The following is a 45,000-nucleotide window of genomic DNA, read 5'->3' as shown; positions in this document are numbered from 1 at the left end:
CTTTAGGTAAATCTCGCCAAGGGATACCTGTTCTAAGGCGGTAAAGAATACCTTCGAATGTTTGTCTATGTTCAGGTTTGTCATAAACACGGCCTGTGCTTTTCATTAAATGAAATAGCTTTTCCCAGCGTGCATCGGTTAGCATAAGTCTTGGCATGGCTTGAGGTTATGGTTACTTTTGGCGAAGCAAATTATAACGTCTTGCCATGCTGTCTAAAAATCACTCTCGAAAGATCAACAGACCCTAGTTATATTCACATTGTTTAGTATATATAAGACGTTAATAGCCCGTTAGCTCCATATAACCCGTACCTGTATGGCTGCCAGAGAGATGCACTGGGCCTTCCCAGTAGGGCGTTGATAATGGCATAGCGCTATTGGGATTGAGCGGGGTGATAGTGAGATCGATATTTTCGCTGGGGATTTTGACTTGCCAGCTAACGGGATAGTCGCCATTGACTGTGTGTTGCCATCTAAGAGGCGTCATCTGAATGTCATTGGGATTGTCAGTGGAATTAATGTTGCGCCCTGTGCCATCGGCAAACATTCTTCTGGCGCTATAAAATGCTGAGATAGGTGCATTCTTTGCGGACTCTGCCGGAGACTGATCCCGTAGCTGAAACAACATCAGCGTCGAGCCATCATTTAACCTGAGCGCGAACCAATCCCAGCCCTGTTGCGTTTTAGTGAGGAATTGCGAGCTCCATTCCCTGTCGAGCCAACCTTGGCCTGTGACTTGCTCCACTTTGTCATTGCGGTTGATTTCACCTGAAATTTCAATAAAGGGTTGGCTGTAATAGTAAGAGGCTACTTGGCCGTCGCGGCTTTTAAGGCTATAGCCGTTAACGCCTTGGTATTGCAGTGGCGCTTGGCTATTAAGTTGAAGTCGATAGCTAAAATCAGAATTCTCCACCGTTAAGGTCGCGGGAAAGAGTGCATTGGTTTCGCTCTGCCAGTGCCAGTTATCGAGGCGGATTTGATAAGGATCTAATTTTACCTCGGCAAACTCGCTATGACGGCGTGACCACTTTTCGTTGGCCAAGTGAGCATTACTCGAGGTTAATGCACTGTGGGCTAAATAAAGCTGCTGAGTCTCCCAAGTGGATTCACTTTTGGGCGTTGCATCTGTTACTTGCGGAACTGTTGTTTGTGGAGCGATTGTTTGCAGAGTTGTGGGTTTCAGGGCGACTCTAAACTGCGTCCACTGGGCGCCGAGTTGCTCACCTTTCTCTGTGGTCAAATTCGCGGTTAGATACCACCATTCTTGGCGAAAACTGTTATGTGCTAAGTGATCCCGCGGAAATTCAAATCTATAGCCGGGAACAACAGGCGTAAAAGCTAAATCATCTTGATTAGTCGAGGTTTTCCCCACCACATTGGCCATGGATTTGGACTGAGTGTTTTGCGTCGATGGCGTTTTATCACAGCCGCCGATAAGCATTAACCCAACTACTGCCCATACAATACTGAGTGTTTTCATCACAGTGTCTCCTGCTGCAGACTGGCGACCAGTGGCTTGCGGGTTTGCCAATACAGCGGTAAGAGTACGGCTAAGGTGCAGGTGGTTAAGGCAATCAGTATTGCATGGCCGTAAGCTTGCCAATCCCAAATCATTTTTATCGTCCAGCCAAAGGCTTGCAAGGTGATCTTATTAATAAGTAGGTAACCTAACAGCGCGCCCGTTGGCATAGCGAGCAGGCAAGTGATCAGTACCACAATCAACATTTGCATAAACACCATACCGCGCAGAGCATTACGACTGACGCCGAGGGAATACAGCCGTGCCAGTGGCGCTTGCCTTGCCTGAGTCAACATTAAGCAGGCACTAAAGAGGCCAATCGCGGCGACAATCAAGGTTAAACTATTCAGCACTAAGGTAATGGAAAAAGTGCGTTTAAACATAGCGATAGCTTGGGTTTTAATCTTAGTTTGGCTGTAGATTTGCGCTTGGGATAAACCTAGCTCAGTCGCCAGTTGGACTTGTAGTTGATCCAGTTCTGCTTCACTTATCCTACTGCCTTGCTCTTTACCGCGAAAACTTGCCGCTAAACTCACCGGCAGTACAGGTAACTGGGCCCGTTGCCAAAGTGGCTGGCTGATAATGACCTCGTTTCGGGTATTGCCGTGGTCATAATAAATGCCGCCAATAATGGCTTTGCTGTTACCTGTTTTCTCAAGCACATCCAATGACACAGTATCACCAAGCTGTAATTGGTATTTGATGGCTAGAGGTTCGCTCACCAATACAATGGGTGCATTAAAGTAGGATTGCCACAATGTGGGCAGGCTTTCCTTAAGCGCACTGGTGTGCCGAGTCGAAAATTCATCGCGGCTGAGTAGGCTCACCGGAATCGTCTGCTCGCTCGGATTATCCGTTGAAACTGGCAGTGAAAGCTGGGCTTCAATCTGCCACTGCTGATAAAGACCGCTAACTCTTGGATCGTGCATCAATTGGGTTTGAATAGTGTCGATACGCTGGCTTGGTGGGCGGATATAGAGATCGGCATGCAAGCGAGTTTCTAGCCAAGATCGCAGGGTTTGTTCGAAGCTTCCAACGAGGGTGTTCATCGACACATTGGCACTGAGCGCCAGTAAGATCGCCATCATAGCCAAGGAAAGCGGTGCAATAAGCTCACGGGTTTCGGCGAGCAGATATTGCCATAATCCAGGACGCGCCAAGGGCATTAACGCACTGACGCCCCAATGCAATAATTGCGGCAACAATAAGGGAATAGCGATAGCGACGATACCGAGCAACACTAAGCTGATGTTATAGCTTTGGCTGAAGGGAAACAGCAGAGCCGCTAAGGTCAATAAGCCACAGGCTAAGGCAAATTGAATGCTATGGTTTTTGCGGTGTGCCTGCATTTGCTGATAACGATTCGCCCCTTGTGCAAGCGCTTGGCGCGTAAGATCTAAATACAAGGGCAAGCAAGCGGCGAGCGCGGCAATTAAGGTGAGGGCAATTGCCTCAAAAAGCCAAGTCCATTGCCAAATACCGGGGAGCAAGTGGGCGCCATACATTTGCTCTAAGGTCATGGCGATCATAGGTTGCAGCCAGTGGCTGAGTTGCAAACCACTGATAAAGCCCAAACTTGAACCTATGACAACTAACAAAATTAATTCGAACATCAGCGCCGTCATCAAGGCGCGGCGCTCGATTCCCTGTTGTAATAATTGCACTAATAGTTTTTGCCGTTTCATTAGGCTGTAGCGCACACCGTTGTAGGCGATAAAGAGGCCGACAACGAAGGCTAACATGCTCATAGCATTAAGATTAAGATGAAAACTGCGGGTCAGCGCTATCAGCGCTTGACCTTGATCTTGCTGGCTAAAGCTGGCCTTGTGGGGCGTAATCCCTAAAGCGTCGAGTTGGGATTTTAGTTTAGGTAGGTTTTCTCGCTCACTGAACATGCCGATATAGCTCAATCTGCCTTGCATATTTAGTAATCGCTGGGCGAGGGACATATCGGCCAAGATGGCGCTGCCTAGACCAAAACTGTCATCAATTGCAATGATATCTAAGGTGCTATTTTCTAAAACAAGTTTACCTTCTGGTGCCACTTTGGCAGCTAGGCTGCGGCTCATTATTACTGTGGCTGCGCCGCTGAGGAGATCGGCAAGCGGTAAGTCATTCATCTGTGGTGAGGTGGCTGATTGTGTGTCAGTCGAGGCGTTACTTCTCGATTTTTGTAGTGTTAATGCAGCGATCAAATCGCTGCCTTCCAGTTGCCAGAACTGACCGTTTTTACCGGAGATTTTACCACTTACGACGGCGAGACTCTGACTTAATCCGGCTCGTCTCAAGGCGAAATAGACAGATTCATCTAAAGTGTTTTGTCCTAGGGGCGGCGTGAGTAGCACATCGGCGCGTTGACTCAGTAACTCAGTCGCATCGCTATAGCTGCGCACGGCATTGTCATTGGTTGCCTTGACTCCAATGAGCAGAGTGACGGCTAAGGCGATACCGAGCAGAATGGCACCTGCTTGTATGGGCGCATGGCGATAATGGGCGATAAAAACCTTTAGGCTGAGCCACGTCAGCCTCAGCCAAGTTTGCTTAAGTCCAGTCTGTTTAAGTTCTGTTTGCTTAAGCGCTGTGGGAGTCGCCTTAGTGAGCTGTTTATTGTTCATAAATAGCGACTGCACCTTGGGATAAGTGCCAACGTTTTTGCATAAAGGCTGCGCATTCTTCGCTGTGGGTGACCATTAAGATACTGGTTTGGCTTTCTCGTGCCAGTTCACACAGTAGTGCCATCACTTGTTTGCCCGATACATCATCTAAGTTACCTGTGGGTTCGTCGGCCAGTAGCAAGGTCGGTTTATGGGCTAAGGCGCGGGCGATGGCGACACGCTGTTGTTGACCGCCTGACAGGGCTTCAACTTGGCGGTGAAGTAATGGCATCAGCCCAAGTTTTTCAACCAGATAGTCACACCAAGGCGACCATGGCTGCGCGGTTAAACTTAAGGAGAAGGCGATATTGTCTTTCACGTTGAGTGGCGTGAGTAAGTTAAATTGCTGAAACACGACACCTAAGGAATTACGTCTGAAACGGCTCCACTCTTTATCTTGCCAAGTTGAGGTGGATGCTTGTTCTAGCAAGATTTCACCCGAGTCTGGCATTTCAAAACCGGCGATCAGGTTGAGTAAGGTGCTTTTGCCGCTGCCGCTGGGACCTGTAAGCGCCACGGTTTCACCTCTGTGGATCTGTAGATTAACCGCTTGCAGTACTTGATGATATTGCTCACCATCGCGAAAGCCTTTGGTGACTTGGTTAAGCTTAGCGACGTCGGCCATTGAGCAACTCCTTTATATCCATTGGCGGCGGGTGTGGTAAGCCGTGTTTCAAACTGCGGCGGCAACTTACTTAGTGGCCGCAATTTAGCATTGCCATTCTATGTTCAAGATAAAGCATTTTCTATTCAGATAGATACTGATTTTTCTTGTAATAGGATCATCCACTGAGTAACAAAACATAAATCGTCATTTGGTGTAAAAATAGTCAACTGGATTAAATCCTCCGCGAACTGTGAGCAAACGGCTTGAGCTGACGCCGCATTTGTTGCATTCTGTGCGTCCTGTTAGCTTGGGAGTAAATCTCAATCTAGCAATCCGTTCGGATGAAGGTAGCAGGAGAGTGGGGAATAGACCCCACACCGACGAGGCAACTTTGGTTTTACAGAAGCGAGTCTTCTTATAAAAACAAAGCACTCTTTCAGGTGCCGATAGGCGTGGACTGTTACTGGACGAGCCTCTGGAGAGACTACCAGTTGCACTCATTGTGCAATCAGGTGGCGCCGAAGGCGAAAGTGTCGTGGTGTTATTGTATAACCTGCGACGCGAAACGCTCAGGCAAAAGGACAGAGGAGAGGATGACTGCACAGTCCCTGTCGTTTGTCGTCGTGGGCTATTTTTACTCTTTTGCTTGAGATGGAGCACTTTTGCTCTTATTGAAAGCACTCGTGTAGAGCTCTCGCTTGCTACGCTTTTAGCGTTCAGCTTAGGCGATTCTCTGCCGAGATTAGGTCAAAATAGTTCGCTATAGCGTCCGACTGCGGCGCGTCACAGCCATTTCTTTTCCTCCTCCGTTTATTAATTTTGTTGTTTAATATTCGAGGAATATCATGAGTTTTCAAGCTTTTCTTGCCAGCATTAATAGCATAGTCTGGGGCCCAATCACCCTTTGTTTGCTGGTGGGCACGGGGATTTATCTCACTGCGCGCCTCAAGCTTATCCAAGTATTTCGTCTGCCGATGGCGATGGGATTGTTGTTTAAACCCGCCAAAGGTCATGGGGATTTATCTTCCTTTGCAGCGCTTTGTACGGCGCTGTCCGCCACTATCGGTACCGGTAATATTGTTGGCGTGGCGACGGCGATAAAAATGGGCGGGCCAGGGGCGTTATTTTGGATGTGGCTGGCGGCATTTTTCGGCATGGCGACTAAATATGCCGAGTGTATGTTGGCGGTAAAGTACCGTACCACCGATGCTCGTGGGCAGATTGCGGGTGGCCCTATGTATTATATCGAGCGCGGCCTTGGTCTACCTTGGATGGCGAAATTGTTCGCTCTCTTTGGGGTTGGTGTGGCCTTTTTCGGTATTGGTACTTTTGCACAGGTCAATGCCATTAGCGATGCGCTGACGATCGCCTTTGAGGTGCCGACTTGGTTAACCGCGGCCGTACTGACATTTTTAGTGGCCGCAGTTACCTTGGGTGGGGTTAAGCGTATTTCAAATGTGGCGCAAAAACTTGTGCCTGCGATGTCGATTGGTTATGTGCTGGCCTGCGTGTGGATCTTAGTCGGTTTCTCCGAGCAGATTTTACCCGCCTTAGCTTTAGTGCTTGAATCTGCCTTTACGCCACTCTCAGCTGCGGGGGGATTTTTAGGGGCGACAGTCGCGCAGGCGATTCAAATCGGTATTGCCCGCGGTGTGTTCTCGAACGAATCTGGATTAGGTAGTGCACCCATTGCCGCCGCTGCCGCTAAGACCAATGAACCCGTTGAGCAAGGTCTCGTCAGCATGACGGGTACTTTCTTCGATACCATTATCATTTGCACTATGACGGGGTTAGTGCTGATCATCACTGGGGTATGGAGTGGTGAGACTGCGGGTGCCGCGATGACGAGTGCTGCTTTTGCTCTGGGAGGCTCAGCGCTTGTGGGTCAGTATTTGGTGACTATTGCACTAGTGTGTTTTGCATTTACCACTATTTTGGGCTGGCATTATTATGGTGAACGCTGTTGGTATTACTTAGTTGGTGAGCGCGGATTACGCATGTATCAAGTGGTGTTTTTGGTACTGATTGCGGGTGGTGCTTTTATCAAACTGGATGTGATTTGGTTGTTGGCCGATACGGTTAATGGTTTGATGGCTATCCCTAACTTGATCGCCATTGTGGGCTTGAGGCATATCATTATCGCCGAAACCCAAAGCTATTTTGCTCGTATCTTACCTAATCAAACCTTAGAGACGGCTTATTAGTGTTTTTAAAACAATAAATTACTTCACATTATTTTAACTTTGACATTGTCGCCACTAAATTCTTCGTTTACTTTATAAGTGCTATTTTTAAATGCAGTGCTTATAAAATCGAGGGCTTTAGGGCGACGCCATGGAAAAAAGTAAACTTCGTACTTTTCGCAGTAGAATTTTATCCCACATAGCCTTGCCTCTCATTTTAATTATGGCGAGTGTCTATGGTGTAAACGCTTGGTTTAGTTATATCTCTTCAGAGAATCGGCTTTACCATAGCCTGACTCAAGAGGCGAGTCATTCGGCTTCTCGTCTGCAGTTTCTGCTCGAGCATGCGCAGGCCAACACCCAAGGTCTTGCTGATTTTATTGGTTTTTTGTCAAGTAAAGAAGACATGAATGACACTGAGAGTGTTAAAAGTGTCTTGATGAATCGAGTCAAACGTCATCCTGATTTTTTTGGATCCGCAGTCGCATTTAAACCCAATACTTTTCCTAACCGCAAGCTATTTTCTCCCTATGTTTATCGCGATACAAGTGGTGGTAACGATTTACACTACCTCGATATTGGCGCTGAAGGCTACGACTATACCGATGGTACTTGGGATTGGTGGAGCAAGGCTATCAATCAAGCGAGCGGTTATTGGTCAAAGGCATACTTTGATGAGGGGGCAGGGAATATTCTGATGGTAACCTATTCGGCTCCTTTTGGTGAGGTAGGCAATTATTTTGGGGTTGCCACGGTTGATTTAGCCTTAGATGGATTGCCAAAACAATTGGGGATTGCACCAAATCGTCTGGTGGTTTTAGACGATCAAGGGCGGCTTATTTATCATATAGATAAAGAAAAAGTGCTGGCAACGACTTCAGCCCAGTGGCTCGATAAAAATAAAAATGCCGATTTTTGGACGCTACAGGATAAAAGGCTTGATGGTCAAACAAGGTTTGTTGATAACCAAGATGTTGTTTATCTTGCTAGTATTGCGACTGTACCGCAATTAAAGTGGCGTGTGATTGTATTAGCGCCAGAACAAGATTTATTCAACTCCCTGCTTGATGATCTAGCATCTATCATCCTCAATTTAAGTTTATTAACCCTCTTATTATTGCTGACCTGTTATCTCGCGGCGAAACGGTTAACTCGGCCGCTAGAGCTACTCGAGTCGGGTATCTTGTCCTTTGGACAGGGTAAAACTCAGCAGCTCATTGTACCTAAAGGTGCCGTGAGTGAAATTGTGACGCTGAGTACTACCTTCAATCAAATGGCGGAATTACTCGCAGAACGTGAACAAGCCATTCTTGATTCCCGCGGTAATCGCTTTGCGCGCCTAATTGATGGCATGAGTGAAAAGTCTTTCTACTGTTCCCTCGAACCCAATGGTCAACTCGCCCAGGTTAGTGAGGGGGTAACTAAGGTGTTGGGGATTACCCCTGATTTGCTCAAGCGCAAATATCAAAGGCTCTTCTCGGCTAATCCCCTCAATGAGAAGAACTGGGAATATACCGATTTAGCCTTAAAGGGCCAAAATGTGCCTTCGCACCAAGTGGAAATGCTGGATGAAAAAGGGCATTTAAGAAGGCTCGATGTGTTTATGCAGCCATTATTATCAGATACGGGTGAGTTAATGTCGGTGGAGATGTTATTTACCGATGTTACTGAGCAGTTTTCAGCGGCAGTCTGGTCAAATGCCGTACTAGAAGCCGCTCCAGAGGCCATGCTCATTGTCGACGAACTTGGGAAAATCGTCTTTACTAACAGTCGCTGTCAGCAGCTTTTTGGATACGAAACGGGCGCTATGCTGGGTTTGCAGGTTGAGGCGTTATTGCCGCAAGAGTTAGGAAACGGGCATGTACTTGAGCGACAAACATTCCTGCGCGAAGGCCGCGATAGAGGCATGGCAAATGCCCGTCATGTACGGGCGTTAAAAGCCGATGGTAATGAATTTATTGCGGAAATAGCGCTGAGTATTCTTCCTCCTGCCTTTGATGGACAAAGGCAAGTGGCGGCTTCAATACGCGATATGACACAAAAACTGGCCGTTGAGCAGAAGATCCGTGATAGCGAACAGCGTTTTCGTGGCTTAGTGACTAATATTCCCGGCGCCGTTTATCGGACTCGTATCGCGGATGTATGGTTCATGGAATATATCAGTGACAATATTGCTGAGATTACGGGTTATGCAGCGAGTCAGTTTATTGAAAATCGCCAACGTACTTTTGCTTCGCTGATTTTAGAAGAGGATCGGCCTACATGTCATTTGCATATTGATAGAGCACTCGCGCAGCAAGAAACCTTTGAAGTGGAATATCGTATCCGCCATCGCGATGGCAGTGTGCGCTGGGTGCATGAGAAAGGTAAGGCAAGTTATACCGAAGAGGGCGTTCCACTTTGGTTCGACGGCAGTATTGATGACATCACAGAGAGTAAGCTTGCTATAGGGCAGTTGGAGGCTTCGCGCCTGCAATTGACCAATATTACAGAGTCTATTCCTTGTACCGTGTACCAATTGTTGTGGCACTCGCCTACTGATCGCAGATTTACCTTTCTCTCTGGTGCGGCAATGAAAATGCTGGGGCTACATCGCGATGATCTAATGAGTAATTTTGACACCATCGCTGAGCGGATTTTTGATGAAGAAAGGCCGGATGTCGTGCGGGCATTGTCGGGTCAGAGTGAAGACAGACTGCAATGGATACGCGAGTTTCGTTATCGCCATCCCAATGGCAGCATACGTTGGATGGAGGCGGGGGCGAGCGGCCATGTAGAAGAGGATGGCGCCATTACTTGGAATGGGTATGTAATGGACATTACCCAACGCAAGAGCATAGAACAAGAGTTAGCCCTCAGTGAAGCGCACTTTAAGGCACTGTTCGATGGTGCGACCATTGGTATCGTCAATGTGGATGTTAAAGGCGTTATCTTAGATTGTAATGACCAATTTTGTGCCGATATGGCGCGGTCAAGGGAGAGTTTACGCAATACCGCAATTTTTGAGGTCCTTAGCGCGCAAGATAAGCATATTGCCAAGGCGCAATTTAAGGAATTGGTCGGTGGCAAAATTGACCATTATCGTGGCGAGAGGAGTTTTATTCGTCCTTCCGGTGCGCCTTTATGGATGACGGTCAATGTGTCGGCATTGTTAGATGCCCAAGGACAATTTGAATCGGCTGTGATCAGTATGGTCGATATGACAGAGCTTAAATTGCTCTCCGATGAACTGTTACTTGCCAAAGAGCAAGCCGATGCCGCCAGTAAAGCAAAGGGTGACTTCTTGGCGAATATGTCCCACGAAATACGCACCCCAATGAATGCCATTATCGGCATGTCCCAGCTGTGCTTACAGACCGAATTAGATAAGAAACAGAAGAATTATGTGGAGAAGATTGAGCGGGCATCGCAGTCTTTACTGTCTATTATCAATGACATTCTGGATTTCTCTAAGATTGAAGCGGGTAAGCTCGACATAGAATCTGTGCCATTTCAGCTCGATACTATGCTGGAAGATCTCAGCGATATGTTTTCTGAGAAAGCCGCCCACAAGCAGATTGAATTGTTATTTGCAGTCGCCCCTAACGTGCCGCGTTATTTATATGGTGATTCGCTACGCTTAGGCCAAGTGTTGATTAACTTGATGAATAACGCCATTAAATTCACAGAACGGGGTGAAGTATTACTGTCGTTAAATCTTGTTGAACAGCAAGATGATGATGTCGTGCTGCGTTTTAGTGTGCGTGATAGCGGCATAGGTTTAACTGAGCAGCAGCAAGCAAAATTATTTAAATCCTTTACCCAAGCGGATACTTCAACCACCCGTAAATACGGTGGTACAGGCTTAGGCTTGGCTATTTGCAAGCAACTCGTTGAACTCATGGGGGGCAATATTGGTGTCGAAAGTCAATTTGGTCATGGCAGCACCTTCTATTTCACTGTGAAGTTACAAATTTCCGAGGGCCAAAAATTAGTGCTTGAGCAAGAGCTTGAGGGCATGTCTGTGCTGGTGGTAGATGATAACGCGACCGCCAGGGACATAATGCGTACAACGCTCGAAAGTATGGGCTTTAGAGTCGATACGGTTCGTTCAGGTGAAGAAGCAATAAGCCGCTGCTTACTGCAGACCTATGAAGTGGCATTAATCGATTGGAAAATGCCCAATATGGACGGGTTAGAAACCGCCCGTCAGATCCAACTACAGGCTAAGTCTCAGCCTAAGATCTTGATGGTATCCGCCCATGCTAATCATGAATTCATCACTCAAATTGAGCAATTAGCACTGGCGGGGTACATCAGTAAACCCATCAGCGCCTCACGCATGCTCGATGGCATAATGAATGCGATTGGCCGTGAAGGCATATTGCCAGTGAGACGCCGCACTGAAGAGCTGGCGCCGCAGTTATTATTGCCACTTCAAGGGAAGCGTATCTTATTAGTGGAAGATAACGAGATGAACCTTGAAGTCGCCAGCGAGTTTTTAGAGCAAGTGGGGATTATTTTATCCATAGCGACCAATGGTCAAATCGCCTTAGATAAGCTATCCCAACAGCATTTCGATCTAGTGTTAATGGACTGCCAAATGCCGGTGATGGATGGTTATCAAGCCACTAAAGCGATAAGGAAAAGGCCTGAGTTGGCAAATTTACCTGTCGTCGCTATGACTGCGAATGCGATGGCTGGTGATAGAGATATGTGTCTTCGGGCTGGGATGAATGACCATATTGCCAAGCCCATAGAAGTGAATGTGCTCTATCAAACCCTATTGAAATACCTCGGATCTTCTTCTGGAATTTCTGCTTCGATAAGGGCGGAAGCCTCAACTCGGTTAACTTCGTCCAGCGCACAGGGTGAAGTCAGCAATGGCGCTGATCAAACGGTATTGCTCAAATGGCCAGAACACCCTGAGCTGGATATCGATAGAGGTTTGCAACTGGTGCAGCATTCGACGCGTCTTTATCAACGAATCTTTGATCGTTTTGTGAGCAGTCAACGTAATGTCGTGGAGCAGGTTCGCAAAGCCATCGCGGCGAATCAAGTCGAAGATGCGGTGCGTATCGCCCACACCCTTAAAGGCTTAGCGGGTAATTTAAGTTCGGCAAAATTGGTGGAATTAGCGCGTTTGCTTGAGTTGCATTTAACAGAGAAAGCGCCCTATGAAGATGAGTTAGTTCAAATTCAACCGCTAGTGGCCTCTATCTGCGATGCGATTGAACAGGCTAAGCCTGTGATAGTGAATCAAGCCGAGCCTCAAGCGGTGGACTTGCTATCAGATGAGGACTTGAGAGCGGCATTACGGGTCTTACGTCAGAATCTAGATGAAGCCGATGCCAGCGCAGTGGCAAAAATTGATGCGTTAAAGCCGAAGGTGAGTAGTGCGATGTGGCAAACATTAAGCCCCGCTTTATCTATGATTAACCAGTATCAGTTTGATGAGGCAATCGACTTAATTGACGATGTGATTACACAGTTAGGATAGAAAGCGGTAGCGCGAATTTATAATGCGTGACATTGAGTGGAGTTGTTAATGGAAAAAGCAACAATATTAGTCGTCGATGACACACCTGAGAATATCGATATTTTGATTGGTATTTTAGGTGATGATTACAAAGTCAAAGTGGCGATCGATGGCCCGAGGGCGTTAGCGTTAGTGACAAAATCGCGGCCTGACTTGATTTTACTCGATGTCATGATGCCAGGTATGAATGGCTATGAAGTCTGCAAGCTGCTAAAGCAAGAGCCGCTGACCAGCCATATTCCGGTGATCTTCGTGACCGCCTTATCTGAAATTGCTGATGAAGCCCAAGGTTTTGCATTGGGCGCGGTGGATTACATTACTAAGCCCGTAAGTGCGCCTGTCGTTAAAGCGCGGGTTAAAACGCATCTTGCGCTTTATGATCAAAAACGTCTACTCGAACAACAAGTTAAAGTTCGTACCCACGAATTAGAAGAAACCCGTTTCGAGATTATCCGTCGTCTTGGCCGTGCCGCTGAATACAAGGACAACGAGACGGGTCTACATGTTGTGCGTATGAGCCATTACGCCCGCATATTAGCGATAAAGCTCGGCTTACCGACGACCTTTTGTGACTTGATTTTTAATGCGGCGCCTATGCACGATATTGGTAAAATCGGTACGCCCGATGCAGTGCTGAAAAAGCCAGGGAAACTTGATGCGCAGGAATGGGAAATTATGCAGCAGCACGCCGCCATAGGTGCAGAAATTATTGGTGAACATAGCGATCCGTTATTGCAAATGGCCCGTCGTATCGCCTTAACTCACCATGAGAAGTGGGATGGTTCAGGTTACCCCAATGGCTTGGTTGGCGAAGAAATCCCCCTTGAAGGGCGCATCACCGCGATTGCGGATGTGTTCGATGCGCTGACTTCGCAACGGCCTTATAAGCAGGCTTGGACGATTGAAGCGACTATGGAGCTATTTGAAAATCAAGCGGGAAAACATTTTGATCCTAAGCTGGTGGAGGAGTTCAAGCAAATCCTGCCAGAAGCAATTGCTATTCGAGATACTTATTTAGAAAATTGATGCTCGAAGTGCATTGACTAAGATAAAGGCGCCATTGGCGCCTTTATTCTGCTTCAATATTTTATACTAATCATATTAAATCAAAGTATTACGCTTCATCTAATGAGTAGGGCAGGGCTTGGATCGTTAAATGTGATTGTTCATCGTCGGCAAAACGCAGCTGAGTATCATTAGCCGTGTCATTAGGAAGTACGGCGGTTAACAAGACTTGATTGCCACGCTGTACAAACTCAATGATTTGACCGCCACGGCGAAAACTGTCTTCCATCGCGATTTCGAGGCCTGATGCTAGGGTGATTTGAAGATTGGTGTGACCGCGCAAAATATACAGGGCGCGTTTATTACCACCGCGATATTTCATTCGCGCTATGGTTTCTTGTCCCATGTAGCAGCCCTTGTTGAAGCTGATACCGTTAACCGCTTGTAGATTACACATCTGCGGTACGTACTGACTGGCATGGCTGGCGGCAAGATTGGGGTAACCCGCTGCAATCTCTAACGCTTGCCATGCACTGGCGTCAAATACACTCAGTTCCGATTGCGCAACTAAAGCCGCTGCGGCATCTGGTGTTAATACTAAAATAAAACGTTCAGCGTCTTTTAAAATCGCACCGTTTTCAATGAGTGTGAGCTCTTGCTGAATGTCACCAAAATGTTTGTTCACGAATTGGCTTGCCTGTTCACCAGCAACGCCGAGCAGAGTCCACTCAGCGGATGCATTGCTTAAGGTGGCTTTACTAAACACGGCATATTTTTGTAACTGGGGTAAATCGACTTCGATGGCATCCTTTGGCATCAACATAAAGAGTGCATCTTGAATGGCAAAGGTTCTGAAACTGGCCAGCATTTTACCTTTAGGATCGCAATGGGCGCCCCAGCGCCATTGATCCGTGGCCAATGAGCTGATGTCTGTGGTCACTTGGCCATGGATAAAACTGCGGCCTTGTTCTCCAACGACTTTGATGAGGCCCAAATGAGATAAGTTGGTAAGCATAAGTGGAGGCAAGGTAGCGTCCAGATCCCAATGGGGCGTAGAAACTGAAATAGTCATAGCGAGATCCTGAAAATGAAGACGATGTGAGAGGCTAGATTGTAACGGAATTCCAGTTGGCTCAAAAGCATAAGGCGCACATATCTGTGAATGATCTGTGCGCCTTATTATGTGTGCTTTAGTCGATAGGCTTAAAGCGAGTGGAGTTTAAAGTTTAAAACAGCACGCGGGTACGTAATGTACCTTCAATGGCTTTGAGTTCAACTAAGGCTTCTTCCGCTTGAGTTGTGTCTACTTCCATCACGACATAACCAATTTCTGCGGTGGTCTGCAAATATTGGGCGGCGATGTTGATGCCTTTTTCCGAGAAGGCTTGGTTGATCTTGATCAACACGCCCGGACGGTTTTGGTGAATATGCAGCAAGCGCGAGGTGCCTTTATGCGTTGGTAATGACACTTCAGGGAAGTTAACCGCAGAAACGGTTGAGCCGTTGTCTGAGTATTTAGCGAGCTTACCCGCGACTTCGATACCAATGTTTTCTTGGGCTTCGGCCGTGCTACCGCCGACATGCGGCGTGAGTAGAACATTGTCTAAACCGCGTAGAGGACTGATAAATTCATCGTCATTCGATTGTGGTTCAACGGGGAATACATCGATTGCGGCACCTGCGAGGTGACGTTCTTTTAACGCAACGGTTAAAGCTTCAATATCGACTACAGTACCGCGTGATGCGTTGATAAAGATGCTGCCCTTTTTCATCGCCGCAAACTCGGCAGCGCCTATCATGTCTTTTGTTTGTGGAGTTTCAGGGACATGTAAGCTTACTACATCAGCTTGTGCTAATAGGAGTTCTAACGAATGGACTTGTTGTGCGTTACCTAGTGGCAGTTTGTCTTCGATATCGAAGAACACGACGCGCATACCTAAGGTTTCCGCCAGAATACCAAGCTGAGTACCAATATGGCCGTAACCAATCACACCTAAGGTTTTACCACGCACTTCATAGCTGCCCGCTGCGGTTTTCATCCAGCCACCACGGTGAGCGATAGCGTTGCGTTCAGGGATACCCCGCATCAACATAATGATTTCGCCAATCACGAGTTCGGCAACACTGCGAGTGTTTGAGAATGGCGCGTTAAATACTGGGATACCAAGGGATTCGGCGGTGGCAAGGTCAACTTGGTTGGTTCCAATACAGAAACATCCTATCGCGATTAACTTCTCTGCACGTTTCAGCACCTCTGCAGTTAATTGGGTACGCGAACGAAGTCCCACAAAATGCGCATCTTTAATGGACTCAAGTAAGGCTTCATCGCTTAAGGAAGCTTTGTGGTATTCGATATTGGTGTATCCCGCACGTTCAAATACATCGACCGCAGATTGGTGGACGCCTTCCAACAGCAGGATCTTGATCTTATCCTTGTCCAGCGAATGTTTCGCCATGATATGGGTACCCTCTAATTAATAGAAATGTTTCTTATGATATGCTCACAACCTTCACCCACCAAAGTAGCACTTTTTTTGCTCAGTGTGGAGGGCTAGATGGCTAAAGTTAATATTCTAAATTTAGAACAATATCGCATAAGAGGAAGAAACATTGAATAACAAAATCGCATGGTGCGGTATTTACCTCTCAGTTTTGGTGTGGTCGGCGATAAAACCCGCAGATCCTTTCACATGGTGGCTCGAAGCCTTACCTGCATTGATTGCTGTACCGATTTTATTCTTTACTCGCAAACGTTTTCCACTGACACCTTTAGTGTATTTTCTCGTCTTAATACACTGCTGTGTGTTGTTTGTAGGCGCTCATTATACTTACGCTGAAGTGCCGTTATTCGACATGATTGCCGATTGGATGGGTTCAGAACGTAATAATTACGATAAAGTGGGTCATTTTGCGCAAGGTTTTATCCCAGCCATGCTCGCCCGTGAAATTATGTTGCGTAATCAAGCTGTCAAACCTGGGGCTTGGTGCGCGTTTCTTGCTACTTGTTTTGTGCTCGCATTTTCGGCGTTTTATGAACTGATCGAATGGTGGGTTGCCGTGGCAACCGGCGAAGGGGCTGAAGCCTTTTTAGGGACTCAAGGCTATGTATGGGATACCCAATCCGACATGTTTCTTGCCCTCATTGGCGCAATTGTCGCGTTAGCTTTACTGTCTCGTTTTCAAGATAAACAAATCGCGAGACTCAAGCAGAGGATTTAGCGGCTAAAAGTGGGTGATGCTCTCTGTTCGAGTTGTAAGACTTTCTTCCCTGAAATGTATGGTGTGAGTGTGATGACATTGAGTTGTCATACTTTAGTGTTGTTATTGTGTTTTCTTTGTGTTGCAACTTTGGATTGGTAACGTCATAGTTGGAAAGTATTAGGTGCTGGGCGTTGGCCAAGTAAAACGGTATTTTTGACTGTTATTCCATTTTATTGTGGTGAGTTAGTCGAACCTACTAGCATTAAACAGGGAATAGTACATTTGGGTGATGTTTTTCAATCGTTAACTAGTCAGAATTAACTAGGTTAATGGAATGTTGAAAAATCTAACTAAAAAGACGAGTCAAACATACCATTTTGCAATAGAGAATACTTTTCAGGGAGGAGAGTCATTGAGCACAATTAATGAATTGGTTTTTTTACACCAAATGGCCGCGCCATGTCATTTAGCGTTACTCGCTGAATCCATAGGTTTGAAAACGCGTATAGTAAAGCATGCGGCTGAACTGGATTTAGACAAGAGTCGCCGTAGTTTTTATCTGATCACCCAAAAAGGTTCAGCATTAGATAACAAAGGGATACCTCTGTTAGCTTCGCGATTAGTGTCACATTTTCCTGTGGCGCTGTATCAAGTTGAGCGAGACTCCTTAGACCAAGAATCTGCAATGTTACTCGGCATTCGAGGTATTTTATTTGCCGATCAACGTATGGATCTGATGTTAACGGGTTTACGTAAAATGGTGGCAGAGGAACTTTGGTACGATAGAACTTTGCTAAGCAAAATGTTCCGCCGTGTCGTACAAAAGTTAGAAGGTAATAATGAAATGCCCTCTGATACTGTGGCTATGCTGCAGATGCTGACATCCCGTGAACGCACTATCATTCAATTCGTATCGAGTGGTGCGAGAAATAAAGAAATCGCTCATAGGTTATGTATCAGCGAACATACAGTGAAGGCGCATATTTCTTCTATTTTCCGCAAGACCCAGTCTCGTAATCGGGTTGAGCTTTTACGTTGGGCGCAAACCTATCAAACTCACTTTGAGCTGTGCAGTTAGTCAGTTAAAGATATTGGTCGTTAGCTTTTCGCTGTGAGTGGTTAATGTTAATGATTACTAGCATATCAACATAGAAAAGCGGGAATGTTTATTTAAACATTCCCGCTTTTTGTTTAACACCCTTTTTATAAACCACCACCAAAGAGTTTAGCTGTGGTGGTTTAACAGTATTGACTAGTATTGCACTACAGTGGCAACGTTCATATTGCCTGATTGGTTCACGTTGATGCTGTTGTTAGTGCCTGCTTGAGAACCTAACACTAAGTTGTCATTACCCGTTTGAGTGATTGACAGGCTGTTATTGTCACCGCTAACGCCAAATGAATTTGATGCAAATGAAGTGTCGTTATCGCCGCCTACCCAGTTACCGTTACCTGATTGAGTAATTTGCGCGGTGTTTTCATCACCTTCAATAATCAGGTCAATAACGTTAAGATCGCCACTTTGAAGTGCGCTGACATCGGCATTGTTGTTGCCAGCAACAGAAATCAATGTTTCGTTCTCAGCGCCATCTTGCTCAACATCAACTTCGTTATCGCTACCCACGGCATCTACATAAGCAAAGTTCTCATCACCTTCTTGACTAACTTCAATACTGTTATCTTCACCATCAGCGAAGGCAATGATTTCGTTGTTATCGCCTTTAGAAGATAAATCGAAGTCGTTATCTGTGCCGTATGCACCAAAGGTTGCGAAGTTCGCATCGCCTTTTTGTTTCAAGTCAACGTCGTTGCTATCGCCCCATACTTGGAACTCTGCACCGTTGACATCGCCTTTTTGAGTGATAGTAATATCGTTATCATCACCTTGGATATCGGCCACTAACGTATCACCGATAGTGTTGCCGCTGCCATTTTGGGTAATATCGACACTATTGTCATCACCTGTAGTCATCGCAAGATAAGCCGTGTTGCCGGTACCTTTTTGATCCATTGAAATATCGTTTTTGCTGCCGGCCAGTGCGTAAACGAAGCCTACATGGTTATCACCCTTTTGGACCATGTCTACTTTGTTGTTGTCGCCTGCAATACCCTTAGCCGCGCCAAAGTTGTTGTTACCCGCTTGATTAACAGAAACGTCGTTGTTGTTACCCACGTTAGCGGTTAAGTCGAGAGCGATTAAACCCGCTTGGTTGTTGTCACCGATTTGTGTGATTTTACCGTCGTTGTTGCTGCCTTCAACGCGAAAAACTGCAAAGTTAGCATCGCCTTCTTGCTCAACAAACACGCTGTTTTCAGCGCCAGTGATTTCAACTTGGCTTTCGTTGACTTCGCCTAATTGATTAACGAATACCGTGTTATCGTTGCCAGTAACATCGCTACTGCTTTGGTTAAAGAAACCATCTTGCGACACATTTACATTGTTGTTGTCACCTACAACATTTGCACTTGCCACATGCCAGTCAACTTGTTGCGTTATTTGGACCTTGTTATCATCACCCGTTGAATTAATAGCCGCTTCATGCCACACACCGTCTTGGATGACGGTTGCGGTTTGATCTGTACCTGTTTGCACAACCGCAGCAGCGTTAAGGCCACCCGTTTGTGAGACTAAAGTGTCTTGGGCTTGGCCTGACTGTACTACGCTAATTTCGCTCACTGTACTGGCAGCAAAAGCTTGACCACTTAAACCTGTTGCAATGGCCAAAGCAATAAGTGATTTTTTAGCTTGTGATTTCATGTGACGCTCCCTGTTTAATATTGAGTTATTGAGATTGCAGCACCGTCCGCAATCTGTTGAATCGAAAAGTTGCCGCTTCCTAGTTGGTTCAGTTGCACGAGATTGTCATTGCCAATTTGTGTCACTGAAGCCGTATTTTGACTGCCGACTTGCAGTAGTTGGACTTCATTGTTTGAACCAATCTGTGTGATTAGCGCATCGTTATCATTGCCCACTTGTGTTACATCGGCCTTGTTATCGCTGCCTGACTGGAACAGTAATCCTTGGTTGGCAGTGCCTTGTTGAACCAGCTCGATAAGGTTATCGCGACCGGAACGTTCCAGTAATGCCTGAAGGGTTACAGGTAACTCGTTGACATTCAGCTCTTGTGCTGAAGTCATACAACTACAGAGCAAGATCAGCGGCACCAAAAAGCGTCTAGAGGTATTTGGCACGGGTGACTCCTTGCATCAAATATCTTGGGCTGCTTAAAGCAACTTGCATCCCAAATTCAGACCTGAAGATACGAGTCCCGTTAATATGTCGCAATTGGCCAAACGGGTATTTATTCTAGAAAGGATTAACGGAAGGTAAATGATGGCTGTATTTATATCGTATTGATTAAATAGATTTTATATTTTTATTGGCGTGTTTTTATTTAAGGGGTCTAGCCTAGTTGTCCTAGTAGTTAAGTCGTATTTGTTGTGAAGAGAGTATTTGATTTTTAAACAATGCAATAACAAGTGAAGGGAAATACATCGACTATCGCGTTTGCATTTTCTTGATAAAAAAGTACGCGTTTGTGCCAGCGAGAAACTGCTGAGGAGTTTAATTAACTGTAGCAACCTATGTCATTTACCCAGTGTGCAACAACAGGCTTCTTGTCCTTGCGGTAATGAATCCTAGGTTAAATAAAGGGACATTACTGTGAGCGGAAAATTAACCATTATTATGATTGAATTCCTTAATGGGGTAGAGAAAAGATTAATACTACTGTTTTATGCGAGATCAGTGCTTTTCTGGTTCTTTTAACTCTTCATGGAATGCTTCGGTACTGATTTGGCTTTTACGGTCTTTCAGTTGTTGCATCGCGCTGTTATTACTCACAGTTAACGCATTGAAGCGAGTATTGATATCGTCCATTTCGTTAATGTATTCAGGATCGGTTTTCTCTTTATTTTGCCAATAACGCTTACGTTCTAATTTTTGCAATTCACTAGCTCGCAGGATTTCAAAATAGCTATTTTCCTGCTTAAGACGATATATCTCGCCGTCGAGTAACTGCAATAATTTTTCTTTAGAAATGGTTCGGCTATTCAGTAGAGTGTGTAAGGGATCGACAGGAATGTCTCTTTTATCAGAGTCTACTTCAGTCGTTATCCCTAACTGGTATTCGATTTTATGTTGGCTAAATTCCTGCGGACAAGCGGTTTGGCTAAAGACAATTTTGTCATCTTTACGGCATTTATAAATGGTATTTGCCTGTATTGCAGTGGGCAAAATAACACAAATTAGGGTGAGTATCAGTCTTGCCATGAGGCCACAAATCCTTTGTACACTTGCATAGCTATTATGATTTAATTGTTTGATTAAGCATGATAAATAATGATTATGACGTTTACATTATTATGCCTTTATAACCGCTTTTATTAGGCTTAACTGGCTGTTAAGCCTAATAAATTAAAGGATTAGCCATGCATCATTAGAAGGTCAAATTCACTCGTCAATGTCTGCCGCTAAACATTTACCTTAAATTAACATCTGCATCATACTATGGCGTAAATTTAGGGATAAAACCAGTTTTTTGACGCTTCAAATTTTTGGCGCTTGGATTGATTCTAAAGAAGAAAATAGCTTCTGGTCGGTCATTGGGTAAATAAAAAGGAGCGACTGCTCCTTTTTATTTATTGATAACGCTTAAGAGATTAGCGATCGAACCTTAAGTTGTCGATAAGTCGCGCTTTACCTATATAGGCGGCGGCCAAAATGACTAAGGTTTGGTCTTGGCTCTGCGCTTTCTCAAGCGTGTGGGCATGACGAATTTCCAGATAATCCGGCGTAAAGCCCGCCGCCACTAAACTGATTTTCGCTTGCTCGGTGACAGTATCAACACTCTGACCTTGTTTGATCCCTGCAGCCATAGTATCTATTGCCTGTTTTAACGCTGGTGCCGCGGCTTTTTCTGCGGCGGTGAGATAACCATTGCGCGAACTCATGGCTAAACCTGAGTCCTCACGTATGGTATCAACACCGATAATCTCAATCGGTAATGACAAGTCTTCAACCATAGTTTCAATGACTAATAGCTGTTGATAGTCTTTATTGCCAAAGAGTGCCACATCGGGCTGTACTATGTTGAATAGTTTACAGACGATAGTCGCAACGCCTCGAAAATGCCCCGGACGGCTAGCGCCGCAGAGCAGATCTGAAATACCTGGCACTTCAACATAGGTTTGTTGCGCTAAGCCCTTGGGATACATCACGGCTGGTGTTGGGGTAAACAGCAACTCAGCGCCAGCGGCGGTGAGGGCTTCACTGTCGGCGGCAAGTGTGCGTGGGTAGGCATCGAGATCTTCGTTCTGGCCAAACTGCATTGGATTGACGAAAATCGATACCACCACATGATCACAACGTTTAGCCGCTTCTTTCACTAAGGTGATGTGTCCCCGATGGAGATTGCCCATGGTCGGCACGAAGGCGACAGTTTCGCCCTTGGCACGCCATGCACGCACTTGAGTGCGAATATCATCAATATGGGCGCTAGTGATCATTGAGCCTTACCTTGCATAAATCTGTTATTTGTTAAAAGTGTGTTCTTCGCCAGGAAAAGTTCCTTGGGCAACTTCGTCGATATAAGCACGTACCGCAGAACGAATTTCACCGGTTTGTTTTAGGTAGTTTTTCGAGAAACGTGGAATGTAACCACTTGAAATACCTAACACATCATGCATCACCAATATTTGGCCGTCGGTCGATGCGCCTGCGCCAATTCCAATGACTGGAATCGTTAAGGCTTGAGTGATCGCCGCAGCGAGAGGCGCAGGGATACATTCCACTACGAGTAGTTGAGCCCCCGCGGCTTCTAAAGCCTTAGCTTCGTCGAGGATGCGCTGGGCATTTTCGGCATCGCGGCCTTGCACTTTAAAACCACCAAACACATGAACCGACTGAGGCGTTAAGCCTAAGTGGGCACATACAGGAATACCGCGTTCGGTGAGCTTAGTGACGGTTTCGAGTAACCAGTGGCCGCCTTCGACTTTGACCATGTTCGCGCCAGCTTGCATTAACTCAGTGGCGTTGACCATGGCTTGTTCTGGCGTGGCGTAACTCATAAAGGGCATATCGGCGATCAGCAGCGCACGTTCGATACCGCGACGAACACAGCGAGTATGGTAAGCGATTTCTGCTGTAGTGACGGGCAGGGTATCGTCATGGCCTTGGAGAACCATTCCCAAAGAATCGCCGACCAGCAGCACATCGACACCTTCGCTATCGAACGCGCTGGCAAAACTGGCATCATAGGCTGTCAGTGCCGTGAATTTTCTACCTTCCTGTTTGTATTTCAACAGGGTTGAGCTAGTAATTTTAGACATATGGATGATCTTCAAACCAAATAGAAGTGGTGTTATAAGCTAACTGAGGACGGACTTCAATGATCAATGCCCAGTTGTTGTAACTCGGCCAGCATTTTTGTATCGATAAGACTGTCGATGGCAGTGTTGCACGGCAGAATCAGATCCGGTGCAATTGCGGCTAAAGGCACGAGCACAAAGCTGCGCGTTTTCATGCCGTAGTGGGGCACTTTGAGTCTAGGAGTGTCAATGTTCTCATTACCATACAAGAGTATATCGAGATCTAAGGTTCTAGGTCCCCAACGCTCTAGGCGGACTCGTCCTTGGGTGTTTTCAATATGCTGCAGTGCATCGAGTAAAGCTAATGGCGCAAGATCAGTATCGAAACTCGCCACCGCGTTAATATAATCGGGTTGCACGACATCGCCCATGGGCGTCGAATGGTAATAGGGAGAAACGACGAGACTATTGCCTAAGGCTAAGGCGGACAATGCCATCACGGCATTGTCCAATTGCGCCTTGGGATCTTCAAGATTTGCGCCTAATGCGACGTAGACGCGGGGCATTATTCAGCCGTTTTAACTTTAGGTGTGCCATTCGCTTTAGGTGTGCTCGTCGGCGCTGAACCATCGGCATTAGGTGCACGAGGACGGCGACGACGTTGGGTGGCATTACGGTTGCGGTTTGGCGATTTACTGCCGCTACGCGCTATGGCTAAACGTTCTGTTTCATCGGCTTCGACAAATTGTTGCCACCAAGCGGCACTTTTAGCGACATTACCCGCTTCGACTTCGCCCCTGAGTAAGAGTAAATCGTATGCGGCTCTAAACTTAGGATGCTCCATCAGTTTAAAGGCGCGGGTGCCTTGGCTACGATCAAAGCGTAACTGCAACTGCCAAATGTCTTTTGCCGGTGTACTAAAACGGCGTGGAATGCTAATGGTTTGGCATTGCTGCTCCATCACATCGCCCATGGCGGCAAAGAAGGCATCATATAAGGTTAGGCCACTTTCAACCGCGATATCCTCGGCGCGTTGACGCAGTGGATACCAGAGAAGCGCAGCATAGAAGAATGAAGGTGTGACCGGCTTATCTTCGTTAACTCTTTGATCTGTGCTCTTCATGATGGCTTGCACCATTTTCATGGTCGTACCTTTAGGATCATCTTTTAGCAGAGCGGCCACTTGCGGAAACAGCGGCGCGAATAGCTTGTATTCTTGCATCAGTTCGAAGTTGGCTAAGGCTTTGCCTGCAAAGAAGAGTTTTAACACTTCTTCGTACATGCGTGCTGCCGGAATATCTTTGAGCAGTGGCGCTAATTGTTTAATCGGCGCAGCTGTTACTGTTTCGATACCCATGTTGAGTTTAGTGGCGAAACGCACCGCCCTTAACATACGCACGGGATCTTCACGGTAACGGGTTTCAGGATCGCCGATTAATCTTAGGGTGCCCGCTTTTAGATCGGCCATACCGCCGCCATAGCTGCGAATCGAGTAATCGCTGATATCGTAATAGAGGGCATTGACAGTAAAGTCGCGGCGCTCGGCATCTTCATCGATTTCGCCATAGACGTTATCGCGCAGCAAACGCCCTTCGGCATTGGCTTTAGAGACTTTCTCATTACTCTCGCCGTGGTGACCGCGGAAGGTGGCGACTTCAATCACATCGCGGCCGAAAACAATGTGCGCTAAGCGGAAACGGCGACCGACAACACGGCAATTACGGAATAATTTTTTGATTTCTTCCGGTGTTGCATTGGTCACTATGTCGAAATCTTTCGGTTCAATCCCTAAGAGTAAATCGCGTACACCGCCGCCGACTAAATAGGCTTTAAAGCCAGATTTATTCAGTCTGTATAATACCTTAAGGGCATTCTCGCTGATTTGTTTGCGCGAGATGGTATGGGCATCTCTTGGTACTAACTCTAAACTCAAAGCACCGGAATTTTGTTCAGGCGTTGTTGGTTCAATCTGAGCTGGAGTCGGAGCGGTCGTTTTAGGCGCGTCTTCAAATAGCTGTTTGCAGAATTGGCTGATACGGCGAAAAATGGGACACCTCGAAATATGATCTGTTATTTGATTAAAAATCTGGCGGCTATCATATACCAAATGCAGGCTAATGAGTATATCAGGGCTCGATCAGTATCTCAGATTGTTGCGGTATAGTGGATAATTGAAACTGATCTACGGCTTGAGCGAGCATTTCTGCCACAGAACCTTGGGTCTCAACAGGTTGTTGGCCTAAAAATGTCAGCGCCGCATTGAGGCTCGACTGTGGATTAAGCGTATCAATCGCTTGCGCATGATTCTGTTTAGAGAGTTTAAATCCCTTGCTCAAACAGGCGAGTGGCAGGTGCAACCATTGCGGTGCCGCTAAGCCAAAATTTTGATACAAACTCAGTTGGCGACAACTGGCCTCGATTAAGTCGCAGCCTCGAACCACTTCGGTGACCCCTTGATAAGCATCGTCGAGCACCACGGCCAATTGATAGGCGTACAGGCCATCGCTGCGTTTGATGATGAAATCCTCCGCAGCAAAATGGCTATCGACGCAAATATGCCCCATGAGGTTATCGTCAAATTGTTGCACTTGCGCGGTATTAACTATCCGCACCGCCCCAGACTTAAGCACATTTGCAGCTTGGGTTTGTGGCAAGCGGTGACAGCGGCCATCGTAGACACCGCCCATGGCTTGAATTTGCTTGCGACTACATTGGCAGAAATAGGCTTTATCTTGGGCGAGCAGCGAATCTATTTGTGCTTGATAGGCCGCTGTGCGCTGGCTCTGATAAAGCGGCACATCATCCCACTCAAATCCATAGGCTTCTAAGGTGCGTAAGATATCATCGGCAGCGCCTTTGACTTCCCGCGGAGGATCGATGTCTTCGATGCGAATCAACCATTTACCCTGTTGCGACCGCGCACGCAGATAGCTGCCAAGGGCGGCGATAAGCGAGCCAAAGTGCAAGGCACCCGAAGGCGAAGGCGCAAAACGGCCGACATAGGGGCGAGAAGCTAAAGTTGGAGAAGATAAAGTCGCCATAGTACTGAGTAAGCAGCTAGTGTCAGTCAAAGTGGGCGTATTTTAGAGGGATACAAGGATAAAAGCGAATCGGGGTAAATTGGAGTGAGCTTGGCTTAAGCTCGTCGAGCTTAGGAGTTGTTAGAAACAAATAGGCGGGGAAATCCCCGCCCAGTATGCTTGATTAACCAGCCATTTGTTTCTCTTTGATCTCTGCAAGCGTTTTACAGTCGATGCATTGATCGGCTGTTGGACGCGCTTCGAGACGGCGGATGCCGATTTCGATACCGCAAGAATCACAGAAGCCGAAATCGTCTTCTTCAATTTTTTGCAGTGTTTTTTCGATTTTTTTGATCAGCTTACGTTCTCTATCGCGAGCACGAAGTTCGAGGCTGAACTCTTCTTCTTGTGCTGCACGGTCAACAGGATCGGGAAAGTTTGCGGCTTCGTCCTGCATGTGGCTAAGAGTACGGTCGACCTCTTCACGCAACTGATTGCGCCAAGCTTCAAGAATTGTCTTGAAGTGACCCAGTTGCTTAGCGTTCATATACTCCTCACCCGGCTTTTCCTGGTAAGGATTTACACCTGCGATAGCGAGTACGCCAAGTTTTTTGGTGCCTTCAGGCATAACGCATCTCCTGTAATCATTTGCGTTTGTAGGGCGTCCTTAAGAACGGCCGCTATCTATAGCAGAATCTTCACATCGAGGCAAACTTTTCATTCTGCTTTGATTGAATTTTTTGACTATGTTCGCTAATTCAAATGAAATTAAATTTAACTCAGCCTTAACATCATACTCGTACATCGCAGGCTTGGGCTAGGTGAATCTCAGTCGGGGACATTTCACAGCGATAGGCTAGCACTTCAACGCCGGCTAACACAGCCATTTTCAGTAACTTAGCATATTCATGGTCGATATGTGCTGCGGGGGCAACACTGAATATTTCACTGTGCTGCACCACAAATAGCAATACGGCTCTGTGGCCTTGACTCACCATGTGCATCAATTCACGTAAATGTTTTTGACCGCGTAGGCTCACAGTATCGGGAAAATAACCTTGGTCATCTTCGAGCAAAGTACAACTTTTGACTTCTATATAACAGGCGGGTTTTTGAGCACCCTGTAGCAGGATATCGATGCGACTATTTTCATCACCGTATTTAACTTCACGGCTGAGGCTGTCATAACCCGTGAGCTCCTTGATGATACTTTTATTGATGGCTTCTTCGGCTAAGGTGTTCGCCTGACCCGAGTTGATACCGATTAAGCCTGCATCTGGCGTGGTCATCAGTTCCCACGTATGGGCATATTTACGTTTAGGGTTATCAGAGGTAGAAAACCACACTGTTTCACCGGGATACAGACAATTACGCATAGAACCGGTATTGGGGCAATGAAGGGTGATCTCACTGCCATCGCTTAGCTGCACATCGGCCAGAAAACGCTTATAGCGGCGCAATAAAATGCCCTGTTGTAGTGGCGGTGTAAATTCCATAGGTATACCTATCTCGGCTGTTCTAGGTCGCAAAGCCTAGCAAATTTCGCAAATGTTTACAGATTTTACCTGAGTAACTTCAGCCAATCGCTTTGCGTCATCGCCTGCTAGCAGTAAACTGCCGCCATAAAGTTTGTTCTGATTGCTGATTGATTGTTCTGATTGATTATTCTAAAACGAATCGAAAAATAAGGATCCCTAATGAGTGAACTAAAAGTAACTGAATTGATGAAAGTGCAATTAACCAAAGAAGCACCCGCCGCGCACTGGGGCAAGGCTGATGTGACTTATACTGCCGACGGTGCGCAAATTCATTTAGCGGGTGGCGATGAGCTGCGTCAAATTCAAATGGCGGCCCGTAAACTGCGCAATCAAGGTATTAGCTGTGTGGAATTAGCTGGGCAGTTTTGGGACCTCAATAGCCAGTGGGTGTTTGCCCAAGGTTTCGCGACGGCAAAACCAGGCTATCAAATCCATTGGTGTGGTGATGAGTCTGTGCAAGCAGAATTGCAACGTCGACTCGATGTGGCAACCTTTGCCCGTCAACTGATCAACGATACGCCTGAAAACCTGTCGCCAGTGAAGCTTGCCCAGCAAGCGGCAAAATGGTTGGCTGACGTTGGTGGCGACAAGGTAAGTTATCGGATTATCGAAGGCGAAGCGCTGCTTGAAGAGCAGTGGATTGGTATCCATGCCGTCGGTCGCGGCAGTGAGCGTCCACCAGCAATGTTAGAGTTAGACTTCAACCCATTAGCCGCCGATGCACCCGTGTCTGTGGCGCTTGTGGGTAAAGGGATTACCTTTGATTCTGGCGGCTACAGCATCAAGGCTTCTGAAGGCATGTTAGGCATGAAATGCGATATGGGCGGCGCGGCGACTGTGACTGCAGCACTTGGTTTAGCGATCAAATCTGGCCTCAACAAACGCGTTAAACTCTTCTTATGTTGTGCTGAAAACTTGATCAGCGGTCGCGCCTATAAGTTAGGTGACATTCTGACCTACAAAAATGGTGTAACAGTTGAAGTGGTGAACACCGATGCGGAAGGGCGCTTAGTGTTGGCCGATGGCCTACAAGCTGCATCTGCTACAGGCGCACCTTTTATTATCGATGCAGCGACCCTTACAGGCGCCGCTGTAATGGCGGTGGGTTCTAACTACAACGCGATTTTCTCGCCACAGGCGGATGTGTTGCAACTGGCCCAGCAAAAAGCCACTAGCGTTGCCGAGCGCGTATGGCCGCTGCCGCTGGATCCTTGGCACAAAGAAATGTGTCCATCTGCCTATGCTGACACCGCCAACAGCCGCGCAATGAAAGGCGGTGGTGCAGGTGGTGCTTCTAATGCTGCTGGTTTCTTATGGCGTTTCGTGTCACCCGAAGCTAAATGGTTACACGTTGATTTAGCAGGCGCTTTTGAAGATTCAGCTTCTGCCATGTGGGGCGCGGGTGCAACGACCCATGGCGTATTGACTATTAGTGAATTGATTAAAGGCTAAGCCTAGCTAGTGAATTGGTTAAAGGCTAAGCCTAGCGCTAAGACTAAATCAGATATGTTAGCTAAAGATCCATTAAGGTTCTGTAGCTTTGATTAAACCGCCTAAGGGCGGTTTTTTATTGGTTGAAAGATGAGATCACTCGTTTACTTGGCGTTTTAGCGGCTTCATGGCATGTTATGGCTGAGCATTTTTAATCGGGAAACATGATGATAACTATACGAAAAGCAACGAAAGCGGATGCTCAGGCCTGCTGGGATATCCGCAATGCGGCTATCAATAAGGGCTGCGCTGGATTTTATGATGCGGGCGATCTGGTGATTTGGACCGAGGGCGAACTGACCGAGCAATTTAGCCGTATCGTCGATGCACATTTTTATGTGGCAGAGTTGTCCTCTGACGAGTCGCAGCTTAAGACTGTGGTCGGCACTGCCATGTTGGATGAACCCTATGCCCAGTTAGAAGCCTTGTTTGTTTTCCCCGATGCTATGGGGTTAGGTGTCGGCAAGGTATTGCTACAATTTATTGAAACTATGGCTTTTAATCAGGGGATTGCCCAGCTCAGATTAGAATCAACTTTAAATGCGGTGGATTTCTATCGTCACTGTGGTTTTGGTGGTGAGGGTTTAGAGGAGGAATCTATCTACTGTTCGCCCAGAGGAATAGCCTTAGAGTGCATGGTGATGTATAAAAATCTAGGACGGTCTTTGGTCTGCTAGGGCGTTGCTTCGCAACTGCTAGAACGTCGCGTCGCGTTGCGGCTACGGATAACGGCATGCAGCAAACTGCTACAGAACGTCACTTTGTGACTCACGATTTACGGAACAGGCTTTGCCCTTTCGGTAAGTGCAGCGTTCTATGAGTGAGTTTACGAACGTTCTGTTTTCCTAGAATCTAAAGCCTAGAACCTATTTTCTGAGAGGTTGCTGACATACTCAATGGAATCAAGAGATCAAGTATGAATGTGGAATGAACTCTGAAGATTTAGAGTTTAAGATAAGGTTGCTGGCATATTCGAGGGAATCAACAGATCAAGCATAGATGTGGAATTTATTCTTCATATAAGGTTGCTGACATACTCAAGGAAATCAACAGATCAAGTATGGATGTGGAATTAACTCTGAAGATTTAGAGTTTAAGATAAGGTTGCTGACATACTTAAGGTAATCAATATATCAAGCATGGATGCGGAATTAACTTATATAGTTTCGTTAAAAAGGTTGCTGACATATTCGAGGGAATCAACAGATCAATCATAGATGTGGAATTCATTCTTCATAAAAGGTTGCTGACATACTCAAGGGAATCAAGAGATCAAGCATGGATGCGGAATTAACTTATATAGTTTCGTTAAAAAGGTTGCTGACATACTCAAGGAAATCAACAGATCAAGATGGGGGAATTAACTCCCAAGAGTATGCCAACTATCGTTCTTTCGCCTGAAATCCCGATGCCGACAAGATTAGCGCTAGTGGCTTAAATAAAACTTAATCCATTGCAAAAAAAGACTTTATTTCCTTAACCTTTAGTCAAAATTGCCCACAAATCCTCAAGGTTTCAGTTCGCTTCTGGGGTATTAAGTTGCTGACGTTTTTCCATCAAATCTTTAATCAAAGGCGTGAGGATCAGCTCCATCGCCAGCGACATTTTGCCGCCGGGGACGACGAGTGTGTTGACCCGTGACATAAATGAACCTTGGATCATATTGAGGTAATAGGGGAAGTCGACATTATTGATACCGCGGAAGCGGATCACCACAAAGCTCTCATCTAAGCTCGGAATATCTTTGGCACTAAATGGGTTAGAGGTATCGACCGTCGGTACTCGCTGAAAGTTAATGTGAGTGCGGGAGAACTGTGGCGTCATGTGCTTAATATAGTCGTCCATACTGCGCACAATCGAGCCCATGACTTTTTCACGGCTGTGGCCACGCTCCGAAGTATCGCGGATAATTTTTTGGATCCACTCTAAGTTGACTATGGGCACCATGCCGATTAGCAAGTCCACATGCTGGGCGACATTGGCATCACCAGTAACTACGCCGCCATGTAAGCCTTCGTAGTAGAGCATATCGGTATTTTCAGGTAGTGGTCGCCATTGGGTAAAAGTGCCAGGCATCTGGTTAAAAGGCACTGCCTCATCGAAGGTGTGTAAATAGCTGCGGGTCTCACCTTGGCCTGTGGTGCTGTAATCGCGAAAACATTGCTCTAAACGAGCAAAGTTATTAGCCTCTGGGCCAAAATAGCTAAGATTGCGGTTTTCAGCTTGGGATTTGCGGATCATGACTTCCATTTCGGCGCGGGTAAAATGATGAAAACTGTCGCCTTCGACAAAGGCGGCGTTGATCCCGAGTTGGCGAAAAATATGGCTAAAGGCAGTCGTGGTGGTGGTGGTTCCCGCGCCTGATGAGCCTGTAACTGCAATAATGGGATGTTTTGCTGACATTTTTTCTACCTAGCTAGGAACCAAAAGAGCCGCTTATGGGGAAGCGATAAAAATGCGAGTACTATTTATACGGTACAGAGGTAGGACTGGTCAATCTTGCTGCTGTGCTATTTGTTCCGCTGAACGTATGGCGAAGGATTCATCGTCTTCACTGTACTCTAATTTCAGCTTACCTTGCTTAAGTGCTTGTTGACATTGGACTATCGCCTGAGCAAGCTCCTGTTCATCGAGACTGGCAAAGCTGCCATCCTCCACTTGACCGAAGAGATATTCGCGGATCACATTGGCGAGCGTTTCCTTGGGGAGTTGTAACAGGGTTTCATAGGGAATGAGCATCGGTGCTTCCTTGGGGAATATTGTCGCTGTTGATGGGGTCTACGCTAAGTTTGCCAACACTTTGATCGCCGAGTAAAAAGTGTAAAATCCGTCGCTCAAGATAAAAGCGCGGTTTCCAAGGTGTACCGCCCTCGATAAAGCCAACATGACCGCCATAGGGATGCAGTTCGTATTCTACATAACCCGATAATTGGTTTGTCTGGGGGATCACTTCATCGGTCATAAAGGGATCGTCCTTGGCATGGATGATAAGCGTCGGTTTAGTAATGCGGCTGACAAAGGGTAAGCCACTGGCACGCGTATAGTAATCGTCGACGCCGTCAAAGCCGTGTAATGGCGCTGTGACTTTATCGTCAAAATCATAGAAGGTATTTAAACGGTCGACCTGCAACTGGCTTAGCGGCATAGAGATGGCTAAGTCGGGATCATTCAGTTTATGGCTTATCTTCTGTTGCAACTGTTTGATTAAATAACTTTGATACACCTTTGAAAAGCCATTTTCCAAGCGTTTAGCACAGGCTGACAATTGCAGCGGTGCAGAGACAACCACAGCGCGGGCTAATAAACTATCATCCTGATATTCGCCTTGATACTTAGTCAGCACATTGCCGCCTAAACTGTAACCTACGGCTAATAAGGGCGATTGCGGATACGCGCTTTTCAGTGTCGATAGACTAAACTGTAAATCGTCCGTATCGCCACTGTGATAACTGCGGGCGAGGCGATTGGCCTCACCCGAACAACTTCTGTGATGATGCACGACGGCAGCGAGTTGCTGTTCCTTACAGGCTTGCAGTATCCGCCGCGCATAATGGGATTGAGCACTTCCTTCTAAGCCGTGGATGATCACCACGATCGGTTTGCCAGACTGTGGAACATCCTGCCAATCTAAATCGATAAAATCGCCATCGGGTAACTCTAAGCGCTGCCGCTGTAATGCTGGTTTGGCCACTTTAGTGAATACGGGTAAAATCGTTTGTATATGGGGGCTCTTGGCCCACCAAGGTGGCATAAAGGAATTTGGCATAGATGTTTATCTTGGTATCGGCTATTGCTGAAAATTAAAACGTGTGTTTAATTTATACCCAAACCAACTCAAAATGCTGAAATTCGTATTTTGAGGTCGCTTGGGTATAAACTCGCGGCCATTGTAGCACAATTGTTTTTTATGCTGATATTTAGGCCGACATTTAGGTTGATAATTAGGAGATAGAGATGAAGCGACGAACCTTTATAATGGGCGCGTTTGCCGGTACGGCGGCGTTAGCCTTAGGGGTTAATCTCTATTCTCCTGAGTTTAGTTTGCCCGAGGATAGCGAAGGCAAAGATTATCGTTTGTTGTTTAGCGTGCTTTTGCCTGTGATGCTCGACGGCGCCTTGCCTGATGTGGCCATTCATAAGTTAGCGGCACAAAACCGCACTTTAGATGCCGTCAAACAGTCGATTGCTGTGTTACCCGATGAGCAGCAGACCGAGTTATTTGAGCTGCTCGATATGCTCGAAAATCGTCTTGGTTTACTGGTACTCACTTCGAGTATGACACCGCTATTGATGCGCTCTCCCGCCGAGTTAACTGATATGTTAGAAACCTGGCGCCACAGTTATTTTGCTTTGTTACAAACGGCTTATCTCGGATTGCGGGAATTAGTGATGGCAAGTTACTACGCTTGTCCTGAGCACTGGAGCCGCCTGCATTATGCCAAGCCTGAGCTGTTCAAATAGCGAGTCCATTTTTAACCTAATTAAACGCCGAATAATAAGCATCTTACCCGCGACAGTGGAGCACTCAAGTTGGCAATCATAGATCCTATAGTGAATGGTTTAAACTCTGGTTGGTTGCACACTGATGCGAGCCAATTGCAAGAAAACCAGCAGTTTGAAGCCGATGTGATTATTGTCGGCACGGGTGCTGGCGGCGGTGTGGCGGCCGAAATCCTCACCCAAGCAGGGCTAAGCGTGATCATGATTGAGGCGGGGCCGCTAAAATCCTCCAGCGATTTTAATATGGAAGAGCGGGTCGCTTATCCCAACTTGTATCAACAAGCCGCGGCGATGAAAACCGCCGATAAGGCGATTGGAATTTTTCAAGGCCGCGCAGTCGGTGGCTCAACCACAGTTAACTGGACCACTTCAATCCGCACTCCGACCGAGGCGTTAGCCTTTTGGGCGCAACATAAATCGGTTGTTGGGCTTAATCGCGAGAGTTTAGATCCTTGGTTTGAGCAAATGGAACAACGGCTCAACATTCATGAATGGAATTATGAGCCTAATCGCAATAATGCCGCCCTGAAGCAAGGTTGTATCAATCTTGGCTGGGAATACACAGTCATTAAACGCAATGTGGCGGGTTGTTGGAATACCGGCTATTGCGGCATGGGTTGTCCGGTCAATGCGAAGCAATCTATGTTAGTCACCACGATTCCCGCGGCACTTGAGAAAGGCGCGCAGCTGATCAGTCGCGCTAAAGTGACTAAGATTGAGCACCATAATGGTCAAGTGTTTGCGTTAAAGGCGCAGGCGCTGGATGTGAATTTACGACCCACTAACGTTGAGCTGTTATTTAAGGCTAAACATTATATTTTGAGTGCGGGTGCTATCCATACTCCGACGATTTTGATGCGTTCGCAAGTGCCCGATCCCTACCAACTTTTGGGTAAAAGCACCTTTTTACATCCTACTTTGTTATCCGGCGGCGTATTTGCCGATTCGATCAATGGCCATAGCGGTGCGCCGCAATCTATCTATTCCGATGAATTTGTGTGGAACAATGGCGCCGATGGTGAGCTGGGTTATAAACTTGAAGTGCCGCCGGTGCATCCGATTTTAATTGCCTCTAAAACCTTAGGTTATGGTACGAGCCATGCTGAGTTAATGTCACAATTCAATCAGTTACAAGTAACTATCGCTTTGATCCGCGATGGCTATCATCCCGACAGTCAAGGCGGTGAAGTACACTTAACGGATAAGGGCTTTGCTTTAGATTATCCGTTGACCGATGCCTTTTGGCGGGCCGCGAGACGCGCTTTTGCCAGTATGGCGGAGTTACAATTCTCGGCGGGCGCCTTAAAAGTGTTGCCGATCAGCGATGGTATGCCTTACTTATCTTCGTGGAAAGACGCCAAAGAGAGCATTGCGCAGATGTCACTCGCGCCACTGCGCACTATCGTCGCATCGGCGCACGTAATGGGTGGTTGTCCCTTCGGCGAAGATGAAAAGCTTTCTATGGTCAACAGTTATGGTCAGTCGCACTATTTAGAGAATTTATCTGTAATGGATGGGTCTATCTTCCCGACCAGCCTTGGCGCTAACCCGCAGCTATCGATTTATGGCATCACGGCGCGTAATGCCACCGCACTCGCACAGAAGCTCACTGACGGTAAAGCCTGATGTTATCTTATCAAAATGCAGCTTAGCTTGATAAAGCTTGATGGGGTGTGAATGTCTGAAAACATATTACGGGAAGGTGGTTGCTTATGCGGCGCGATTCGTTATCAGATTGAAGGTGAACCCTTTGATGCGGATTATTGCCACTGCCGTTCATGCCAAAAAAGCACGGGATCTGCATTTGGGGCTTGGATGGATTTCAAAACAGGCCAAGTTAGATGGTTGAAAGGTCTGGTAACTGAGTTCGCATCGTCCGAGCTTATTCGCCGTGGATTTTGTGACAAGTGCGGTACATCGTTAACTTACCGACATACTCAATATCCTGATTATTCGACCTTGAGCATAGCGAGTCTGGACGATGCTAATCAAGTTCAGCCTAAGTACCATATTTATACTGAGAGTCAGCTGAACTGGTTGGTGATCGAGGATGACTGTGAACGCTATCCGCAAGGCCGCAGCTGTTAGCGGCTCAGATGATCATAGCGTTAATTTGATTGAGTTTGAGCTAACATGGTTGAGCTTGTTTTAACTTGATTAACTTAGATCAGGGCGCAATGAGGCCGATTTCGTTGGCGTCAATGTCACAGAGTCCAAACAGGCTTAAGTAGCTCACTAGATTCGTCGTTTGGCCGCTTGGGCTGAGTTCATTGAGTTTATTTAAGATGGTTCGCTGCGCTTTACGTTCCATCATTAGCTCAACGGCGAGCATCTGCTGATACTCTTGCTCATTCAGGCTGGACTTAGCGAGTTTACGTAATTTGCGGTATGGCATGAGAAATCTTTCATCCCATTCACCCACAGCATTCATCAGCGTTTGCCATTGGTCCGTGCTGTATTGCTGCGGCCCAGACACATCCATAGTGATATCTAAATATTGTGCCAATAGCAGTAGATTGACGTTCACTTGACAGCTATTTTGCAATTCGAGACAGAGCGCTTTGTTTTGCGCATAACTCATATCACACCATTGCCAGAGTTGACTGTCGAACTGGGTTAAAACCGCCATACTATTTCCTTGTATTGCCGCTGCTACTGACTTTTATGTAAAAGAACGCTGGAGTTATTGTTGCTCCATGACCTCTTGCTCCATTGCATCTATCTCTTCTTGCAACTCGAGCCATTGCATTTCACTGTCTTCTAAGGTTTGCGTCAAGCTCGTTCGCTCGGTTAATACCGAGGTTAGCTTGGCTTTGTTATCTTGATCATACAATTCGCTATCGGCCAGCAAGTGTTCAAGCTCGGCGAGGCGTTCGCTCAGCTTTTGTTGCTCGGTTTCTAACTTAGTTTGTTTGCGCTTGAGCGGCGATACCTTTTGGCGGATCTCGGCCTCGAGGCGTTTTTGTTGTTTTTTATCGGCGGCAGGTTTGATCTCGTCGCTGGTGCTGTTTTGATTCGAGTTGGCTTTCGCCGCATCGAGCAACCATTGGTGATAATCGTCTAAGTCACCATCAAAAGCGCGCACTTCACCTTGATCGACCAGATAATAATCACTACAGGTTAATCGCAGTAAATGCCTATCATGCGAGACGACAACCATAGCGCCTTCAAAGGTTTGCAATGCCATTGTCAGAGCGTGGCGCATCTCTAAGTCTAAATGGTTGGTGGGTTCATCGAGCAGCAATAGGTTAGGGCGTTGCCAAACTAATAGCGCCAACACTAAACGGGCTTTCTCGCCGCCAGAAAAGGGTCGTACAGGTGAGAGCGCCATATCGCCATTAAAGCCAAAACCGCCTAAGAAGTTACGCAACTCTTGCTCTCTGGCATTGGGCGCCAGACGCACTAAATGCTGCATCGGCGTATCGTCGAGGCGCAAAAATTCGATTTGATGCTGGGCAAAGTAACCGATATTGACGCCAGGGTTAGGTTCATACAAACCTGTCATTGGCGATAATTGACCCGATAACAGTTTGATGAGCGTCGACTTACCCGCGCCGTTACGGCCGAGTAAACCAATGCGCGCACCCGGTACTAAGTTTAAATGCACCTTGCTCAGGATTGGCTTATCGCTATAACCGATCGCGACTTGCTCCATTTTAATCAGTGGATTGGGCAGGGCTTCTGGAGCCCGAAACTCCATATAAAAGGGGCTATCGGCTTGAGACGGCAACAACTCAGTCATGCGCTCTAGTGCCTTTAAGCGGCTCTGCGCTTGTTTGGCTTTACTTGCCTTGTAACGGAAACGGTCAACGAAGGACTGCATGTGTGCACGTTCTTTTTGTTGGCGTTCAAAGGCAACCTGTTGTTGCGACATACGTTCGGCACGAATGCGCTCAAAGGCACTGTAATTGCCTTTGTAGAAATTGAGTTTTTGATTTTCAACGTGGACGATTTCATCAACGATTTCATCGATAAAGTCCCTATCATGGCTGATTAAAATCAGCGTGCCTTGATAGGACTTAATCCAACCTTCGAGCCAGTACATGGTATCTAAGTCTAAGTGGTTGGTTGGTTCGTCGAGGAGCAATAAGTCAGAGCGGCACAGTAGCGCTTGGGCTAAGTTGAGGCGCATACGCCAACCACCCGAAAAGCTTTTCACTGGATTGCTTTGCTCGGCTTCACTAAAGCCCAGACCCGCTAACAATGAACCCGCGCGCGAATGAATCGCATAACCACCGATAGCGTCGATTTTGCCGTGTAAGAGTGCGATGGCATTGCCGTCGTTATCTTCTTGGGCCTTGTGTAATAGGGCTTCTAATTGACGATATTCGCTATCGCCATCGATCACATATTCCAGTGCCGAGACGTCGAGCGCAGGGGTTTCTTGGGCCACAGTGGCAATTTGCCAGCCAGAAGGCAGACTAAATTCACCTTTATCTAGGCTTAAGTGACCTAAAATTAATGCGAGCAGTGAGGATTTGCCTGTGCCGTTAGCACCGACTAAACCGACCTTATGGCCGGGATAAATCGTGAGAGAGGTCTCATCTAGCAGGGTTTTGCTGCCACGGATTAATTGCGCTTGGTTGATGCTGATCATTGACTACAACTTGGTTAGAACGTAAATTCGTCAGGGCACAGATAATAGCGTACAACCCCGTATCAAACCACAGCCTGACCCGATAACTCGGACAATTATTCGACTTTTCAGGATGATCTTTAGCGAATCGCATCACATCGGCTTAAGGCCTCATACTTTCAGGTAACACTGGCATTCAATCATCAGTGTGGCAAAATAGCGCCAATTTCTTCGGCCGAGTCCCTTGGCCCTGCTATCTGGTCCTTTATCTATTATGACAAACACTAAAATCAAAAAGCGTTTCGTAGCCGGTGCTAAGTGCCCCAAATGCAGCGCCAAAGACAGCATTTTACTCTACAAAGAAAACGGCATCGAAACCGTTGAATGCACAGAGTGTGATTACCGTGAACAGCAAACCGATGAAAAGGTGACAGAAAAAGCCACCGGCGCAGTGATCGGCGTGTTTAAACCGGATTAGGTTGAAGATTCAATTCAATTGGATTGCTTCGGCTGAGGACGCCTGTCCTATACCTTATTTTTCCGTTTGTAGCTTTGCGAGTAAAAGGTGCGCAAATCATTAACCACTCGCAATTAGCTCAAGTTCATTGAAACGGTCTGAGTCAGATATCAGAAATGGTAGCCTAAGCATTGGGTACGGTTATGACCGCTTACCTTAAACATCACAACACTTTTACCATAAAGAATTTACTGCCGGTTTCTGGATAGGCTTGTTGTATCCATTGCACGCGATAGTCGTGGCGCTCATAAAAAGGCTTAGCTTGAAAATCTAAGGTATCGAGTAGGGCAAATTGGCAGCCGCGTTCTTTTGCTTGGTTTTCTGCGGCTAACAATAAGTGCGTGCCGATACTTTGGTGTCTTAAAGAATCATCGACCCACAGATAATCGATTAACAACCAATTGCCGAAGGTTTTACCGCTGATCCCTGCTAACAGTTTACCTTCGGAGTCCTGTAGTTTGAGTCCGAGATTTTTACGGCTAAGCCCCTGCCATTGGACTTGGTTGAACTCGACAATTTTTTGTTTTACAGCGTCGGCGAACTCGGTTGATTCATCATTAATTAAGCTTAAATTCATCGTCACTTCTCGTTTGATTTTTTATGATGTTAGCTCTGACTATCTAGGCTGATAGGCATTGGTATGCCGTCAAGGATTAGGGTAAACTAGCGCCTTTGTCACTGGCCATAAGTATCGTAATGGAAACTTTTTACAGTCTATATCCTGCGGTTAAACATCTGCATTTTACCTTTATCGCGTTGAGCGTGTTACTGCTTACCGTTCGCTTTGTCCTGCATCTGCGCCAATCGGCTCTGATGGAGAAGAAGCTGCTCAAGATAGCGCCCCATGTTATCGACACTTTCCTGCTGCTGTCGGGCTTAACTTTGTGTTTTATGATCCAGCAATTTCCTTTTGTTGATCCTTGGATGACCGAAAAAATCGGTGCTGTAGTTGCTTACATTGTCCTAGGCGCCATTGCCATAAAAGCAAACAGAAACAAATTGTTCAAAGTGTTTGCTTACTTAGGCGCGATAGGTTGGTTGGTTTATGCTGCTAAATTGGCTCATTTTAAACAAGCGGTATTATTGGGTTAATGGGTAACTACACTCTGCAAGATGGCATTTCATTGCCCGAGTCGGCATTGGATGTAGGTGCGCACCTTGGATTTTCTAAACTTGAAGCCGCTAAATGGGCTTGGTTTGAAATGGCGGGAGCCGTATTAAGTCATTACTTGGTTGATCAACAACAGCGTTTTAATGCGCTGTTGCATTGGTTTTACGAGGATTTAGTTTTTTGTGTTCGTGAGAACTACTTCAGTACAGAGGCGGCAGATTTAGGTACTTGCTTAATTAGTCGCCAAGGTAATAGTACAACGCTGGCGACGGTATTGATGTTGCTGGCGAAGCAGTTAGATCTTGAACTCGACCCCATATTGCTACCTGGCAATACGGTGCTGCGTTGTAAGATTGGCGGTGAAGTGAGTTATTTGGATCCTTTAACAGGCAAGGAACTCACCCGTCACCAGTTGCACGTGTTAGTGCGCGGCGAGTTAGGTAATGCTGCTGAGCTTAAGGCAAGTTACTTAAAGCCTGCAACGGTAAAAAAACTGCTGACGCGTATGCTGCATGAGCTTAAGGCGGGTTGCATAGTGTCGCATCAATTTGAGGCAGCGATGGAGTGTTGCAGCCTGCTGTTGCAATGGCATGTTGACGATGTGCATTTGAATCGTGAGCGGGCGTTTATTGCACAGCAGTTGGGTTGTATTAATGTGGCCGCCGCCGATCTGCAGCATTTTGTTGATAATAGTCCTCACGATCCCGTGATCGAGATAGTGAAGATGCAGCTCAAAGAATTAAACGAACACGCCGAGGTTTATCACTAAAGCAGAGCCTTTCGGGGCTCTTCTTATTTATTCAACTTTTATTAACGAATTCAATCCGCAAAAATAATAACACTGGGCAGATGGAAGTTTGACCCAGGGACTTAAAAGTTAAGTCTCTAATAAAAATAATAACTGTATCGACAGGGAGAAATTAGCATGACAAGCACGGCTTTAGTGACGAACGATGCCACGGCGTTAGGAATACTCGCGACAATTCTAGGTTTTGTATTTTATACCAGTAGCAGTAGTCATCCTTTTTGGCAGAAGTTTTATCGTTTTATTCCCGCCCTTTTATTGTGCTATTTCTTGCCATCGTTATTGAATACCTTTGGGGTAATCGATGGTAATACCTCACAACTGTATTTTGTGGCATCCCGTTATTTGCTGCCAGCTTGTTTAGTCTTATTGATTTTAAGCGTTGATTTAAAAGCTATTTTAAGTTTAGGGCCGAAAGCTTTGATCATGTTTTTAACTGGCACTGTCGGTATCGTTATCGGCGGCCCTATCGCCTTGTTGCTGGTGTCGGTTATTGAACCTTCTTTAATTGGGGTCGATGGCCCCGATGCGGTATGGCGTGGTATGACGACCTTAGCGGGGAGCTGGATTGGTGGCGGTGCAAACCAAGCTGCAATGAAAGAAATTTATGATGTGGGCGGTAATATTTTCTCTGTGATGGTGACAGTCGATGTGATAGTCGCCAATATTTGGATGGCAGTGCTGCTGTTTCTTGCCTCAAAAGCGAAAGAGATCGATGCTAAAACCGGTGCGGATACTTCTGCAATTGAAGCGTTAAAAGATAAAGTTGAAAAGTATCACGCTGAAAATGCACGCATTCCTAATCTGCGCGATCTTATGCTGATTGTCGCTGTAGGCTTTGGTATCACAGGTATTGCTCATATCGCCGCTGATTTTCTGGGGCCATTTTTTGAAGTGAACTATCCTTGGACCGCAGATTACAGTTTAACCTCTAAATTCTTCTGGTTAGTGGTGATAGTCACAACGATTGGTTTGGCGATGTCATTCAGCCCAGTGCGTCATTTAGAGGCGGCGGGGGCATCAAAAGTGGCTTCAGCCTTCCTTTACATCTTAGTTGCGACCATTGGTCTACATATGGATGTGAGTAAGGTGCTCGATACGCCATTGTACTTTTTAATTGGTATTGTGTGGATGATAGTCCACGCAAGCTTTATGTTATTGGTGGCTAAGCTGATTAAAGCCCCGTTATTTTATATGGCCGTAGGCAGCCAAGCGAATGTGGGTGGCGCTGCGTCAGCCCCTGTAGTTGCGGCGGCATTTCACCCCGCTTTAGCACCCGTGGGCGTACTGTTAGCCGTATTAGGTTATGCGTTAGGAACCTATATGGCATGGATTTGTGGTCAAATTTTACAGTTAGTTGCGGTATAACCGCCTTAGCTCCTATTCACCGCTGGGAAAGGTTCCAGCATTTTAGAGAGAAGTTGCGATGAGTAATAAAATCATAAATCTAGGTTCAATCGAGATTGCCAACGATAAACCTTTCGTGTTGTTTGGTGGCATGAACGTGCTTGAGTCTCGCGATCTCGCTATGTCGATTGCTGAAACCTACGCCGAAGTGACTCAAAAGCTGGGGATCCCTTATATATTTAAGGCGTCTTTTGATAAGGCGAATCGTTCTTCGATTAACTCTTACCGCGGTCCAGGTATGGAGGAAGGCTTAAAGATTTTTGAAGAGATTAAAAAGACCTTTAATTTACCTTTGATCACCGATGTGCATGAAGTGCATCAGTGTGCGCCAGTGGCAGAAGTAGTTGATATTATTCAGTTACCTGCATTTCTAGCCCGCCAGACAGATTTGGTTGTCGCGATGGCAAAAACTGGCGCTATCATCAATGTGAAAAAGCCACAGTTTTTAGCACCACATGAAATGCGCCATATCATCACTAAGTTTAACGAAGCGGGTAATGACGAGATCATCCTGTGTGAACGTGGTTCAAGCTTTGGATATAACAACTTAGTCGTTGATATGTTGGGTATGGACGAGATGAAGCAATCTGGCTATCCGGTGATTTTCGATGCGACCCATGCGCTGCAACGCCCTGGTGGTCGTGCAGATTCAGCGGGTGGACGTCGCGCACAGGCAACCGAGTTAGCGCGCAGTGGTATGGCGCTGGGTTTAGCGGGTCTATTTATTGAGGCGCACCCCGATCCTGATAACGCTAAGTGTGATGGCCCATGTGCGCTGCCTTTACATCAGTTAGAAAATTATCTGAAGCAAATGAAAGCGATCGACGATTTGGTGAAATCCTTCGAGCCAATCGATACCAGTAAGTAATCGCAAGCTAAGACTTAATGAATTAGTGACTTAATCCTAAAGCCTCGACTCGTTCGGGGCTTTTGTTTTTCAGTCGAGGAATGTGATTGGTATAGCTCTGTAGCTATCTGAAACATTAATGTTTTATGATGGGCTTTGCCTAACAATCTTGTTTTTATAGCCGACCAGATTCTTTACGGAATACCTTTATGTGGATCTTACTCACTTTGCTGGCGGCATTTATGCAGGCTTGGCGTAATGCGTTTCAAAGCCAGCTGAGTAAAGAAGTGAGTGTTGCGGGCGTGACCTTAGCGCGTTTTATTTGGGCTGGGCCGATTGCCGCCGTGTATCTGGCGAGCTTATATCTTTGGCAGGATGTCGGAATCCCCGATTTTAGCGACCGTTTTATCGGTTTTATTCTCGGAGCATCGGCGATGCAAATCCTCGCGACGGGCTTGATGGTGAAATTGTTCAAGCAACAGAACTTTGCCGTTGGTGCTGGGCTAGCCAAGAGTGAAGCCGTGGTCGCGGCGATCTTAGGCACAGTGTTTTTTGGGACGCATTTATCCCTTTTAGGTTGGTCGGGAGTGTTGTTGGGTGGTGTGGCAATTTTTCTCATGAGTGCCAAGCAAGGCCTGCGAAGTCTGTCGCTCAATACGGTATTGATTGGTTTGGCTTGCGGTACTTCGTTTGCGCTGACATCGCTTTGGGTACGAGAAGCGAGTTTATGTTTGAATGTGGGTTTCCCCCATAGCGCTGCTTGGGTGTTGCTATTCGTGATTAGTCTACAGACCTTAGTGTTAGTCAGTTATTTGTTGCTTAAGGATAAATCCACACTGGCCGCGTTATGGCAGCGACCTAAGCTAACCTTACTCACCAGTACTGCCAGTTGTTTAGGTTCTATCGGTTGGTTTAGTGCTATGTCGTTGCAGGCTGTGCCCTATGTTAAAACCTTAGGTCAAGTTGAAGTTTTCTTTATGATCTTGATTGCCACCTTTTGGCTGAAGGAAAAAGTAAAGATAAAAGATATGCTAGGGTTAGTCTTGATCGCTATCGCCGCTATTTTGGTGATGTGGGAATAGACTAAATTAATAGAAGGTATGCTGGTTTTTTAGACTAAAATAGAACTCGATTCAGTGTGTTTATATCAAGCAAACATTCGCTGAGATACAAATATACACACGTCTTGCTCCATAGATTTTGATACCATTTTTAACCGAGCGCAGTGCGAGTTAAGGATATATGCGAAAAAAGTTAGCAAAATTAAATCTGCCATTATGGCAATGGCTGGCAGTCATATTGTTTCCTATTGGGGTTGCTGCTGTCGCAAGTTATCTCTCTGCACAGTATTTTGTTGAAGATAAAGTCAAAGGAGTGGGGGCTATTTATGTGAGTCATATTGATACTTTGGTGTCCCATGCTAATGAAATCAGCCATTATGCATTGGCATTGAAGGATTCTGAGTGTCAAGAGTTATACAACTATATGTTGTTCCAACCTTACTTTCGTTCGGCTTTAATATTTGATTCACAACGCGTTTATTGCTCATCTAAAACCGGTGATATTGATATTCCCCTGAGCATTGTTAGTGTTACCGAAAATCTTGAAATATCTAATCAGTTTATTATTGCGGGCACGCCTTTTATGCCTGAGGTGCCCGCGATAGTGTCATCTAAATGGGATCCTAAATCTAAACACGGCGCCGCTGTGATTATTGAAGGGAAATATTTAGTAGATTCCTTTGTACAGCCCGATGTGTTTCCCAGCGCAGTTATCAATGTCGCTTTATCCATCAATGGAAAAACGATTCCAGAGTCACTCGGATTTATAAAAAATGAGGTAATGACTTTAGATTCTGAGGATCATCGTTTTTCGGTGTTACTAGAAATGTCACCTGCTTTTTTTAGGCATTTTTTTTGGATATTTTTTGCCATCTCATTACCCTTTAGCATTATTTTGATTACGGGTTCTATCTTGTTTGTGCTCTATTCACGGTTATCTCGTCACTCCCTTGCTGATGATATTCGTAGCGGGATAGAGAACGAAGAGTTCTTTTTGGTTTATCAACCTGTGATCTGTGCTGAGGACGGCAAGGCCAAAGGAGTCGAGGCATTAGTGCGTTGGCAGCACCCACAAATGGGCTTAGTACGGCCTGATTTGTTTATTCCTATCGCCGAAGAGAGCAAGTTGAT

39 protein-coding genes and 1 riboswitch (1 of these 40 running past the window's edge) are annotated in these 45,000 nt (G+C 46.3%); of the genes, 17 read left to right on the top strand and 22 right to left on the bottom strand.

Annotated elements, in window-relative coordinates:
• The 4 genes from L5L94_RS15365 to L5L94_RS15350 all read right to left on the bottom strand — a co-directional run.
• Positions 1 to 157: transposase (locus tag L5L94_RS15365; RefSeq protein ID WP_259573881.1), on the bottom strand; the 157-nt coding region annotated here is incomplete at its 3' end.
• A 123-nt stretch (positions 158 to 280) separates the two neighbouring features.
• Positions 281 to 1,480 carry a lipocalin-like domain-containing protein gene (locus L5L94_RS15360; protein ID WP_263163870.1) on the bottom strand — a complete coding sequence of 400 codons (1,200 nt, stop codon included), beginning with the start codon at positions 1,478 to 1,480 and terminating at the stop codon, positions 281 to 283.
• On the bottom strand, positions 1,480 to 4,134 hold the full coding sequence (locus L5L94_RS15355) for an ABC transporter permease (protein ID WP_263163868.1): 2,655 nt from the start codon (positions 4,132 to 4,134) through the stop codon (positions 1,480 to 1,482). The genes L5L94_RS15360 and L5L94_RS15355 overlap by 1 nt, the downstream gene beginning before the upstream one ends.
• Complete coding sequence (locus L5L94_RS15350) at positions 4,124 to 4,798, bottom strand: ABC transporter ATP-binding protein (RefSeq protein WP_105251511.1); 675 nt, start codon at positions 4,796 to 4,798, stop codon at positions 4,124 to 4,126. Before L5L94_RS15350 ends, L5L94_RS15355 begins: the two co-directional genes overlap by 11 nt.
• A 447-nt stretch (positions 4,799 to 5,245) precedes the next feature.
• Positions 5,246 to 5,375: riboswitch (glycine riboswitch) on the top strand.
• Between the two features lie 250 nt (positions 5,376 to 5,625).
• Here L5L94_RS15350 and L5L94_RS15345 point away from each other — a divergent pair.
• The 3 genes from L5L94_RS15345 (at position 5,626) to L5L94_RS15335 (ending at position 13,507) form a co-directional block, all read left to right on the top strand.
• Positions 5,626 to 6,984: an alanine/glycine:cation symporter family protein gene (locus tag L5L94_RS15345; protein ID WP_263163866.1), complete on the top strand. Its 1,359-nt coding sequence runs from the start codon at positions 5,626 to 5,628 to the stop codon at positions 6,982 to 6,984.
• 130 nt (positions 6,985 to 7,114) lie between these two features.
• Positions 7,115 to 12,442, top strand: coding sequence for a PAS domain S-box protein (locus tag L5L94_RS15340; protein ID WP_263163864.1), 5,328 nt, complete (start codon positions 7,115 to 7,117; stop codon positions 12,440 to 12,442).
• Positions 12,443 to 12,490: 48 nt separating this feature from the next.
• Positions 12,491 to 13,507 carry a two-component system response regulator gene (locus L5L94_RS15335; protein ID WP_028759378.1) on the top strand — a complete coding sequence of 339 codons (1,017 nt, stop codon included), beginning with the start codon at positions 12,491 to 12,493 and terminating at the stop codon, positions 13,505 to 13,507.
• A gap of 88 nt (positions 13,508 to 13,595) precedes the next feature.
• Here L5L94_RS15335 and ygfZ read toward each other — a convergent pair whose 3' ends face one another.
• Both ygfZ and serA read right to left on the bottom strand, forming a co-directional pair.
• The gene (gene ygfZ / locus L5L94_RS15330; protein ID WP_263163862.1) at positions 13,596 to 14,558 is read right to left on the bottom strand and encodes a tRNA-modifying protein YgfZ; all 963 of its coding nucleotides are present in this window, start codon (positions 14,556 to 14,558) and stop codon (positions 13,596 to 13,598) included.
• Between the two features lie 154 nt (positions 14,559 to 14,712).
• On the bottom strand, positions 14,713 to 15,942 hold the full coding sequence (serA, locus tag L5L94_RS15325) for a phosphoglycerate dehydrogenase (RefSeq protein ID WP_105251515.1): 1,230 nt from the start codon (positions 15,940 to 15,942) through the stop codon (positions 14,713 to 14,715).
• Positions 15,943 to 16,096: 154 nt separating this feature from the next.
• Here serA and L5L94_RS15320 point away from each other — a divergent pair, with 154 nt between their 5' ends.
• Both L5L94_RS15320 and L5L94_RS15315 read left to right on the top strand, forming a co-directional pair.
• Positions 16,097 to 16,705: a DUF2238 domain-containing protein gene (locus L5L94_RS15320; protein ID WP_168822493.1), complete on the top strand. Its 609-nt coding sequence runs from the start codon at positions 16,097 to 16,099 to the stop codon at positions 16,703 to 16,705.
• Positions 16,706 to 17,099: 394 nt separating this feature from the next.
• A complete protein-coding gene (locus L5L94_RS15315) occupies positions 17,100 to 17,765 on the top strand; it encodes a helix-turn-helix transcriptional regulator (RefSeq protein WP_014611267.1) in 666 nt (221 codons plus the stop codon).
• A 174-nt stretch (positions 17,766 to 17,939) separates the two neighbouring features.
• Here the strand turns inward: L5L94_RS15315 and L5L94_RS15310 are convergent, their stop codons facing one another.
• From L5L94_RS15310 to sfsA, 10 genes are all read right to left on the bottom strand, one after another.
• Complete coding sequence (locus L5L94_RS15310; RefSeq protein ID WP_168822495.1) at positions 17,940 to 19,445, bottom strand: curlin; 1,506 nt, start codon at positions 19,443 to 19,445, stop codon at positions 17,940 to 17,942.
• A gap of 14 nt (positions 19,446 to 19,459) precedes the next feature.
• Positions 19,460 to 19,879 (bottom strand): curlin, encoded by a 420-nt coding sequence (locus L5L94_RS15305; protein ID WP_263163859.1) that lies wholly within the window; start codon positions 19,877 to 19,879, stop codon positions 19,460 to 19,462.
• A gap of 553 nt (positions 19,880 to 20,432) precedes the next feature.
• A complete protein-coding gene (locus tag L5L94_RS15300) occupies positions 20,433 to 20,960 on the bottom strand; it encodes a DUF4124 domain-containing protein (protein WP_212600465.1) in 528 nt (175 codons plus the stop codon).
• A gap of 389 nt (positions 20,961 to 21,349) precedes the next feature.
• A complete protein-coding gene (gene panC, locus L5L94_RS15295) occupies positions 21,350 to 22,195 on the bottom strand; it encodes a pantoate--beta-alanine ligase (RefSeq protein WP_263163857.1) in 846 nt (281 codons plus the stop codon).
• A 24-nt stretch (positions 22,196 to 22,219) separates the two neighbouring features.
• A complete protein-coding gene (panB, locus tag L5L94_RS15290; protein ID WP_028761774.1) occupies positions 22,220 to 23,017 on the bottom strand; it encodes a 3-methyl-2-oxobutanoate hydroxymethyltransferase in 798 nt (265 codons plus the stop codon).
• A gap of 56 nt (positions 23,018 to 23,073) precedes the next feature.
• Positions 23,074 to 23,562, bottom strand: a complete 489-nt coding sequence (gene folK, locus L5L94_RS15285; RefSeq protein ID WP_263163856.1) for a 2-amino-4-hydroxy-6-hydroxymethyldihydropteridine diphosphokinase — start codon at positions 23,560 to 23,562, stop codon at positions 23,074 to 23,076.
• Positions 23,562 to 25,103 carry a polynucleotide adenylyltransferase PcnB gene (locus L5L94_RS15280; protein WP_263163855.1) on the bottom strand — a complete coding sequence of 514 codons (1,542 nt, stop codon included), beginning with the start codon at positions 25,101 to 25,103 and terminating at the stop codon, positions 23,562 to 23,564. The genes folK and L5L94_RS15280 overlap by 1 nt, the downstream gene beginning before the upstream one ends.
• Before the next feature lie 19 nt (positions 25,104 to 25,122).
• Positions 25,123 to 26,037, bottom strand: a complete 915-nt coding sequence (gluQRS, locus tag L5L94_RS15275; RefSeq protein ID WP_263163875.1) for a tRNA glutamyl-Q(34) synthetase GluQRS — start codon at positions 26,035 to 26,037, stop codon at positions 25,123 to 25,125.
• Positions 26,038 to 26,200: 163 nt separating this feature from the next.
• The gene (gene dksA / locus L5L94_RS15270; protein ID WP_006082967.1) at positions 26,201 to 26,644 is read right to left on the bottom strand and encodes an RNA polymerase-binding protein DksA; all 444 of its coding nucleotides are present in this window, start codon (positions 26,642 to 26,644) and stop codon (positions 26,201 to 26,203) included.
• Positions 26,645 to 26,807: 163 nt separating this feature from the next.
• On the bottom strand, positions 26,808 to 27,512 hold the full coding sequence (gene sfsA / locus L5L94_RS15265) for a DNA/RNA nuclease SfsA (protein WP_263163854.1): 705 nt from the start codon (positions 27,510 to 27,512) through the stop codon (positions 26,808 to 26,810).
• Between the two features lie 201 nt (positions 27,513 to 27,713).
• On the opposite strand from sfsA, the gene pepB reads away from it, so the two are divergent.
• Together pepB and L5L94_RS15255 are read left to right on the top strand one after the other, a co-directional pair.
• A complete protein-coding gene (pepB, locus tag L5L94_RS15260; RefSeq protein ID WP_131525361.1) occupies positions 27,714 to 29,006 on the top strand; it encodes an aminopeptidase PepB in 1,293 nt (430 codons plus the stop codon).
• 206 nt (positions 29,007 to 29,212) lie between these two features.
• Positions 29,213 to 29,722: a GNAT family N-acetyltransferase gene (locus L5L94_RS15255; RefSeq protein WP_263163853.1), complete on the top strand. Its 510-nt coding sequence runs from the start codon at positions 29,213 to 29,215 to the stop codon at positions 29,720 to 29,722.
• Positions 29,723 to 30,560: 838 nt separating this feature from the next.
• Here L5L94_RS15255 and L5L94_RS15250 read toward each other — a convergent pair.
• From L5L94_RS15250 to L5L94_RS15240, 3 genes are all read right to left on the bottom strand, one after another.
• Positions 30,561 to 31,448, bottom strand: coding sequence for a phosphoribulokinase (locus tag L5L94_RS15250; protein WP_011847692.1), 888 nt, complete (start codon positions 31,446 to 31,448; stop codon positions 30,561 to 30,563).
• Positions 31,449 to 31,538: 90 nt separating this feature from the next.
• The gene (locus L5L94_RS15245; protein WP_173246707.1) at positions 31,539 to 31,784 is read right to left on the bottom strand and encodes a YheU family protein; all 246 of its coding nucleotides are present in this window, start codon (positions 31,782 to 31,784) and stop codon (positions 31,539 to 31,541) included.
• Positions 31,768 to 32,811 (bottom strand): hydrolase, encoded by a 1,044-nt coding sequence (locus tag L5L94_RS15240; protein WP_263163852.1) that lies wholly within the window; start codon positions 32,809 to 32,811, stop codon positions 31,768 to 31,770. The genes L5L94_RS15245 and L5L94_RS15240 overlap by 17 nt, the downstream gene beginning before the upstream one ends.
• A gap of 188 nt (positions 32,812 to 32,999) precedes the next feature.
• Between L5L94_RS15240 and L5L94_RS15235 the strand changes: the two genes are divergently transcribed.
• The 3 genes from L5L94_RS15235 to L5L94_RS15225 all read left to right on the top strand — a co-directional run bounded on the left by L5L94_RS15235 (position 33,000) and on the right by L5L94_RS15225 (position 35,633).
• Entirely contained in the window at positions 33,000 to 33,506 is a 507-nt protein-coding gene (locus L5L94_RS15235; protein ID WP_263163850.1) for a TAT leader-containing periplasmic protein, read from the top strand.
• 69 nt (positions 33,507 to 33,575) lie between these two features.
• Entirely contained in the window at positions 33,576 to 35,171 is a 1,596-nt protein-coding gene (locus L5L94_RS15230; RefSeq protein ID WP_263163849.1) for a GMC family oxidoreductase, read from the top strand.
• Positions 35,172 to 35,222: 51 nt separating this feature from the next.
• Entirely contained in the window at positions 35,223 to 35,633 is a 411-nt protein-coding gene (locus L5L94_RS15225) for a GFA family protein (RefSeq protein ID WP_263163847.1), read from the top strand.
• Between the two features lie 79 nt (positions 35,634 to 35,712).
• Here the strand turns inward: L5L94_RS15225 and L5L94_RS15220 are convergent, their stop codons facing one another.
• Positions 35,713 to 36,174 carry a TIGR02444 family protein gene (locus tag L5L94_RS15220; protein WP_263163845.1) on the bottom strand — a complete coding sequence of 154 codons (462 nt, stop codon included), beginning with the start codon at positions 36,172 to 36,174 and terminating at the stop codon, positions 35,713 to 35,715.
• 54 nt (positions 36,175 to 36,228) lie between these two features.
• The gene (locus L5L94_RS15215; RefSeq protein ID WP_263143086.1) at positions 36,229 to 38,142 is read right to left on the bottom strand and encodes an ABC transporter ATP-binding protein; all 1,914 of its coding nucleotides are present in this window, start codon (positions 38,140 to 38,142) and stop codon (positions 36,229 to 36,231) included.
• A 253-nt stretch (positions 38,143 to 38,395) separates the two neighbouring features.
• Here L5L94_RS15215 and L5L94_RS15210 point away from each other — a divergent pair, with 253 nt between their 5' ends.
• Positions 38,396 to 38,599 carry a YheV family putative zinc ribbon protein gene (locus L5L94_RS15210; RefSeq protein ID WP_012088350.1) on the top strand — a complete coding sequence of 68 codons (204 nt, stop codon included), beginning with the start codon at positions 38,396 to 38,398 and terminating at the stop codon, positions 38,597 to 38,599.
• Positions 38,600 to 38,801: 202 nt separating this feature from the next.
• Here the strand turns inward: L5L94_RS15210 and L5L94_RS15205 are convergent, their stop codons facing one another.
• A complete protein-coding gene (locus L5L94_RS15205) occupies positions 38,802 to 39,215 on the bottom strand; it encodes a GNAT family N-acetyltransferase (protein WP_131523732.1) in 414 nt (137 codons plus the stop codon).
• 119 nt (positions 39,216 to 39,334) lie between these two features.
• Here L5L94_RS15205 and L5L94_RS15200 point away from each other — a divergent pair, with 119 nt between their 5' ends.
• The 6 genes from L5L94_RS15200 to L5L94_RS15175 form a co-directional block, all read left to right on the top strand.
• Positions 39,335 to 39,730: a SirB2 family protein gene (locus tag L5L94_RS15200; RefSeq protein ID WP_006080263.1), complete on the top strand. Its 396-nt coding sequence runs from the start codon at positions 39,335 to 39,337 to the stop codon at positions 39,728 to 39,730.
• Entirely contained in the window at positions 39,730 to 40,518 is a 789-nt protein-coding gene (locus L5L94_RS15195; protein WP_263163843.1) for a SirB1 family protein, read from the top strand. Before L5L94_RS15200 ends, L5L94_RS15195 begins: the two co-directional genes overlap by 1 nt.
• A 156-nt stretch (positions 40,519 to 40,674) precedes the next feature.
• On the top strand, positions 40,675 to 41,922 hold the full coding sequence (locus tag L5L94_RS15190) for a DUF819 domain-containing protein (protein WP_105250145.1): 1,248 nt from the start codon (positions 40,675 to 40,677) through the stop codon (positions 41,920 to 41,922).
• A 58-nt stretch (positions 41,923 to 41,980) separates the two neighbouring features.
• A complete protein-coding gene (kdsA, locus tag L5L94_RS15185; RefSeq protein ID WP_105250144.1) occupies positions 41,981 to 42,829 on the top strand; it encodes a 3-deoxy-8-phosphooctulonate synthase in 849 nt (282 codons plus the stop codon).
• 188 nt (positions 42,830 to 43,017) lie between these two features.
• On the top strand, positions 43,018 to 43,890 hold the full coding sequence (locus L5L94_RS15180; RefSeq protein WP_113939763.1) for a DMT family transporter: 873 nt from the start codon (positions 43,018 to 43,020) through the stop codon (positions 43,888 to 43,890).
• 160 nt (positions 43,891 to 44,050) lie between these two features.
• A protein-coding gene (locus L5L94_RS15175; RefSeq protein WP_263163841.1) for an EAL domain-containing protein crosses the window boundary here: on the top strand, positions 44,051 to 45,000 show its 5' portion. 571 nt of this gene lie beyond the right edge of the window; only the first 950 of its 1,521 coding nucleotides appear in the window; its start codon is at positions 44,051 to 44,053; its stop codon lies beyond the right edge, outside the window.

It is taken from the genome of Shewanella sp. SM21 (assembly GCF_025654335.1).
GTDB lineage: Bacteria > Pseudomonadota > Gammaproteobacteria > Enterobacterales > Shewanellaceae > Shewanella > Shewanella oncorhynchi.
This window is presented reverse-complemented; position numbering and strand designations above follow the sequence as displayed.

Bases quoted from the DNA above. Each gene is read 5' to 3' on its own strand.
- L5L94_RS15200 (WP_006080263.1), top strand. From the start codon at position 39,335: ATGGAAACTTTTTACAGTCTATATCCTGCGGTTAAACATCTGCATTTT.
- kdsA (WP_105250144.1), top strand. From the start codon at position 41,981: ATGAGTAATAAAATCATAAATCTAGGTTCAATCGAGATTGCCAACGAT.
- L5L94_RS15340 (WP_263163864.1), top strand. From the start codon at position 7,115: ATGGAAAAAAGTAAACTTCGTACTTTTCGCAGTAGAATTTTATCCCAC.
- pepB (WP_131525361.1), top strand. From the start codon at position 27,714: ATGAGTGAACTAAAAGTAACTGAATTGATGAAAGTGCAATTAACCAAA.
- panC (WP_263163857.1), bottom strand. From the start codon at position 22,195: ATGATCACTAGCGCCCATATTGATGATATTCGCACTCAAGTGCGTGCA.
- L5L94_RS15245 (WP_173246707.1), bottom strand. From the start codon at position 31,784: ATGCTCATTCCCTATGAAACCCTGTTACAACTCCCCAAGGAAACGCTC.
- L5L94_RS15335 (WP_028759378.1), top strand. From the start codon at position 12,491: ATGGAAAAAGCAACAATATTAGTCGTCGATGACACACCTGAGAATATC.
- L5L94_RS15190 (WP_105250145.1), top strand. From the start codon at position 40,675: ATGACAAGCACGGCTTTAGTGACGAACGATGCCACGGCGTTAGGAATA.
- L5L94_RS15205 (WP_131523732.1), bottom strand. From the start codon at position 39,215: ATGAATTTAAGCTTAATTAATGATGAATCAACCGAGTTCGCCGACGCT.
- L5L94_RS15300 (WP_212600465.1), bottom strand. From the start codon at position 20,960: ATGGCAAGACTGATACTCACCCTAATTTGTGTTATTTTGCCCACTGCA.
- folK (WP_263163856.1), bottom strand. From the start codon at position 23,562: ATGCCCCGCGTCTACGTCGCATTAGGCGCAAATCTTGAAGATCCCAAG.
- L5L94_RS15250 (WP_011847692.1), bottom strand. From the start codon at position 31,448: ATGTCAGCAAAACATCCCATTATTGCAGTTACAGGCTCATCAGGCGCG.
- L5L94_RS15240 (WP_263163852.1), bottom strand. From the start codon at position 32,811: ATGCCAAATTCCTTTATGCCACCTTGGTGGGCCAAGAGCCCCCATATA.
- L5L94_RS15195 (WP_263163843.1), top strand. From the start codon at position 39,730: ATGGGTAACTACACTCTGCAAGATGGCATTTCATTGCCCGAGTCGGCA.
- L5L94_RS15225 (WP_263163847.1), top strand. From the start codon at position 35,223: ATGTCTGAAAACATATTACGGGAAGGTGGTTGCTTATGCGGCGCGATT.
- gluQRS (WP_263163875.1), bottom strand. From the start codon at position 26,037: ATGGCGACTTTATCTTCTCCAACTTTAGCTTCTCGCCCCTATGTCGGC.
- L5L94_RS15180 (WP_113939763.1), top strand. From the start codon at position 43,018: ATGTGGATCTTACTCACTTTGCTGGCGGCATTTATGCAGGCTTGGCGT.
- L5L94_RS15310 (WP_168822495.1), bottom strand. From the start codon at position 19,445: ATGAAATCACAAGCTAAAAAATCACTTATTGCTTTGGCCATTGCAACA.
- sfsA (WP_263163854.1), bottom strand. From the start codon at position 27,512: ATGGAATTTACACCGCCACTACAACAGGGCATTTTATTGCGCCGCTAT.
- serA (WP_105251515.1), bottom strand. From the start codon at position 15,942: ATGGCGAAACATTCGCTGGACAAGGATAAGATCAAGATCCTGCTGTTG.
- L5L94_RS15350 (WP_105251511.1), bottom strand. From the start codon at position 4,798: ATGGCCGACGTCGCTAAGCTTAACCAAGTCACCAAAGGCTTTCGCGAT.
- L5L94_RS15345 (WP_263163866.1), top strand. From the start codon at position 5,626: ATGAGTTTTCAAGCTTTTCTTGCCAGCATTAATAGCATAGTCTGGGGC.
- L5L94_RS15235 (WP_263163850.1), top strand. From the start codon at position 33,000: ATGAAGCGACGAACCTTTATAATGGGCGCGTTTGCCGGTACGGCGGCG.
- L5L94_RS15255 (WP_263163853.1), top strand. From the start codon at position 29,213: ATGATAACTATACGAAAAGCAACGAAAGCGGATGCTCAGGCCTGCTGG.
- L5L94_RS15215 (WP_263143086.1), bottom strand. From the start codon at position 38,142: ATGATCAGCATCAACCAAGCGCAATTAATCCGTGGCAGCAAAACCCTG.
- L5L94_RS15360 (WP_263163870.1), bottom strand. From the start codon at position 1,480: ATGAAAACACTCAGTATTGTATGGGCAGTAGTTGGGTTAATGCTTATC.
- L5L94_RS15355 (WP_263163868.1), bottom strand. From the start codon at position 4,134: ATGAACAATAAACAGCTCACTAAGGCGACTCCCACAGCGCTTAAGCAA.
- panB (WP_028761774.1), bottom strand. From the start codon at position 23,017: ATGTCTAAAATTACTAGCTCAACCCTGTTGAAATACAAACAGGAAGGT.
- L5L94_RS15210 (WP_012088350.1), top strand. From the start codon at position 38,396: ATGACAAACACTAAAATCAAAAAGCGTTTCGTAGCCGGTGCTAAGTGC.
- ygfZ (WP_263163862.1), bottom strand. From the start codon at position 14,558: ATGACTATTTCAGTTTCTACGCCCCATTGGGATCTGGACGCTACCTTG.
- L5L94_RS15220 (WP_263163845.1), bottom strand. From the start codon at position 36,174: ATGGCGGTTTTAACCCAGTTCGACAGTCAACTCTGGCAATGGTGTGAT.
- dksA (WP_006082967.1), bottom strand. From the start codon at position 26,644: ATGCCTGAAGGCACCAAAAAACTTGGCGTACTCGCTATCGCAGGTGTA.